Annotated in this window: 52 protein-coding genes (1 of these 52 running past the window's edge); 24 read left to right on the top strand and 28 right to left on the bottom strand. The window is 63.0% G+C overall.

Annotated features, from left to right (window positions below; translation table 11 throughout):
• Window positions 1–2,050, bottom strand: the 5' portion of a protein-coding gene (locus QRN54_RS03020) for an nSTAND1 domain-containing NTPase (protein ID WP_083058535.1). The gene continues 1,793 nt to the left of window position 1, outside the view; the window shows 2,050 of its 3,843 coding nt (coding positions 1–2,050); it begins with the start codon at window positions 2,048–2,050; its stop codon lies beyond the left edge, outside the window.
• A 186-nt stretch (window positions 2,051–2,236) separates the two neighbouring features.
• Here QRN54_RS03020 and QRN54_RS03015 point away from each other — a divergent pair, with 186 nt between their 5' ends.
• A complete protein-coding gene (locus QRN54_RS03015; RefSeq protein WP_003941253.1) occupies window positions 2,237–2,536 on the top strand; it encodes a helix-turn-helix transcriptional regulator in 300 nt (99 codons plus the stop codon).
• Between the two features lie 2 nt (window positions 2,537–2,538).
• Here QRN54_RS03015 and QRN54_RS03010 read toward each other — a convergent pair whose 3' ends face one another.
• The 3 genes from QRN54_RS03010 to QRN54_RS03000 all read right to left on the bottom strand — a co-directional run bounded on the left by QRN54_RS03010 (window position 2,539) and on the right by QRN54_RS03000 (window position 7,288).
• Entirely contained in the window at window positions 2,539–4,116 is a 1,578-nt protein-coding gene (locus QRN54_RS03010) for a glycosyltransferase family 87 protein (protein WP_030537124.1), read from the bottom strand.
• A 39-nt stretch (window positions 4,117–4,155) separates the two neighbouring features.
• Entirely contained in the window at window positions 4,156–6,306 is a 2,151-nt protein-coding gene (locus tag QRN54_RS03005; RefSeq protein ID WP_285181667.1) for a transglycosylase domain-containing protein, read from the bottom strand.
• Window positions 6,307–6,868: 562 nt separating this feature from the next.
• Window positions 6,869–7,288, bottom strand: coding sequence for a DUF5318 family protein (locus QRN54_RS03000; protein ID WP_042448217.1), 420 nt, complete (start codon window positions 7,286–7,288; stop codon window positions 6,869–6,871).
• Window positions 7,289–7,395: 107 nt separating this feature from the next.
• On the opposite strand from QRN54_RS03000, the gene QRN54_RS02995 reads away from it, so the two are divergent.
• From QRN54_RS02995 to QRN54_RS02985, 3 genes are read left to right on the top strand one after another with little or no spacing between them, the layout of a single operon-like run.
• The gene (locus QRN54_RS02995; protein WP_073513422.1) at window positions 7,396–8,160 is read left to right on the top strand and encodes a DUF1707 SHOCT-like domain-containing protein; all 765 of its coding nucleotides are present in this window, start codon (window positions 7,396–7,398) and stop codon (window positions 8,158–8,160) included.
• Between the two features lie 30 nt (window positions 8,161–8,190).
• Window positions 8,191–9,003: a DUF1707 SHOCT-like domain-containing protein gene (locus QRN54_RS02990; RefSeq protein ID WP_073513423.1), complete on the top strand. Its 813-nt coding sequence runs from the start codon at window positions 8,191–8,193 to the stop codon at window positions 9,001–9,003.
• Between the two features lie 10 nt (window positions 9,004–9,013).
• Entirely contained in the window at window positions 9,014–9,814 is an 801-nt protein-coding gene (locus QRN54_RS02985; protein ID WP_020971371.1) for a DUF1707 SHOCT-like domain-containing protein, read from the top strand.
• Here the strand turns inward: QRN54_RS02985 and QRN54_RS02980 are convergent.
• Together QRN54_RS02980 and QRN54_RS02975 are read right to left on the bottom strand one after the other, a co-directional pair.
• Window positions 9,796–10,980 (bottom strand): M20 metallopeptidase family protein, encoded by a 1,185-nt coding sequence (locus QRN54_RS02980; protein WP_020971372.1) that lies wholly within the window; start codon window positions 10,978–10,980, stop codon window positions 9,796–9,798. The genes QRN54_RS02985 and QRN54_RS02980 overlap by 19 nt on opposite strands.
• Window positions 10,977–11,558, bottom strand: coding sequence for a VOC family protein (locus QRN54_RS02975; protein ID WP_178377362.1), 582 nt, complete (start codon window positions 11,556–11,558; stop codon window positions 10,977–10,979). The genes QRN54_RS02980 and QRN54_RS02975 overlap by 4 nt, the downstream gene beginning before the upstream one ends.
• Before the next feature lie 41 nt (window positions 11,559–11,599).
• Here QRN54_RS02975 and QRN54_RS02970 point away from each other — a divergent pair, with 41 nt between their 5' ends.
• On the top strand, window positions 11,600–12,454 hold the full coding sequence (locus QRN54_RS02970) for a MerR family transcriptional regulator (protein ID WP_020971374.1): 855 nt from the start codon (window positions 11,600–11,602) through the stop codon (window positions 12,452–12,454).
• Between the two features lie 21 nt (window positions 12,455–12,475).
• Here QRN54_RS02970 and QRN54_RS02965 read toward each other — a convergent pair whose 3' ends face one another.
• Genes QRN54_RS02965 through QRN54_RS02945 form a run of 5 tightly spaced genes read right to left on the bottom strand, consistent with a single transcriptional unit; the run spans window position 12,476 to window position 17,243 of the window.
• A complete protein-coding gene (locus QRN54_RS02965) occupies window positions 12,476–13,285 on the bottom strand; it encodes a cyclase family protein (RefSeq protein ID WP_081377613.1) in 810 nt (269 codons plus the stop codon).
• Window positions 13,282–13,863 (bottom strand): flavin reductase family protein, encoded by a 582-nt coding sequence (locus QRN54_RS02960; protein ID WP_020971376.1) that lies wholly within the window; start codon window positions 13,861–13,863, stop codon window positions 13,282–13,284. The genes QRN54_RS02965 and QRN54_RS02960 overlap by 4 nt, the downstream gene beginning before the upstream one ends.
• Window positions 13,863–15,353 (bottom strand): 4-hydroxyphenylacetate 3-hydroxylase N-terminal domain-containing protein, encoded by a 1,491-nt coding sequence (locus QRN54_RS02955; RefSeq protein ID WP_020971377.1) that lies wholly within the window; start codon window positions 15,351–15,353, stop codon window positions 13,863–13,865. The genes QRN54_RS02960 and QRN54_RS02955 overlap by 1 nt, the downstream gene beginning before the upstream one ends.
• A 17-nt stretch (window positions 15,354–15,370) precedes the next feature.
• Entirely contained in the window at window positions 15,371–15,823 is a 453-nt protein-coding gene (locus QRN54_RS02950) for a RidA family protein (RefSeq protein WP_285181555.1), read from the bottom strand.
• Window positions 15,824–15,848: 25 nt separating this feature from the next.
• Window positions 15,849–17,243 (bottom strand): purine-cytosine permease family protein, encoded by a 1,395-nt coding sequence (locus tag QRN54_RS02945; RefSeq protein ID WP_020971379.1) that lies wholly within the window; start codon window positions 17,241–17,243, stop codon window positions 15,849–15,851.
• A 173-nt stretch (window positions 17,244–17,416) separates the two neighbouring features.
• Between QRN54_RS02945 and QRN54_RS02940 the strand changes: the two genes are divergently transcribed.
• The 4 genes from QRN54_RS02940 to QRN54_RS02925 all read left to right on the top strand — a co-directional run bounded on the left by QRN54_RS02940 (window position 17,417) and on the right by QRN54_RS02925 (window position 21,819).
• Window positions 17,417–18,808 carry an L-serine ammonia-lyase gene (locus tag QRN54_RS02940; protein ID WP_218604687.1) on the top strand — a complete coding sequence of 464 codons (1,392 nt, stop codon included), beginning with the start codon at window positions 17,417–17,419 and terminating at the stop codon, window positions 18,806–18,808.
• A gap of 149 nt (window positions 18,809–18,957) precedes the next feature.
• Window positions 18,958–19,521 carry a PadR family transcriptional regulator gene (locus QRN54_RS02935; RefSeq protein ID WP_003946014.1) on the top strand — a complete coding sequence of 188 codons (564 nt, stop codon included), beginning with the start codon at window positions 18,958–18,960 and terminating at the stop codon, window positions 19,519–19,521.
• Window positions 19,514–20,617 (top strand): inositol-3-phosphate synthase, encoded by a 1,104-nt coding sequence (locus QRN54_RS02930; protein ID WP_003945979.1) that lies wholly within the window; start codon window positions 19,514–19,516, stop codon window positions 20,615–20,617. Before QRN54_RS02935 ends, QRN54_RS02930 begins: the two co-directional genes overlap by 8 nt.
• Before the next feature lie 143 nt (window positions 20,618–20,760).
• Complete coding sequence (locus QRN54_RS02925; protein ID WP_019746062.1) at window positions 20,761–21,819, top strand: isopenicillin N synthase family dioxygenase; 1,059 nt, start codon at window positions 20,761–20,763, stop codon at window positions 21,817–21,819.
• 7 nt (window positions 21,820–21,826) lie between these two features.
• On the opposite strand, the gene QRN54_RS02920 is transcribed toward QRN54_RS02925, so the two are convergent.
• Both QRN54_RS02920 and pdxR read right to left on the bottom strand, forming a co-directional pair.
• Window positions 21,827–23,944 (bottom strand): oxidoreductase, encoded by a 2,118-nt coding sequence (locus QRN54_RS02920; RefSeq protein WP_073513427.1) that lies wholly within the window; start codon window positions 23,942–23,944, stop codon window positions 21,827–21,829.
• A gap of 59 nt (window positions 23,945–24,003) precedes the next feature.
• Window positions 24,004–25,389 (bottom strand): MocR-like pyridoxine biosynthesis transcription factor PdxR, encoded by a 1,386-nt coding sequence (gene pdxR / locus QRN54_RS02915; RefSeq protein ID WP_073513428.1) that lies wholly within the window; start codon window positions 25,387–25,389, stop codon window positions 24,004–24,006.
• A 97-nt stretch (window positions 25,390–25,486) separates the two neighbouring features.
• Between pdxR and QRN54_RS02910 the strand changes: the two genes are divergently transcribed.
• Complete coding sequence (locus QRN54_RS02910; protein WP_083058516.1) at window positions 25,487–26,194, top strand: pyridoxamine 5'-phosphate oxidase family protein; 708 nt, start codon at window positions 25,487–25,489, stop codon at window positions 26,192–26,194.
• Between the two features lie 65 nt (window positions 26,195–26,259).
• On the opposite strand, the gene QRN54_RS02905 is transcribed toward QRN54_RS02910, so the two are convergent.
• The 4 genes from QRN54_RS02905 to QRN54_RS02890 all read right to left on the bottom strand — a co-directional run bounded on the left by QRN54_RS02905 (window position 26,260) and on the right by QRN54_RS02890 (window position 29,708).
• On the bottom strand, window positions 26,260–27,498 hold the full coding sequence (locus QRN54_RS02905; protein ID WP_285181554.1) for an HNH endonuclease signature motif containing protein: 1,239 nt from the start codon (window positions 27,496–27,498) through the stop codon (window positions 26,260–26,262).
• Between the two features lie 59 nt (window positions 27,499–27,557).
• Window positions 27,558–28,373, bottom strand: a complete 816-nt coding sequence (locus tag QRN54_RS02900) for a slipin family protein (protein ID WP_083058678.1) — start codon at window positions 28,371–28,373, stop codon at window positions 27,558–27,560.
• Window positions 28,370–28,840, bottom strand: coding sequence for an NfeD family protein (locus QRN54_RS02895; protein WP_007735511.1), 471 nt, complete (start codon window positions 28,838–28,840; stop codon window positions 28,370–28,372). Before QRN54_RS02895 ends, QRN54_RS02900 begins: the two co-directional genes overlap by 4 nt.
• A gap of 118 nt (window positions 28,841–28,958) precedes the next feature.
• Complete coding sequence (locus QRN54_RS02890) at window positions 28,959–29,708, bottom strand: IclR family transcriptional regulator (protein ID WP_030537941.1); 750 nt, start codon at window positions 29,706–29,708, stop codon at window positions 28,959–28,961.
• A 247-nt stretch (window positions 29,709–29,955) separates the two neighbouring features.
• Here QRN54_RS02890 and QRN54_RS02885 point away from each other — a divergent pair, with 247 nt between their 5' ends.
• The 9 genes from QRN54_RS02885 to QRN54_RS02845 all read left to right on the top strand — a co-directional run bounded on the left by QRN54_RS02885 (window position 29,956) and on the right by QRN54_RS02845 (window position 39,168).
• A complete protein-coding gene (locus QRN54_RS02885; protein WP_285181553.1) occupies window positions 29,956–31,008 on the top strand; it encodes an NrtA/SsuA/CpmA family ABC transporter substrate-binding protein in 1,053 nt (350 codons plus the stop codon).
• 4 nt (window positions 31,009–31,012) lie between these two features.
• The gene (locus QRN54_RS02880) at window positions 31,013–31,870 is read left to right on the top strand and encodes an ABC transporter permease (RefSeq protein WP_003946011.1); all 858 of its coding nucleotides are present in this window, start codon (window positions 31,013–31,015) and stop codon (window positions 31,868–31,870) included.
• Window positions 31,867–32,709: an ABC transporter ATP-binding protein gene (locus QRN54_RS02875; protein ID WP_285181552.1), complete on the top strand. Its 843-nt coding sequence runs from the start codon at window positions 31,867–31,869 to the stop codon at window positions 32,707–32,709. The genes QRN54_RS02880 and QRN54_RS02875 overlap by 4 nt, the downstream gene beginning before the upstream one ends.
• Complete coding sequence (locus QRN54_RS02870) at window positions 32,693–33,733, top strand: ABC transporter substrate-binding protein (RefSeq protein ID WP_007735503.1); 1,041 nt, start codon at window positions 32,693–32,695, stop codon at window positions 33,731–33,733. Before QRN54_RS02875 ends, QRN54_RS02870 begins: the two co-directional genes overlap by 17 nt.
• Entirely contained in the window at window positions 33,730–34,839 is a 1,110-nt protein-coding gene (locus tag QRN54_RS02865; protein WP_285181551.1) for an LLM class flavin-dependent oxidoreductase, read from the top strand. The genes QRN54_RS02870 and QRN54_RS02865 overlap by 4 nt, the downstream gene beginning before the upstream one ends.
• On the top strand, window positions 34,836–35,990 hold the full coding sequence (locus QRN54_RS02860; protein ID WP_285181550.1) for an LLM class flavin-dependent oxidoreductase: 1,155 nt from the start codon (window positions 34,836–34,838) through the stop codon (window positions 35,988–35,990). Before QRN54_RS02865 ends, QRN54_RS02860 begins: the two co-directional genes overlap by 4 nt.
• Window positions 35,987–36,694 (top strand): class II aldolase/adducin family protein, encoded by a 708-nt coding sequence (locus tag QRN54_RS02855; RefSeq protein ID WP_047271865.1) that lies wholly within the window; start codon window positions 35,987–35,989, stop codon window positions 36,692–36,694. The genes QRN54_RS02860 and QRN54_RS02855 overlap by 4 nt, the downstream gene beginning before the upstream one ends.
• 41 nt (window positions 36,695–36,735) lie before the next feature.
• Window positions 36,736–37,677 (top strand): ABC transporter substrate-binding protein, encoded by a 942-nt coding sequence (locus QRN54_RS02850; protein ID WP_003946000.1) that lies wholly within the window; start codon window positions 36,736–36,738, stop codon window positions 37,675–37,677.
• A 240-nt stretch (window positions 37,678–37,917) separates the two neighbouring features.
• Window positions 37,918–39,168 carry a reverse transcriptase family protein gene (locus QRN54_RS02845; RefSeq protein ID WP_081377614.1) on the top strand — a complete coding sequence of 417 codons (1,251 nt, stop codon included), beginning with the start codon at window positions 37,918–37,920 and terminating at the stop codon, window positions 39,166–39,168.
• 13 nt (window positions 39,169–39,181) lie between these two features.
• Here QRN54_RS02845 and QRN54_RS02840 read toward each other — a convergent pair whose 3' ends face one another.
• The 3 genes from QRN54_RS02840 to QRN54_RS02830 are packed head-to-tail and all read right to left on the bottom strand — an operon-like array spanning window position 39,182 to window position 41,202.
• Window positions 39,182–39,568, bottom strand: a complete 387-nt coding sequence (locus QRN54_RS02840) for a RidA family protein (protein ID WP_003946047.1) — start codon at window positions 39,566–39,568, stop codon at window positions 39,182–39,184.
• Window positions 39,569–39,610: 42 nt separating this feature from the next.
• Window positions 39,611–40,423 (bottom strand): alpha/beta fold hydrolase, encoded by an 813-nt coding sequence (locus QRN54_RS02835; RefSeq protein WP_064113581.1) that lies wholly within the window; start codon window positions 40,421–40,423, stop codon window positions 39,611–39,613.
• 2 nt (window positions 40,424–40,425) lie between these two features.
• Complete coding sequence (locus QRN54_RS02830; RefSeq protein ID WP_007735498.1) at window positions 40,426–41,202, bottom strand: IclR family transcriptional regulator; 777 nt, start codon at window positions 41,200–41,202, stop codon at window positions 40,426–40,428.
• A 195-nt stretch (window positions 41,203–41,397) separates the two neighbouring features.
• On the opposite strand from QRN54_RS02830, the gene QRN54_RS02825 reads away from it, so the two are divergent.
• The 5 genes from QRN54_RS02825 to QRN54_RS02805 are packed head-to-tail and all read left to right on the top strand — an operon-like array spanning window position 41,398 to window position 45,822.
• Window positions 41,398–42,402, top strand: a complete 1,005-nt coding sequence (locus QRN54_RS02825; protein WP_065351651.1) for an ABC transporter substrate-binding protein — start codon at window positions 41,398–41,400, stop codon at window positions 42,400–42,402.
• Window positions 42,403–42,412: 10 nt separating this feature from the next.
• Window positions 42,413–43,195 carry an ABC transporter permease gene (locus tag QRN54_RS02820; RefSeq protein ID WP_020971398.1) on the top strand — a complete coding sequence of 261 codons (783 nt, stop codon included), beginning with the start codon at window positions 42,413–42,415 and terminating at the stop codon, window positions 43,193–43,195.
• 2 nt (window positions 43,196–43,197) lie between these two features.
• Complete coding sequence (locus QRN54_RS02815; RefSeq protein WP_231915863.1) at window positions 43,198–43,980, top strand: ABC transporter permease; 783 nt, start codon at window positions 43,198–43,200, stop codon at window positions 43,978–43,980.
• A complete protein-coding gene (locus QRN54_RS02810) occupies window positions 43,980–44,789 on the top strand; it encodes an ABC transporter ATP-binding protein (RefSeq protein ID WP_064113529.1) in 810 nt (269 codons plus the stop codon). The genes QRN54_RS02815 and QRN54_RS02810 overlap by 1 nt, the downstream gene beginning before the upstream one ends.
• Window positions 44,790–44,811: 22 nt before the next feature.
• The gene (locus tag QRN54_RS02805) at window positions 44,812–45,822 is read left to right on the top strand and encodes a YdcF family protein (RefSeq protein WP_047271863.1); all 1,011 of its coding nucleotides are present in this window, start codon (window positions 44,812–44,814) and stop codon (window positions 45,820–45,822) included.
• 6 nt (window positions 45,823–45,828) lie between these two features.
• Here the strand turns inward: QRN54_RS02805 and QRN54_RS02800 are convergent, their stop codons facing one another.
• The 8 genes from QRN54_RS02800 to QRN54_RS02765 all read right to left on the bottom strand — a co-directional run bounded on the left by QRN54_RS02800 (window position 45,829) and on the right by QRN54_RS02765 (window position 57,266).
• Window positions 45,829–46,662 (bottom strand): NmrA family NAD(P)-binding protein, encoded by an 834-nt coding sequence (locus tag QRN54_RS02800; RefSeq protein WP_003945973.1) that lies wholly within the window; start codon window positions 46,660–46,662, stop codon window positions 45,829–45,831.
• Between the two features lie 14 nt (window positions 46,663–46,676).
• Window positions 46,677–48,620 carry a hydantoinase B/oxoprolinase family protein gene (locus tag QRN54_RS02795; protein ID WP_007735492.1) on the bottom strand — a complete coding sequence of 648 codons (1,944 nt, stop codon included), beginning with the start codon at window positions 48,618–48,620 and terminating at the stop codon, window positions 46,677–46,679.
• Window positions 48,620–50,719, bottom strand: a complete 2,100-nt coding sequence (locus tag QRN54_RS02790) for a hydantoinase/oxoprolinase family protein (RefSeq protein WP_007735491.1) — start codon at window positions 50,717–50,719, stop codon at window positions 48,620–48,622. The genes QRN54_RS02795 and QRN54_RS02790 overlap by 1 nt, the downstream gene beginning before the upstream one ends.
• Window positions 50,720–51,000: 281 nt before the next feature.
• Window positions 51,001–51,672, bottom strand: coding sequence for an SRPBCC family protein (locus QRN54_RS02785; protein ID WP_007735490.1), 672 nt, complete (start codon window positions 51,670–51,672; stop codon window positions 51,001–51,003).
• The gene (gene cutA / locus QRN54_RS02780; RefSeq protein ID WP_019746089.1) at window positions 51,669–54,191 is read right to left on the bottom strand and encodes an aerobic carbon-monoxide dehydrogenase large subunit; all 2,523 of its coding nucleotides are present in this window, start codon (window positions 54,189–54,191) and stop codon (window positions 51,669–51,671) included. The genes QRN54_RS02785 and cutA overlap by 4 nt, the downstream gene beginning before the upstream one ends.
• Window positions 54,188–54,832 carry a (2Fe-2S)-binding protein gene (locus QRN54_RS02775; RefSeq protein ID WP_003946048.1) on the bottom strand — a complete coding sequence of 215 codons (645 nt, stop codon included), beginning with the start codon at window positions 54,830–54,832 and terminating at the stop codon, window positions 54,188–54,190. The genes cutA and QRN54_RS02775 overlap by 4 nt, the downstream gene beginning before the upstream one ends.
• Window positions 54,833–54,834: 2 nt before the next feature.
• Window positions 54,835–55,737 (bottom strand): FAD binding domain-containing protein, encoded by a 903-nt coding sequence (locus tag QRN54_RS02770; protein ID WP_285181549.1) that lies wholly within the window; start codon window positions 55,735–55,737, stop codon window positions 54,835–54,837.
• Between the two features lie 89 nt (window positions 55,738–55,826).
• Window positions 55,827–57,266: a uracil-xanthine permease family protein gene (locus QRN54_RS02765; protein WP_003945984.1), complete on the bottom strand. Its 1,440-nt coding sequence runs from the start codon at window positions 57,264–57,266 to the stop codon at window positions 55,827–55,829.
• Window positions 57,267–57,671: the final 405 nt, after the last annotated feature.

Here is a 57,671-nt window from a genome sequence, read left to right as displayed (position 1 = left end):
CAGCAAAGAGGGCCGTGCCCTCCGAGACTCCGAGGAACTCCGCCTGCGGAACGGCTGAGGCAACACCGTCCACCATCGGATAAAGCCTGACCTTCCCGTCCGAACCACCCACCGCCACAACAGTTCCAGCTGGGTTGATCCGGGCCTTCATCGCGCCGGGCGGTCCGATGATGCGAGTAGCCGAATGAACGCCCGACGCATCCAGCAATGCCGAGCGGGCTTCGGTTGTTTCGTTGACCGCAAATGCCGCCAGAGCAAGCTGCGACGCCAGCGACGGATCCCGCTCGCGCATCCTGATCGACTCGGTGGCCACCTGACGCGACATCGCCTCGTCTCGCGCGGTATCTGCTTGGACACGTTGACGATTGGCTCCGATACCGGCGACGGTCGCAACCACCGCCAACACCAGAGCGATCACCGACGCGGCTGCCAACGCAGTCACGAGCCGTCGTAGCACGCGTGTACGTCGGCGATCGGCAAATTCCTGCTGATCACGATGCTCGATGCTCGCGGCGAGGTACTCCCGCTCGGTGGCATTGAGGTCGGCGGCGCGGGTCCGACTCGGTTCCAGTGGGAGCCCGAGTTCGCCCGAACGCAGCCATTCTTCCGTCAGATGAAGACGTGCGGGTCCGAGCAGCGCGCCGGGGTCGCGTCCACTGTCTTCCCACACCTGCGCCGCGTAGGTGAACCTGCGATGCACCGCCAGACCGGCGCGGTCCGAGTCGATCCAATCGCGAAGCCGACTCCACGCGGACAGCAAGACCTCGTGCGAAACCTCGACGGTCTCCTCGTCGACGGTGAGAAGGCGGCGTAAGGCGAACCGGTCGATGACGGTATTCACGTCGTCGACGTCGTCACCGAGGAAGAGTTCGGTGCGCGGTGCCCGCCGACGCGTCTGCGTCACTTCGTCGACGTTGACCAATCGCAGAAAGATCCTGCACGCAAACTGCTGCTGCCTATCTGTGAGCTCGCCGTACACTTCCTCCGCGCTTTGCTGGACAGCTCCGGCGATCCCGTCGGTGGCGTAGTAATCCGAGACGGTCAGAGTTTTACGCGTCGACCGTTGCCAGGTCCCCAACAGTGCGTGTGACAGCAAGGGCAAAGCTCCGGGGTCGCTCGCCGTACGCGAGCCGCGTGGTGTCAGCTCGGATACCAGAACCTGAACCAATTCGCTCTGCACGGTCATCCCGGCCTTGACCGCCGGCTCGACGATCACTTCGCGCAACTGCTCTTCGGTCAGCGGCCCGACCACCATCGGCGAGTCGTCGAGCAGTGGCACCAAAAGCGGTTCCTTCGCCGCGAGCCCGTAGAAGTCGGCACGCATGCCGATGACGACAATGGTGTTCTCACCGAGTTCCGCGAGAGTCTGCAGTATTTCCTCGCGACGATCACCGTCGCACTGCGTCCACAGTTCCTCGAACTGATCGAGCATCAAGACTGTTGGTTCGTCGGAAATCGACGACGGGATTCCTCCCGTACCCGGCTGCAGGGTTTCCACCCGCCAACCGTCGAACCGTGGATCGTCCCCGGCGATCTTGGGGGCGAGCCCGGCCCGCAGCAACGACGACTTACCCGATCCGGAAGCACCGATCACCATGAACTGACGGCGACCGACACCTCGTATCGCCGACGCCACCCGCTCGACCAAGTTGGCAGTGAGTTCGTCTCGACCGAAGAACCACTCGGCGTCCTCTTGCCGGAACGACTCGAGACCTCGATACGGAACGGTGGCGTCGCCGCGTCGTCTGGCCGTCAGCTGTCTCACTCGTTGCACCGCACTGATCCAGCGCTGCCGCTCATCCTCGGAATCGACGCCGCAGGCCTCGAGGAGCGCGAAAAACATCGGGGTACTCGCCGGCGTCGGCAGGTGTTGGCCGGCAAACCATCCGCTGACGGTTCCGTGCAAACCACCCGAACGCTCGACGGCTTCGCGGACCGTCAGTCCGGCTGCGTTCCGCAGTGCAGTGAGCGTCTCAGCAAACTGCCCACGCGACTCGATCCAGGCGGGATCGACCTGATTGTGCGTACCGGCTTCCGCCTTCGAGTTCATAGCGACGCACTCTATCGGAGCAGGTAGGGGATTTGTCCGTTGTATGGACTCTGTATCGAGAGAGTTGCACCCGTTCCACTGAGACACCTCGATCGAAATACTCGCCTCAGTCGCACCCTGAGCCAGCAGCCCTTCTGCAAATACGGCAGTCGACGCCCATCCCCTCCGTCGAAAGGCGCTACTCGCATGTCTTCAATCGGCATTTCTCCGAAGATCGAGGCAAACGTGTCCCGAGTCGGCAACCCCAAGCACGGCAAGCACAAGCCGAAGCTGAGCGTCCGTGAGATCGAAGTACTTCTTGCCTGGCTACGTTCGGATTCCAAGTCCGAGGTCGCCGAGACACTCGGCCTACGCGTCTGCACCGTCAACACACACATCACTCGGATCCGCACGAAGTACAGCGACGTCGGGCGGCCGGCTCCCACGAAGGCAGCATTGTTTGCCCGCGCGGTCCAGGACGGGTACACCACCCTCGACGAGTGGTGACCTCAGACCGTGACGGGTTCCGGTTCCTTCGCCTTGGACGGCTTCAGCCAACCGGGTAGCCAGGCAGGTTGTTTGTCCGGTGCTTGATCGAGAACACCGCCCGCCGGATCGTCGATGAACCCGTACCGCACGAGATCCTCCGACGGCCGGTAGATCTGCCGGAGCACCAGCGCGCACAGAACGAGTACCGCGATGTCCCGGATCACGACGGTTCCGGTGAACCACTGCTCGGGCAGCCCCTTGTTGGACACACCGAGGTAATACATCATTCGTGGAACCCAGACCAGGGCGTCGATGGTCATCCACGCGAGCAGGAGTCTGCGGTGCGGCAAGGCCAACACGGCCAGCGGCACCAGCCACAGAGAATACTGCGGGCTCCACACCTTGTTGGTGAGCAGGAAGCCCGCCACCAACAGGAAGCACAGCTGCGCAACTCGCGGACGACGCTGCGCCGTCAGGGCGACGTATCCGACACCGATGCAGACGGCCACGAACAAAAGCAGAGAGACGGCGTTGAGATTCGACGGCGACTCACCCTGTGCGAGAGGACCGTCGAGGCCCTTCCACGACGTGAACGACGCGATCACGTTGTAGAGCGAATCCGGATCGGCCCCGCGTTCGGAGTTGAGCCGGAAGAACTCGTACCAACCATGGGGGTACAGCGCGGCAATGGGCAGGTTCACCGCAAGCCATGCCGCGACCGCGCTGAGAGCGGTCACCAGCCAGTCCCTCGTCTTGCCCGCGCGCAGACACAGGACCAAGAGCGGTCCCAGTAGGAGCAGCGGGTAGAGCTTCGCAGCGCCGCCCAGGCCGAGCAGGATTCCCGCGAGCACTGGCCGCTTGCGTGCCCACGCCAACAACCCACCCGCCGCGAACGCCGTCGCCAGAGGATCGAAGTTCGTGAACACGTGCACGATCACCAACGGGGAACACGCGATGAGAGCGCCGTCCCACACTCGTCGTCCGGCCAGAAGGGTGCTCGCCCACACGGTGACCAGCCACGCCAACGCCAACCCGAACGCCACGACGTTGAAATAGAGCGCCACCTGAATCGCGCCCGGCAGCCAGGTGATCGAATCCCACGCCTTCGCGACTTTCATTGCGCCGTACTGGTAGAGCCCCGAGATGACCGGATACTCCATGTACCGCATCTGGATCGAACCGTCGCCGCGTACTTCTTCCCACGACGTCTTGTACGGGAATGCTCCCTGATCGAGGCGCTCGGCTCCGTACAGCGGAACGGTGTCGGAATAACACATCGCCACGTACTGACGGCTGCCACTCCAGTCGAGGCCGACCTGCCCGCTCTCGCCGACCGGCGCCTGCTGAATACAGCCCGCCTTGGCGAACCAGCCGAAAGCCAAGAACACCACGGCGAGCAGAAGGATCACTCTCATCGGTGTGAAGAAGCGAGTGCGCCCGATCAGTGCGTGACGACCTACCGGACCGCCGACGGTTCCCGACAGCGCAGACACCATCGCGTCGTTGCGACTGGGAACGTCCCGCCAATCCGCCGAACGAAGATCTTCGGCCAGCGGAGCGGGGGAGGTCGGTTCGGCATCATCAGCATTCGCGGCCACTCCGCGAGGTTACCGTCTTTCGAACCGACCACCCTCCAACTACTGGCCGGGGCTCACACCTGCCGGTTCTTCCTCGGTGGTCTCGCCTGCCCCTGGTACCTGTGACGTGGTTGCCGTCGGCCGGGAGATGCCCGGAATCGGGATCGTGATGCCCGGCAGAACCTCGACCTGCGTCGTTGTCACCACGGGCGGCGGAGTGGTTTCCGTCGTCGTCGGTGCGGTGGTCGGCGGCGCCGACGTCTTGGGCGGTGCGGGAGCCGTGTACTCCGGAACACCACCGGCTTGACCGTTGATCTTGCCCGGCGTCGGGAACTTCTCGTTGTCGGTGCCCTCGAGGGCGCCGTCCATCGTGTCCTTCCAGATGTCCGAAGGCAGACCCGAGCCGTAGATCATCGCGCCACCGGAATTGGTGATCGCTTCACCGTCGGGAGTTCCGACCCAGACCGCGGTCGAAAGCGACGGCGTGTAGCCGACCATCCACGCGTCCTTGTTGGCTCCGGTGTCACCGAGCTGCGCAGTACCTGTCTTCGACGCCGACAGACGTCCGCCGGCCAGGTTGTGACCGCGCGAGTACGCCGCGATCGGCTGCATCGCAGCCGTCACGTTGTCCGCCACGGCAGCGTCGATGCGGTCTTCACCGGCGGGCGCGCCGCGGTCCAGCAGCACGGTGCCGTCGGCCGCGACGACCTTCTGCACGAAGTGCGGTGCGTGATACGTACCGGACGCGGCGAGTGTCGCGTACGACGACGCCATGTCGAGCACGCGGGCCTGGTACTGGCCGAGCACGATGCCGTTGTTGGGGCCGGAACCGTCGGCCTCGGTGAGCGACGGGCCGACACCCGGGATGTCCTTCGGGATGCCTGCCTTGTGAGCGATGTCCGCGATTTCCTGCGGGCCGTTGCCGTCGAGGCTGAGCATCTGACGGTAGAAGCTGGTGTTCAGCGAACGCTTGAGCGCCTCTGCGATGGTGCAGGTGCCGCAGCTTTCACCTTCGACGTTGCCGATGGAGATGCCGTTGACGGTCAGCGGTGAGCTGTCGTACATCTGCGAGAGCGGGATTCCCTGATCCAGGGCGGCTGCGAGGCCGAACACCTTGAACGAGGAACCGGTCTGAAGTCCGGCATTCGCGAAGTCGTATCCCGCGCCGTCCTCACCGCCGTAGTACGCCTTGACGGCTCCGGTCTTCGGATCGACCGAGACAACTGCGGTACGCAGGTTCTCCGGCTCGCCCTCCATATTGGAACGGGCTGCCTCGACCGCTGCGGCCTGAGCCTGCGGGTCGATGGTCGTGGTGATCTGCAAGCCCTCGGTGTTGAGCAACTGCTCGCTGATTCCAGCGTCGCCGATCTCCTTGAGCACCTGACGCTTGATCAGGCCCTCGGGGCCGGTCGAGCCCTGGCTGCTGTTGTCGACCTGGGCGAGCGGGATGTATGCGGGGTACTGCATCGGCGTGCGCGCGGCCTGATCCAGCGTGCCTGCAGACACCATGCCGTCGAGCACGTAATCCCAGCGGGACTTCGCGCCTGTCGGGTTGGTCTCGGGATCGAGGAGCGACGGAAGCTGGATCGACGACGCCAGGACGGCGCCTTCTTCGATGGACAGCTGGTCGACGGGCTTACCGAAGTAAGCCTTGGACGCGGCTTCGATACCGTACGCACCACGACCGAAGTAGATGGTGTTCAGGTATGCGGCAAGAATGTCGTCCTTGGACCACTCGTTGGCCATCTTCGAGGAGAGAACGAGTTCCTTCATCTTTCGCGTCAGCGAACGCTCCGAGCCGACGAGCGCGGTCTTCACGTACTGCTGAGTGATGGTCGATCCACCACCGGCACTGTCGCGACCGAGGACGTTGTCACGGGCTGCGCGCGCGAAACCGGAGATCGAGAAGCCCGGGTTCGAGTAGAAATCGCGGTCCTCTGCGGCCAGAACGGCGTTACGAACGTGCATCGGCACCTGATCGAGCGAGACCTCGACGCGGTTACCTTCGTCCGGCGGGACGACGGTAGCGATCACGGTGCTTCCGTCGGCGGCAAAGACCGTCGCCACCTGATTGGTCTTTTGGTCACCGGGCTTGGGGACGTCCTGCACGATGTACGCGGCCATGAAGGCAAGGACGGGCAGAACAAGACCGAGCGCCACCAAGACGTAGGCCGAGCGGCGAACTGTGCGCCACTTGGACTTCTTCTTCACGGTGCTCTTTCTTCCCTTCGGGGGTTGTCCGTCGTTGCCACCGCCACCGGAGCCACCTGTCGGCGGCTTCGTCGGCGGAGGTCCGACCGGCGGGCGGGTGCCCGCGTTGCTACGGGTGGTCGCTGCTGCTGCCGCGACGCGCTGGGTCGGTTCGTTCGCCTGAGCGCCGGAGGCGCGACCCTGAGGCGGCGGGCCGGCAGGCCGGCCTTGCGGCGGACGGCCCTGAGGCGGGGGACCGGCGGGGCGGCCCTGAGGAGGCGGGCCCGAAGGTCGGGCTTGCGGCGGACGACCCTGGGGCGGGGGTCCCATCGGACGACCTTGCGGCGGACGACCCTGAGGGGGCGGACCCATCGGAGGGCGTCCCTGCGGTGGTGGGCCCATGGGACGTCCCTGCGGCGGACGACCCTGAGGAGGTCCGGCGGGACGGTTGGGACCGACGGGACGGCCACCCGGGTTGTTGCCGCCCGGGTTGTTGTTGCTGGGGGAACTCACGAATCAAATCTCCAGTGGTCACGGACCGATCACGTGCAGACTTCGATCGGGCCCTTCTTCGGGTGTGGCGTTACTCGCTGGCGGTGCGCCGGCTTGGTGGGCGTGCTCGCCGCGGTCGCGGCGGCGCAGGTACTGCGCCGAGCACATAGGACTGCACCAAGTGGTTCCAACTGCAGGTACGGCACACCTCTACAACGTGCACCGTGAACTCCTCTGCTGTTTCCGCAAGCCGAGCGAGCTCGTCCGAGGTTCGGGCCGATCCCGAAACCTGACCGAGCTTGTCGCCGAACACCCAGGACACGAGCGTCAACTGTTCCTTGCGGCAAATGGGGCAGACGACGTCGCTGCCCCGGCCGTGGAACTTCGCGGCTCTGAGTAGGTACGGATCGGCGTCACACACCTGCTTGACGTCGGTCCGACCCGCAGACACTTCGGCCAGCACAGACCGACGCGCGAGCGCGTAGTCCACAACTTGCCGCTGTATCCGCACCTGACCAGCGTACGTGCGTCCGTGCCGCGACGGACGGTTCGGGAGGGTCACGATGAACACATTTCGGGGGCTGGGGGCATGGCGACCAGCCATTACGATCACTTCCTGTGAGTTCTTCCAAGACGCCGGCCACCCGCGCACGCGATACGGACCGTATCGACGCCTGCGCCAGACTCGACGCCGCTTACGCCGAGGGACAGCTGGGCGCCGCCGAATACTTCGATCGCACCGAGCAAGCGCGAACTGCCACGACGGTGGTCGAGTTGGCGTCCTTGATCGGCGATCTACAGGAACCTGCACCTCGCGCACACGTGAAATCTCCCCACGTGACCTTTCGACGAAAAGTGCTCTACCTTTCGCTCGCCGCTGCGGCAGTGGCAGGTGCGATTGCACTGGCTGCCGCCCAACGCGGACCGCTCGAGCCTCCGGCCGACGTGGTCGAACGGTTCGGAGCAAGCACCGAGCCTGCCGATTCTCCGTTTGTCCCCACCGGCATCGATGACGTCTTCGCGTCGTTCGTGACGACGTACGGTTCCGAGCCGGTGCGGGTTGCCACCTTTTACCCCGATCGAGCGGTGGTCGGCCGCGTCGACGGATCAGGGAACTTCCGGAACTTCGATTTCCGCGGCACTCTCACTCCGTCCGACGAACCCGCGTCGGTGCCCGGCAACACGGACATGGACCTCACCAATGTGAACCGCGACGCCTTGGTGTCGGTGATCGCACAGTCCCCCGCCGCACTGGCCGGTACCCGCGTGGACCACATCACCTTGGCCGATTCGGGTGCGCCGGTGATAAGCATCTACGTCGTCGACGACACCGGGGCGTACACGGGCGTGCGCAAGATGACCTTCGACGGCAGGGTGTTCTGACGCACAGGCCTTGAATTTAGGATTCTCGGCATGGCCCAGAAATATCCGCCGAACACCCGCGCCGCAAACCGGGACAGGGAGACAACCGCGGCCGTCGTCGATGCGGCGTTCGGAGACGGACAGTTGAACGCCGCCGAGCATCGCGCTGCCGCGCAGGCGGTGGCGAAAGCGCGCACTCTCGACGAACTGGCCGCCATTGTCGCCGACTTGCAGGGCGCAGCGAATCCGCCGTCCGATCGACGTCGCCCACCAAAACGACCGGTGCCGTGGTTCGCAGCGGCAACGGTGGCGGCAGCGCTGGTCGTCGGCGTCGCGGCTTATTCGCTCACGCACCGAGATCCCGTGATGCCGCCGTCCGCAGTTGCGCCTGCCGTTGTCCCGAACCCGGAGCCCTTGGTCATACCCACACCCTTCATGGCGAGCGCGGAAGGGATCGCCCTCTTACGTGACCGGTTGCGGGAAAAGTTCGGCTCCACCGTCGTCGACGAGATCACCTTCAACAACAGCGCAGCCTATTTCTCCCTCGCTGTTCCCGGTCAACCCAACCGGAAGATCAAGTACTCCTTTCGCGGCGGCTTCACTGCGGACGGCGATCCGGAAAGCCGTAAGATCGACACTGCGACAGTCGATCTCGACGCGATTGATCTCGAAGCCGTACGACGAAACATCGAGGCGATCCAGCGGCACGTCAATGTGCCCGACGCCCAGGTCTACTACATTTCGTACACTGCCGGAGAAGAACCGCTGCTGGATATTTCGGCGAAAAACAGCTTCGGCGAAGGCGGATTCGTCAATACCACCTCCGCTGGCGAACTCGTCCGCGTCTACGCCTTCACCGATTAGGAATCAGATCATGCCGTCGAGTCCCTCCCCGTCTAAACGTGCACGAGATTCCGACCGAGCCGATACCTGTGGGGTGCTGGACAACGCCCTCGCAGACGGGCAGCTACATGCCGGAGAATACGAGTCTCGAACATCAAAAGCAATGTCCGCCAAAACAATTCACGACCTTCAGGTTCTCGTGAATGACCTTCAGATCCCCTCTCGATATCTCGACACCGAGGTGGTCCGGCCCCGCCTGCCTGCGCCACCGAAATCGGTGAAAGCTGCTGCGGCCGTCGTACTTGTCGCCGGTGTCGTCGGGGCGCTGATCGGTTCGGCCACCAACCCGGACACGTCACCGCTCGGGACCGACGCACCGATCCCGAATCTGATGACCGGCCACGGCGTGGCGCAGTTCATCGACGATTACCGGGCCGAATTCGGCGACACCATCGCCGATACCGTCTCGCTCAGTACCGAAAACGCAACCGTAGAACGAGTGGCCCATGATCAGCCCGGCAACTACGTCAGATACATCTACGATGGTGACTTCAAATCCTGGTCGACACCTTCACCCCGAAAAACCGGGACACGAACAATCGACCTGTCGACGGTCGATCTCGAGGTTCTGGCGCGGCTGATCGCCGGCGCTCCGGAAACGCTCCGGGTTCCGGGCGGAGTGGTCGACCAGATCCGTTTCGAATACCCCACCATCGGCCGAGCCAACGAGCCGACTGTCTCTATGTACGTGAGAAACGAGGCCGACGACTCCGGCCACCTGGAGACCACACTGTCGGGCGAGCCATTGAGCGTCTACCCATTTGCGCCTTGATCTGCCAGACGCCCTTGCACCCACGCCACGATCAGATCCCGGGTGGGGGCGAGCACGTCATCGGAAAATGTCGCCCGCGCAGAGTGATTCGACGGTAAGTGGCTTTCGTCGCTGGTACGGGCCCCGACGAGCAGGAAGACACCGGGCACTTCGCGGAGGATCCACGAGAAATCCTCGGAGATTCCGATCGGCTGCTGCAATCGAGTGACCGACGTGCCGACTCCCGCGGCGACCGCATCCAGTCGGTCCAGTTCAATGCCGTTGCTGACTGTCGGCACAGTGTCCTGGGTCAGCACCACTTCAGCCTCGACGCCGTGCGCGTGTGCGACGCCGTCGACGGTACGACGCACGATCGACTGCAGACGCGCATCCGTGTCCTCCGAGAAACTGCGGATCACCCCGGACAGAGAAGCGTTGTCGGGTATGACATTTCGCGCCTCACCGGCGCGTAATGCACCGAACACCACCGCAGCGGGCTCGAACATCGAGACGCCGTGTGACGCCGCGATCCCCACGGCACCAACAGCTTCCGCCGCCGCTGTGAGTGGACTACGCGCCAGGTGAGGGGAGGAGCCGTGGCCGCCACTGCCGGTGATGGTCACATCGACGAGCGTCGAACCCGACAGCACTGCACCCTCGCGTGACGCGAATTCACCGGCGCCGAGCAGATGAGCGAGGACGTGCAACCCCAGTGCGGCCACCGGGCGCGCGCCGGAAACGCCCAGGAGGCCTTCCTCGAGTGCCAGTTTCGCACCGCCGTGGCCTTCTTCTCCCGGCTGGAAGAAGAAGATGACGTCGCCGGTCAGATCGGCTCGCCTCTCCTGGGTTTCCAATGCCGCCGCGAGGACGATCGCCATGTGCGCGTCGTGACCGCACGCGTGCATCGCCCCGTTGCCCGACGCCCAGTCGAGTCCGGTGTCTTCGGCAACAGGGAGAGCGTCCATGTCGGATCGCACCAGGACGGTGGGAACCTGAGACGGGTTCGAGCGATCGACCCTGCCGCCGCGCACCACGGCGGTTACCGACGACATCGCGGTGCCGAGCGTCAGTTCGATTCCCGATTCGACGAGTCGGTCCAGCAGGTAGGCCTGGGTCAGCGGGAGGTCGAGGCCCACTTCGGGCATGGCGTGCAGATCGCGACGTACCGCGACGATGTCGATGCTCACAGAGTGCTCCAGATGTCGTTGGTGACGCTCAACTCGTGCCCGTCCGCGTCGTCGAGGGCGAACGAGTGAAGGGCTGCGGGTCCGCGGGTCGTCACCAGTTCAGTGGGTCCGTTGCTCAGACCGCCCGGTTCTTCGGGTCCGCGCAGGTGGATCTCCCGCAGTCGGCGCGGCTCAGATGTCGCGCCGGGAAACGCCTGGCCGCCGGGACGCTCGAGCCGGAAAGGCAGGTCAGGGCGAATGATCGCCTGGTCGCAGCCGACGAGGCGGACGCTGACGCCGGCGCGACTAAGCGGCACGGCGTCGTCGCCGACAGTGCCTGCCACTGCCCACGCCGCCAAGGCCCGGTCGTGTTCAAGTGCGGCAGAGACCAGTCGTCCGAAGGGGTGCTGCGCAGCGGCGACGGGGTCGTTCACAGTCGCCAGTTCCAGGTACGTCTCCCCCATCGGAATGATCAGATTGCTGGTGCCGACTCCGTCGTGGCGGCCACCGCCACGCACCTCGAGACCTGTCACCTGCGACACAATTTGTGCGGCTTTCTTCAAGTCGCCATGTACGAGAACTATATGATCTACGCGCACGTTCACCGTGATCCGTTTCCCCTTTCGTGAGGTCGAGGTCCATGTCTTCAACCAGTTCCCCGAATCGTCCGGACGAGCCGGTGCCGAAGTCTGCAACCGATGCCGCGATCCTCAAGATCGGCCACGTGGCCAGCATCGTCGGCGTGTCTACCGCACGAATTCGGTTGTGGGAGCAAGAACGGCTGATCACCCCTCTTCGCACCGAGTCCGGGCAACGCATGTATTCGATGCAGGACGTCAAACGGCTCGAGAAGATCCGCAAGCTCCTCGAATCCCGCTCCATGACCGTCGTCGGTATCCGTCAGGCGCTTGACGGCGACGTCGAGGACGACGCCCCACCCGCCGAAGACGACATCGGCGCCATAGGCGCCCGAGTCAAGGAGCTTCGACGCCGAAATCGGATGAGCCTGCGTGACCTTTCGCAGGAAATCGCGGTCAGCCCTTCTGCGTTGAGCGCATTCGAGCGTGGACTGAGCAAACCCAGCATCGGACGCATCACACAGATCGCACATGCGCTCGGAACGACCACGCCGGAGCTCCTCGGTATGCCGGCCTCCGAGGATCGGATGATCGTGCGCGCCGACGAGCGCGAAGTCCTTCCCCTCGAAGCCGAAGGCGTTCGAATCGAGAACCTTTACCAGTCGTCGACGGTGTTGCAGTCCCAGATGGTCACCATCGAGCCCGGTTTCGGCAGCGGTGAACCGATGACTCATGCAGGAGAAGAGTTCCTCACCGTTGTCGCCGGCAGCGTGGAGATCGTTCTCGACGGCGTCGAAACCGTGTCTCTCGCCACCGGCGACTCGATGACGTTTCCCAGCACTCGCCCGCACACTTACGCCAATCATGGCACCGTCACCGCCCGCGTAGTGTGGGTGAACACTCCACCGACCTTCTAATTCCTCCAGCCCTGTGCGTGGTTAAGGAGTCTCCGGACTCCCTAACCGCGCACGGGGGATCGCGACGGCCCGAATGGGCGAGCCGGTGCCGCCGACGAGGTGCAGTGGCAGGCCGAAGTAGTCGAAGCGGGTGTTCACCAACTGTCCCAGATTCTGCAAATGCTCGGTGTTCACGATCCCGTACTTCTTGCACACCATGTGTCCGGCGAAGCTGTTGTCGAGACTGTTGTCGATCGCATTGCAGTCGGTGCCGATGTTTACCACACCCTTCTTCGCGAGGTATTCGGCGCCCTCCCAGGAGAATCCGGGATTCTCGTCGATGTACTTGCGTTCGGGGAACCAGCGATCGCCGTAGTCGAACCAGGCCAGTACGATATCGCCGGGCCTGATCTCCTCACCTGCCTCGGCCAGCGCCCGCTCGGCGATCTCGACGTCCTCGATACCCGCCGATCCATGTGTCATCGGTTCGGGGCCTTCGAATTTCACGTGCGATAGATCGAGACAGACGGCCGAACCGTAGTAGTACGCCAACGGGGTGTTGTCGATGGTGGCGCCGTCGGGGTCGTACTCGATGGTCGCGTCGGCGTGGGTGCCGGCGTGCTCGCTGATCACGAGATTGCGCGCGTAGAACCCATCCTTGGTCCCGTACATCGCCTTGAACTGCTCGTGTGTCTGGTTCACCGGAGTGAAGGTGCGCTGATGGCCGAACCACATCGGCATCCCTTCGTACACCGGCCTGGTCAGATCGACTATCGGTTGACGGTTTTCGAGTAGCCGATCACCAAGCAGTGGGCTCTGCTGTCTGGCAGCCGTATCCGGTGTCGTGGTCATACGATCCCTCCTTCTGGGTCTCCCACGGCGAACGAGCCGAAGGTGCGGTCGAAGTACGTCAACGGTCCGGCAGTCTCCGCGTGAGCGCCTGCACGCGCCGAGACCACGTCGGCGACAACGAGGACGTGGTCGACGGCTTCCACCATGAAGACCACTGCGCATTCGATGTTGTACAGGGCCCCGTCGATCGCCGGCAGCGAGAACCGCGGTCCAGGGCTGCACAGTTGTTCTTCGGCAATGAATTTCGGCTTACCAGGCGCAGCGAGATCGGCGGCGAGCGCCATCTTGTCGTCGGAGAGGATTGCGACGCCGAAGCGCTCGCGCTCGGCGATGTAGCGGGCTGTGACATTGGTCTTGTTCACCGACAACGAGATCCGGGCCGGATCAGCCGAGAACGAGGACACCGAACTGAGCGTCAGCCCCCAAGGTCGCCCCTCGACCTCGGTGGTCACCACCACGATACCGCTCGCCAGCTTGCGCATCGAGGCAGCAAAATCCTCGGCGGGCACACATGGGTGGGTGGCGCCGGCTGCTGCACGAAGTGATGCGGTGCGTCTGTCCATCACCGGCGCGCCCATCAGGCGATCCCCACGTAGTCGCGGACTCGCCGAGCGGCTGCGGTGCGATCGGTCTTGGAGTAGACGAGGTTACGGACGAAGGCTGGCGGAGTGGCGTTGACGTTCTCGAACAGTCCGACGCGGCCCGCGTGAGCACCCGCGACCAGGTCCCAGACGAAGTTGAAGAAGGTGTTCTTGTCCCGGGCGGAGACCCCGGTTCCAGGAAAGAACTCTTCCATCCGGGAGCCGAATTCCGGATGATCCCAAACTTTTTCGGGCCAGCGGGCGATGAGCGCCTGCCCGCACAGATCGCGAAGCAGATAGGTGATGCGGGGATAGTTCTCGATCGAGTAGAGACGGCCTGCCGTTGTCAGTTCCGGGTTCGGTACATGCAGGCCACACCATTCCACTGACTCGTGAACGGTGGCGAGCGAATACGCCTTGAGGGTTTGTGCGTAGAGCGTGATGTCGGCGACGGCAGCCTGCACACCGGGAATCTTGTCGGTGCCGAGGATCTCGGTGATCACCTGCGCCACACCGGTGAACATCTCTGCCCGGAAGGCCAGGCGCGTCATCACCGACCACAGCGAATACGCACAGGATTCGTAGTACAGGTCGAGCAATCCCAGGTTGTACTTGCTGAAGACGTACTCACGCGGGATGAACACCTTGTCGAAGATGATCGTCTGATCGAGTTCTTCACCGGCGTGATCGAGCGGGTGATCATTGCGCGGCGTGTTCATCTTCGCCGTCGGCTCGCGCAGGATGAGCGAGAGACCGGGGGAGTTGACCGGGATCGCCGCCCAGATGGCCGCTTCCGGCCCGACTCCACCGCCGAGAGTGGTCGAGAGAGTGAAAAAGTGTGCGAGGGAACCGATGCTACCGGCTACCTTCGCACCTGAGATGACGATTCCGTCGGGTCGGTCTTCGACAATGCGCAACTGCGACGGGCGCTCGTTTCGCGGAATACTCTTGTCGGACTGCGGGTCTGCGATCAGATCTGTGCTGAGCAGGTTGTGATCACCAGATATCTTCACGAAATCGCGTATGTTCTGCGCGAATTCAGGGTTCTCCGCTTCGATCCTGTCGATGGTCGAGAGGAAGCCGAGTGCCATCATTGCGCCGTAGTCGTTGGGACGGCCGTACATGCCCATGGTCTTCTGCGTGATCAGCCGCGTCGCTTCACGTTTGGCCATCAGGTCAGCGCGAGTGCGGGGAATCTGCCATCCGATGGCGCGTCGGCCACCGTCGTCGTCCACGTAGGTGAGAACGTCGCGGGTCTCCGACGCGAACTGGGCATCCTGAATTCCGGCCAGGGTGTTGACGGCACGCAGGTCGGGATGGGTGGTGACATCCTCGACATCCTCACCCTGTGAGGAGATGATGCGGCGGCCGTCGCGCAACGAGGCCTTGTACTGATCACCGGTGAGCAGGTGCCCTCCGGTCTGCGAGAGTTGTTCGGTGACCTTGTCGATGCGCAGTCTCCGGGCGTCGAGCGTGGGGTTGGTCATGATGTTCCTTTCGGTGATCAGCCGCGGATGACCGCGATGGCTTCGGCCTCGATGAGAAAGCCGTCGTACATGAGTCCGGCGACGCGTACGCCGGTACCGGCAGGCCCCTCTTCGGGGAGGAATTCCATCCGAACGCGGGTCATGGTCTCCCAGTTCTCCTGAACCTGGTCTCCCGAGCCGTCGAAGCAGTAGTAGGTATTGAGTTTGACGACGTCGCCCCAGGTGGCACCGGCCTCGGCCAGTACTGTGGTGAGCGACTCGAATACATTGCGGGTCTGCGCCTCGATGTCACCCTCTCCGAGGACGTTTCCGTGTTCGTCCGCCGAGAGTTGGCCGCCGGTGAAGACGAGGTTCCCGATCCGCCATCCCTGTGAGAACGGAGTCTTGATGTGGTGAGTCCAGGTGCTGTTCATCAGACGCTGGCGGTCAGTGCCGTCGCCGCCGAGGTCGGCGAGTTCGGTCCCGGTCATGAATATTCCTTTCGGTGTTCAAGTTTCAGGCAGCGGCTGCAGCGAGAGCCGGAGTGCGCTTGGCGGAGAGTCGAACGAGCGCGAGATAGAGAAAGAAGCTGGCCACGGACCCGACGAGCCAGGACACGTCGACCCCGTTCATGGCTGCGGCCACCGGTCCGGTAAAGAAATCGCCTGACATGAAAGGCATTTGGATGACAAATCCGAGGATGTAGGTAGCCAGGGCCGGTATGTTGAAGGCCCCATAGCCGGCATTGACGTCACTGAACGCGGCAATATCGTACTGTCCCTTGGCGATCATGTAATAGTCGACCAGATTGACGATGCTCCAGGGGATGAGCAAGCACATCAGGAAGTGGATGAAGTTGGAGTAGTTGACGAGAAAGTTGTCAGCGAACAGCAGGGCCACCATGAATGCGATGACGGCGGTGCAGGTGGCGACGAGGTTACGCGCGAAAGCTCCTGGTTTCCAGCCTGTTCGGAATGTTTGCATCAACGTCAGCGTGCACAGGGACGGGCCGTAAAGGTTGATCACCGCCGCGTCGATGGCGCCGAGGAAAAGCATGACGAGAACGAAGACGCCAATCGGACCTGGCATGATGTCGAGCAGTTGAGCGACGCTTCCGTCGCCGCCTGCCGCGGTCACGAGGAGCGCACCGAGGGTCATCACCGGAATCGCGCCGACAACGGCGCCGAGATAGGTGTACCAGAACGCCTCGCGCGAAGGAGTCGCCGCAGGCAGGTAGCGAGAATAGTCGGAAACGTAAGGCGCGTAGGCGATCTGCCATGTCGCGGCGATCGACGTCATCCCGAGGAAACCTATCACGCTAAAGCTCGTATCCGCCGATGTCGCGGGCCCTCCACCGGCGGCTTGGAAGGTGAACACGGCGATCAAGATGACGGCAATTCCGAAGAGAACGAGCAAGGCGCGGTTGAGTCGGTGAATGAACTCGTAACCGAAGATGACTGCCACCAGCGTGAGACCAGTAGTCAGCACCAACGCAAGCGAGGGGTTCAATGCGGGTACCAACGCAACAAGTGTGTCTCGGGCAAGCACGATGATAGACGCGAGAAAACCCAGGTACATCAGGATGACGACGACCAACACGAGCAGCGAGCCGTACATACCGAATTGTCCACGTGCCTGAATCATCTGCGGCACACCAAGTTTTGATCCCTGCACCGAGTGCAATGCCATGAAGACCGCACCGATCAGGTTACCGAGGACGATCGCGGCAATTGTCGAGGCGATGTCGAGTCCGTACACAGTCGGACCCAGCACACCCATCACGAGGGTAAGGGGCATGATCTGGACGCCGAACCAGACCGAGAACAGATGGCGGGCAGTACCGGTGCGGCGCTCTTCCGGCACAGGTTGGATCGTGAGGTCCTCGATGAGTGAGGAATCAGTGGTCTTCATTGGCACCTCTGCAGTGCGTGAGTAGTGAGAATCGGAACCGATCGAGTGATGTACGGATAATCTACAACTGTGCAGTAAGAAATATCTACGAAACCGTGGAGAATTTTCTTTGCCGAAACATCCTCGAAACAGGGCAATTTCCCTGTTTAACTCACTTCAGACGGAGAAGATCGATGAAATCTGTGCTAAATACCTCATATTGTGCTGATGGATCTGTGGGCGCACACACGTCCATGTCCGAATTGTTTTCGATAGGCATAGGTCCGTCGAGTTCACATACCGTCGGGCCCATGCGTGCTGCCGCGTCGTTCGTGGCGGGACTACGCAACGCACACCTGCTTGCACGGACTTCGCGCATTCAGGTACGGCTTCGCGGCTCCCTCGGGGCCACCGGAGTCGGCCACGGATCTCCCGACGCAGTCCTCGCGGGCTTACGCGGATGGTCACCGCACGACTGCGATCCCGCTGCCGTCCACGGATTATGGGAACATTCGCGTTCGCTGCACGAAATATCAGTCGACGACCACTCGGTCACCGTCGCTTACGAGGACATCACTCTTGCCCCGTTCGACCCCCACCCAGATCACCCGAATGCGTTGGAGTTCACTGCGATAGCGAACGACGGCACAGTTATCGAGGACCGCACTTTCCTATCCGTCGGCGGCGGTTTCGTAGTGACGGTGGGCCAGACGCAACCATCGCCACCACAGATTCCGTACCCCTACCGCACGTTCGACGACCTTCTTGCACTCAGCGCATCACGGGAAGTGACCGTCGCAGAGATTGCCGCGGCAAACGAGTGGGCGCTCGGCCGAGACCCCCAAGCCGACGCGGTCGAGATCTGGGAAGCCATGCGGGCGTGCATCGGCGCCGGTCGCACGCGGGCAGATGGCACACTCCCGGGAGGTCTTGCCGTTCGCAGACGTGCCCCCGGACTCGCCAGGACTCTGGACAGCCAACCCACGCACGAACTGACCGCAATTTCTCGGATCCAACTCGCAGCATTGGCCGTCAACGAGGAGAACGCATCGGGATTCCGGGTGGTCACCGCGCCGACGAACGGGGCAGCGGGAATCTTGCCCGCAGTTGTGGAGCATTACCTTCGGACGCCAGGTGCCGACATGAATGGCGTCGTCGACATGCTCCTGACCGCGACTGCCATCGGCAGCGTCGTGAAGGCGGGCGCTTCCATCTCCGGGGCGGAGGTCGGCTGCCAGGGCGAAGTGGGTTCGGCGTGCGCGATGGCGGCCGGAGCCTTGTGCGCGGCCCTCGGCGGAACGCCGGCACAGGTGGGAAAGGCAGCGGAGATGGGTCTGGAACATCATCTGGGCCTGACCTGTGATCCGGTGGCCGGACTGGTACAGATCCCGTGCATCGAACGCAATGCGATAGCTGCCGTCACCGCGGTTCAGGCGGCGACACTCACCCTGAACGAGGAGGATCAGCCACACCACGTCTCACTGGACACCGCCATCCGTACCTTGCGCGACGTTGGCGCCGACATGCACGACAAGTACAAGGAAACTTCACGCGGCGGGCTTGCAGTCAATGTCGTCGAGTGCTGAGTTGTCCACCCAGCCCGCGGCCAATCGAGGCCGTCTAGCCGTGACACCTTGGTACACGTATCGGGCCGCAGTGTGGTTTTATATATCGGCGCGATATAGTTGGTTATCGCATCAAGCGGTTAGGTTCAACGACTCGGGAGGTTTGTCAGTTGCTCGAACTCGCAATCCTCGGGCTGCTCCTCGAGTCACCGATGCACGGATACGAGCTGCGTAAGCGGCTCACTGGTCTGCTCGGCGCATTCCGCGCGTTCTCGTACGGATCGCTGTACCCGGCACTGCGGCGCATGCAAGCCGACGGATTGATCTCGGAAGACGTCGACACTGCCACCGGCACGCTCAAGCGTCGGGCGCGTCGCGTCTACCAGCTCACTCCGGAAGGTCGGCAACGGTTCACCGAACTGGTCGCCGACACCGGGCCGCAGAACTACACCGACGACGGTTTCGGCGTTCACCTCGCCTTCTTCAGCCGCACCCCCGCAGAAGCGCGGATGCGGATCCTCGAAGGCAGGCGACGCCAGGTCGAGGAGCGCCGTGAGGGGCTCCGCGAGGCCGTCGGTCGGGCCAGCGGATCGCTGGACCGCTATACCCGTCAGCTCCATCAGCTCGGACTCGAATCGAGTGAACGCGAAGTGCGTTGGCTCAACGAATTGATCGCAGCCGAGCAATCGACAACAGGAACATCCCGGAAAGAAGGAGAACCCGACCATGGGTGAGAACAGCACCGCGGTGCGCGTAGCCATTGTGGGCGTGGGTAACTGCGCCTCGTCCCTGGTTCAGGGCGTCCACTACTACAAGGATGCCGACGAGACCCAGACGGTCCCCGGCCTCATGCACGTCAAGTTCGGTAAGTACCACGTCCGCGACGTGCAGTTCGTCGCTGCGTTCGACGTCGACGCCAAGAAGGTCGGCTTCGACCTCTCCGAGGCGATCCTCGCGAGCGAGAACAACACCATCAAGATCGCCGACGTCCCGCCCCTGGACGTTCCCGTTCAGCGTGGCCCGACCCTCGACGGCATCGGCAAGTACTACGCCGAGACCATCGAGCTGTCCGACGCCGAGCCCGTCGACGTCGTCAAGGCACTCAAGGACGCTCAGGTCGACGTCCTCGTCTCCTACCTGCCCGTCGGTTCCGACGACGCTGACAAGTTCTACGCACAGTGCGCGATCGACGCAGGCGTTGCATTCGTCAACGCTCTGCCCGTCTTCATCGCTTCCGACCCGGAGTGGGCTGCCAAGTTCAAGGACGCCGGCGTCCCGATCGTCGGCGACGACATCAAGAGCCAGGTCGGCGCCACCATCACCCACCGCGTGATGGCGAAGCTGTTCGAAGACCGCGGCGTCGTGCTGGACCGCACCTACCAGCTCAACGTCGGTGGAAACATGGACTTCAAGAACATGCTCGAGCGTGATCGCCTGGAGTCGAAGAAGGTTTCCAAGACCCAGGCCGTGACGTCCAACCTGACCGGCGCACTTGCCGGCAAGGTTCACGACCGCAACGTCCACATCGGTCCCTCGGACTACGTGGAGTGGCTCGACGACCGCAAGTGGGCATACGTCCGCCTCGAAGGCCGCGCCTTCGGTGACGCTCCCCTGAACCTGGAGTACAAGCTCGAGGTCTGGGATTCGCCCAACTCTGCCGGCATCATCATCGACGCCGTCCGCGCAGCCAAGATCGCCAAGGACCGCGGCATCGGTGGACCGGTTTACCCGGCTTCCGCTTACCTGATGAAGTCCCCGCCGGTCCAGATGGCCGACGACAAGGCTCGCATCGAGCTCGAAGCGTTCATCATCGGCGCTGACGAAGCTTAATTCGACTCACACTGATTCGGGGTCTTGCGCCAATGGCGCAAGGCCCCGATTCTGTTATCCGCAGGGTGTTTCCGCATCCGCGCGGGTAATCACGCCTGCGGCTGCCGAATTGCCGTGCGGGTCCGGGTGCCGCTCAGCGTGGAATGATGGACATCAGAACCATCACACGGATCGAGGACCCCATGTCGATTACGTCGCTGCCAGTGCTCGATCTGTCGCTTGCGCAGAACCCCGACACCGCCGAGCAGTTCCGCACTCAGCTGCGCGAGGCCACCCACGAGGTCGGATTCTTCTACCTGGTCGGCCACGGAATTCCCGACGAACTGCAGCGCCGCCTCCTCGCCGTCGCCCGCGAGTTCTTCGCGCTGCCGACTGCCGAGAAGCTCGCGATCGAGAACGTCCGCAGCCCGCACTTCCGTGGGTACACCCGGCTCGGCGGCGAACTGACCGAAGGCAAGCAGGACTGGCGCGAGCAGATCGACATCGGCGCCGAACAGCCCGCGGCCGAGCGCACCGACACCTCACCGGCCTGGGAGATTCTGCAGGGCCCCAACCAGTGGCCAGACGCCCTTCCCGAACTTCGCGACGTCATCACCGAGTGGAACGACACACTCACCTCGATCGCATTGAGCCTCTTACGCGAATGGGCGGTAGCCCTGGGCCAGGATGCGAACATCTTCGACGACGCGTTCGCTCACGATCCGTCGATCCTCATCAAGGTGGTGCGTTACCCGGGCCGCCCGAAAGGTGCCGGCTCCCAGGGCGTCGGCGGACACAAGGACGCGGGTGTGCTGACTCTGCTCTATGTCGAACCGGGCAAAGGCGGTCTGCAGGTCGAGCACGACGGCGACTGGATCGACGCGCCGCCGATCGACGGGGCGCTGGTGGTCAACATCGGCGAACTGCTCGAGGTCGCTACCGGCGGCTACTTGAAAGCGACTGTGCACCGGGTAGTTTCACCCGAGGGCGACGGTGAACGTATCTCGGTGCCGTTCTTCTTCAACCCGAACTACGCAGCGCAGATCCCGGAGTTCGACCTACCTCCCGAGCTGGCGGCGCGCGCCACCGGCGTCACCGTGGACGCGAACAACCCGATCCACGATTCCTACGGGGCGAATGCCCTCAAGAGTCGACTACGTGCGCACCCCGATGTCGCGGCCCGCTGGTGGCCGGACATCGTTGCGGCACAAAGCGCTACCTGATGCTGAACTACAGATCCATCGCGACTTTCCACGCCGTGTGCATCGCGCCCTCGATGTAGTCGACGTTCACCGCGTCACCGACCACGTGCACGTCGGAGACGACGCCGATCAGAGAATCGGCCAGTGGCGCCTGCGCCGACACTCCCGAGGCGACGACAACCATGTCGGCCGGAGCGGTCAGTGTCTTGTCACCGGAACGGAATTCGACGTGCTCCTTGGTGATGCGCTGCACCGTTGAATTGCGGTGAATGTTCACACCGACATGCTTGGCGTGGCGCACCGCCGTCCAGCGGCGCGGCATCGCCATCGGAATACCCAACTGCTGGCCTTCTTCGATCAGCGTCACATTGCGACCTCGCTCGGCCAGGAACTCCGCAAGCTCGAGTCCGACAAGCGAACCACCGATCACGACAACGTCTTTACCCATGGGCAGGAACTTGCGGGTCACAGCTCGGATCGCCGCGGGGCTCTTGGTGATACCGGACAGCTTGCCCAACTTGGCCATCGTCCGCAGGAACGGCGGTACCTGTGAGACGTCTCCCGCTCCGGTCATCAACGCGCGCAACGAATCACCGGTGTGCACGTGCGGCAAGTCGCCGCCCGGAACGCTAGGCCGCTCACGGACTGCACCGGTGGCCACGACTACGGCGTCGGGGTTCAGTGCCCGGATCGAAGCAACCGAGGCTTCGGTCTTCAGTCGAACATCGACACCGAGACGCTCGATTTCCACTTTCAACCAGCTGAGCAGACGCCCGTTGTCCGGGGTAGTGAGGCTCGAGAACCACAGGGTGCCACCGAGGCGATCGGACTTGTCCAACACCGTGACTCGGTGCCCACGTTCAGCGGCCACGCGGGCCGTCTCGAGACCACCGGGGCCCGCTCCGACCACAACAACGTGTTTCGGAGTGCTGGTCCGAACGAAGGGGAGAAGCGCTTCGTTGCCGAGCGCGGGATTGACAGCGCACAGCGGGGTCTCGTCCCAGAAGTTCTCCTGCACGCAGACGTAGCAATTGATGCAAGGCCGAACCCGCTCGGGTACACCGTCTTTGAGTTTGTTCACCAACTGTGGATCGGCCAGGAGCTGGCGGCCCATTGCGGCGAAGTCCGTGCGACCTTCCGCGATCATCTTCTCGCCGACCTCGGGGAGCATACGTCCGACGGTGATCACGGGGATCGATATCGCCTGCTTGATTCGCGTTGCATTGTCGGTGTAGTAGCCGACCTTGTCGGGCAGTGGTCCGTCGGTGAAGTTGGCAAAAGCATTCAGCGCGGTACCGGTGACATGAATGGCGTCAGCTCCGGCCTCTTCGAACATCTTCGCGGCCGCAGCAGCCTCGTCGACCGTCAGCCCGTCGGTTTCGCCGTACTCTTGACCGGCCAGACGCACGATGACGGCAAGCGCACCACCGACCTCCTCCTTGACCGCCCGAATGACCTCACAAGCGAGGCGAGCACGGTTCTCCATGGAACCTCCGTACTCGTCGCTGCGCTGATTCGTGTACCGACTCAGGAACGCTCCGAGGACGTAGTTGTGGGCACAGTGAATCTCGACGGCGTCGCCGCCCGCCGCCTTCACCCGTCCGGCAGCCTCGGCGAACATGCGAACCAGCCAATCAAGATCTTCCTTGGTTGCCTCGTGGTACGTAGCCCTCTTGCCCTCGTTGATGGCAGCCATCTTGCCCAGTTCTTCTGGCGTGCAATCGGCCATCGCGCTCATGTCACCCGGCGGCTTCGGCGTGGACGGGACCAACTGCGGTCGGCCGTCGAGGGTATCGATGCGCGCCACCTTGCCGTGGTGTGTCATCTGCACACAGAGCTTGCTGCCTGCGTCGTGGACTGCGTCGGCCAACGCCTTGAGACCGGGGATGAACCGGTCTTCCGAAAGCCCCGGTTCCTTGCGGCTGGTGCAGCCCAGCGGATACGCAACAGCGCAGCAACCGGTGATGATCAGACCCGTTCCACCAGCTGCACGCGCCACGAAGTGGTCGATGTCGCCCTTTTCGATTTCCCCGTCTTCACACAGGTTCATGTCCATCGCAGGGAGAACCACGCGATTGGGCACGGTCATCGGGCCGATGGTGCCTGGTGCGAGCAGGTGCGGAAAGGTCTGGCTTCGGATCGTCACGAGCAGACGCTAGAACTGGACCACGCCCATCCGTTGCCGCACTCCCGATCAACGAGACTTCACGCGCTGTGACGTGCGAGGCACTCGGCTATCACCTCGAGCGCATATTCGAGGTCCGCGGATTCCACTCGCCCGTAGCCGATGACCAATCCGCCGGGGTCTCCGTGCGTTCGGGTGGACTCGACCAGGGTGGGCACTTCGACGCCGTGCAGGAGCGCCTCGCGAGCGACGGTCGCTGCCAGATCCGCGTCGAGCATGAGCGTCGTGTGCATGCCGGCGCCGAGACCCCGCAGTTCACCGAACGATGACAGCGCTTCCTCGACCGCCCGATCACGCTCCCGGTATCTGCGCCGGGCGGTACGCACCGCTCGATCCCATTCGCCGTCACGGAGCAGGGACAGGAGTGCTTGCTGCAGCGGAACCGACGGGAAGTCGCCGATTCGCTTGCGGTGTACTGCTATGCGGTCGACCAGGTCGAGGGGAGCTACCAACCAGCCCAATCGAATTCCGGCGCCGAGCGTCTTGGCAACCGTTCCGAGATACACCACCCGATCAGGAGCCAGCTGGGCAAGCGCAGGCAAAGGCGCTACGTCGTAACGGAATTCGGAGTCGTAATCGTCCTCGAACAGGACGACGTCGCGGGCGCGTGCGAACTCGATCAACTGGTTGCGCCGACCTACCGGAAGCAGCCCTCCTGTCGGATACTGATGGGACGGTGTCACATACACACCGCGGACGCTCTCCGACGCCGTTTCGAGTTGGTCGACACAGAGACCATGAGCGTCGACGGGCACGTCGAGCAGCGACCATCCACAGGCTGTAGCGGCCGAGGACGCATACCGGTATCCGGGATCTTCCATCGCCAGAACAGCACCACGGGTACGCAGAGCCGACAGGGCGAGGCCGAGACCATGCGTGGCACCTGAGGTGATCAGGATTCTCTCGGGTTCAACCGACATTCCACGGGCTCTTGCCAGTAATTCCGATAGTGCCGAACGCAATTCGTAGTCACCCGCAGGATCGGGATCCTCGAAAGGTGGCGGTTTGGACCCGACGTCACGCCACGCCCGCCGCCACGCTGCCGATGCACGCGGTGGCGTCCACGGCACGCCCGGCCGGAGCTGCACCCTGGGTGACATCTTGTCGGCGCCCTTCTTCGGTGTAGTCGTGGGAGTGACCATGGGGGAGGGCGCCTCGGCAACGAAGGTGCCTGAGCCGTGCACAGCGACAAGCCAACCCTCGGCGATCAACTGCTCATACGCCCGTTCCACGACGCCCCGCGCCACCTCGAGCTCCGCCGCCAGCTTCCGGGAACTGGGTAACCTCAGACCCACTGCCGCCTTACCACTGCGGATATCAGCTCTGAGGTGGTCGGCAATCTGGATCGGGAGCGCCCGCCGATCTGTCCGGTCGAGGACGACGGCTACCGCCGAAGGCAGAAACATTCAGAACCCTCCCGGAAGTGGCAAATCGAAGTGGCCTATCGAAGTCTCCACTGATTGGACCATGACTTGAAGCCACTTTGCCACCAGCATTGTCTGCATGACAGATTCCGTTGTCTTTGCTGCCCCTGCTCCTGCCCCCACTGCACCTATTCCGCTGTCCCCGACAGCACGTACGACGCACAAGCGCGCCCGCCACCACGGCGTCGCAGAACGCGCGGCACTCGTCGACGTCTTGCAGTCCGCGAAGCTGTGCCACATGGGTGTGACCGTCGGCGGAGTTCCCATGGTGTTTCCCACCGCCTACGGGTTCGACCTCGACGGCCCCGACCGCGGCGGATCTATTTATGTTCACGGTTCAGTCGCTTCACGGAGTTTGGCTCCCGACAGCGAAATCTGCATCACCATCACGATCCTCGACGGGCTCGTGTTGGCTCGGTCGGGCTTCCACCACTCGATGAACTACCGCAGCGGCGTCATCATCGGATCACCTCGAGTCGTGACCGACGGCGACGAACGCGTGAAGGCTTTGAATCTGATCGTCGACCAGGTGGTTCCCGGACGTTCCCAACACTTGCGGGATCACACGCGCAAGGAAATGGCGGCAACCATCGTTCTTGCGCTGCCGTTGTACGAGGCTTCCGTCAAGGCTCGCACCGGCGGCCCCGGTGACGATGCCGCCGACATCGGTATCGAAACCGTTTGGGCTGGAGTAGTTCCCGCAGCTACGCACTTCGGTGAACCGATCCCGTCCGAGGATCTCGACTCCGGTGTCGCGCTGCCGGACCATATCTCGACGATGCTCTGACCGCACACGCCGTACACACCGGGGCATGGCTAAGCCCCGGTGTGTACGTATTCAGTTGCGCCCGTTCAGGCTGCTGTGGGTGGGCTGTTCCCGCCGATCGGATGCTGATACGGATCGATCGACATCCGTGGGTAGAACACCGTTTTTCGATCGGGGCCGATCTCGACCCGCCATTCGGTGTGGTGCAGTGTCCGATGATGGTGACCGCACAACAAGATCAGGTTGTCGAGATCCGTTGGGCCACCATCGTTCCAGTGAACAATATGATGGGCATCGCACCACCCCGACGGTGTCCCGCATCCCGGAAACGCACACCCACCATCACGAACCGCCAACGCCCGCCGCTGCGGCACCGTCGCCGTTCTCGCTTCCTTACCGCAGTCGAGCGGAACACCATTCTCATCCAACAAAATTCGCGTCACGGTGCAGTCGCACGCCAACATCCGCGCGGTATCGATACTGATCGGGCCCACCCAATCCGTCCACGCGAAACCCAGTTCCTGAGTCGACGGCAAGAGGTCTTTCAACGCTTGCAGGTCCGTCATGTCTTTCGCCGACGCAGTCACCGTGATGTGCGGTTTCACCCCGCCCTCGATCGGACCCAACCCCGCCCGCTCATACCGGCGCAACAATTCGCAGAACCCGTCCGCCCGCCGCAGCGCCGGCGTACGCGTGTCCTTCACGCCGTCCTTCTCCGGCGTCGGAGCCGACAAACTCGACAACAACGTGATCAACCGGGCCCCGTTCACCGCATCCAAATCACCCTTCACCGACACCCGCCCGTACAAGCCTTTCGAGGCGTAGAACTCGTTACGTTCGGAATCCTCGCCGACCGGGACGCCGTCCTCGCGCTTGCCGTACTGCTTCTCGATTCGGCGGATCGCTGCCCGCACTGCATCACAATCGGCGATGTTCTGCGACGCCAGGCCAAGCAGGATCCCGCGGGCCTTGTCCACATCCGCCGGGGTCATGTTCTTCGGTGGATGCTGACAGAACGACGCGACCTGCCGCGCTTTCAACGCATCCACGTCACCACGGTGAAACGCATCGCCCACAACGGGTTCGAGCATCAACAACCGCGCCAACCCGACCAGCAGGCTGCACTCACCGATCTCCAGATTCGTCGACCCGTGCAACCACTGCGCGATCGCCCGAAAACCCTTCCCGCCGAGAACGTCCCGGGAAAACATCTCCACGATCAGCAACACCATCCGCGACTGCAATTCGTGTCGGGCGCGCACCAGATCCAGGACCTCACTCTTGAGGTCCTCGCTATCCAGTTGCCATGCTTCCCGACTGTCCATGCTCAAAGTTTAATCGAACATAGCTTCGAATACAAGGGACGGAGAACCGAAACTGGATGCTAATCAACAACTTTCGCATTCCAGGCGAAACGGGCAGGTTCTTGGGTCGCGGGAGTTGCCGCAACTCCGCCACCGATAAAGGGCCGGACAAGATCCAGCGGCAAGGGGAAGACAACGGTGGAGTTGTTCTCACTACCGATCTCGTGAAGCGTCTGTAGATAACGCAACTGCAGGGTGGTCGGATTGCGGCTGATCACCTCGGCCGCCTCGGCGAGCTTGGCCGAAGCCTGAAACTCGGCGTCGGCGTTGATGATCTTGGCTCGCCGCTCTCGTTCGGCCTCTGCTTGCCTGGCGATGGCGCGCTGCATGTTGGCCGGAATCTCGACGTCCTTGATCTCGACGGTCGTGACCTTGACTCCCCACGGCTCGGTCTGCTGATCGATTACCTTCTGCAAGTCCTCGTTGAGCCGTTCACGTTCGGAGAGGAGCGAGTCCAACTCAGCTTTACCGAGAATGGAGCGCAGTGTGGTCTGGGCGATCTGTGAGGTGGCGGCCAGAAAATCCTCGACCTCGACTATCGAACGGTCAGCGTCGACGACCCGAAAGTACGTGACGGCGGTGACCTTCACGGGGACGTTGTCGCGAGTGATCACTTCTTGGACCGGTATCTTCAGCGTGACGGTTCGCAGACTGACCCGCTCCATGCGATCGATCGCCGGCACCAGAATCACCAGACCAGGACCCTTCAAGGTGATCAGTCGACCGAGGCGGAACACCACCGCGCGCTCGTACTCGCGCAGAACTCTCACCGACATGCCCACAAGGACTGCAATCAGCACGGCAAACACGGACAACACGACAAGCACGGTGGTCATAGCGGCAGCTCCCACGGTTCACGACGGCGCACTTTCAGAGTCAGGCCTCGAACCTGCTCTACGACGACGGATTCGCCCACGGCAGGCACAGAATCGTCGTACCCGAATTCCATTCGAGCACGCCATAATCCGCCGTCGAGCTCGACCTGACCCTGCGCACCGGTCCAACTGCGAACGGTCGCGTCCGAGCCGACAAGAGATTCCGTCCCCGTACGCACGGGAGCGCGGCGCGCGGTAAGCGCTTTTCGACTCGCTACCGCCACCACGCCCAGGCCGACTACCGCGACCCCCGCCGTCACCGGAATCGCGATCAATTGGCCGATACCGTCGGATGTGAAGAGCATCCAGACGCCGGCACCGATCATGAGTGCTCCAAGCGCACCGAGCACCCCCGCGGTTGGGGCATGCGCCTCGACCACAATCAACAGGACGCCCAGCAACAGGGCAACGACACCGATCGTCGTCATCACTCGTCTCCACGCTCGCGAGGACGCGGTCACGTCGCGTAGCCATTGTGCGATCGCGCCCTCGACTTCAACGGTAATCACGTTCGGCCGGATCTGCCACAAGCGCTTTCACATCACGTCAGAGAAGGACCTCACCGATCTGTCGTGCAGTCACCTTGGCAAGGTCGGCGAGAAACGGAATCCGTTCGTCGATCATCAGCTCGACCGGACCACGAAGCCCGAGAGCGTAACGCACAGTGCCAGATCCATCGATTATCGGAATTCCGATCGTTCGGAAATCCGGGGTCAACTCCTCGTCGTTGAATCCGTATCCTCGCTCACGAGTCAGTTCCAGTTCCCGGCGGATACCGGCGACATCGGTGATCGCACGCTGAGTGGTCGCTTCACGTGGCAGCGCAGCAAGTTCGGAATCGTCGACATCGGACCAAGCCAGAAAGGCTTTCCCCAGTGCGCTCGCATGCAAGGGAAGGCGGACACCCTGCAGCACGTGCCCGTCGGCCTCGCGCCACCGACTGAATCCGAGCAACACCACCTCACTTCCGCTTCGCACTGCCAGGGAAGCGGATGCTCCTGTCGTCGCGGCCAATTGCTCCAAATAGGGCTCGGACAGATAGATCCGATGCTGCCGGTAGGAGACCTGTCCGTAAGCCGCCAGCGCCGCGCCGATGCGATACCGACTGGTTGCGTCGTCCTTCTCGAGAAATCCCGCGTCGACGAGCGACTGCAGCAATCGATGCGTGGTGCTGACCGCAAGCTCTTGTCGCCGCGCAACTTCCGAGACTCCCAGTTCTTCGCCACTGCGAAAACATGTGAGCATGGTCAGGGCACGGGTTACCGTCTGAACTCCCGCGCCGCGTGCGTCCGTCACGAACGATCCTTTCGCTGTGGCCTGATCGACCTGAGAATCGGACGCTAACACGGACCCAGCAGTCCGGCCATCCTTTCCATCAGATGGAAAGGAACCGAACGTGGACCTGCAAAAGCCCAGATGAACAGACTTCCGATGTTGTCAAGATTTCCAATCTCCAGAAAACAAACGGGGGTAAAACGGACAAGCACCCAATAGCGTCATCGTCGTCAGTTCTGACGATTCAACGCCTGAAGGAGCCACATACATGTCCCGCTTCCGCCGACTGCCACGAGCTGCCGCTGCGCTCGCCATGATCCCGCTGGCCGGGTTGGCGGTGGCGTGTGGGTCTTCCGATTCCAACAGCGCCGCAGGCAATTCCAGTGCCGACTTCACGCTCAAAGTTTTCGATCCCGGAAACTCCGGTGCCATCGCCGTCGGCAAGCGTGACGGAACCTACGACGAGGCGCTGGCACCGCTGGGCGCGAAGATCGAATGGGTCAAGACCACACCGGGATTCAGCTCCAACCTCAAACTCTTCAACAGCGGTGAACTCGACATCCAAACCGGCGCATACAGTCCCGTCGTCGGCGCACTGTCCAAGGACGTGGGTGTCCGCATCTTCGCCACGTCCGACCCGTACAACAAGGACCAGGCCGGCATCATCGCCACTCCGGAGTCCGGCATCAACACCGTCGCAGATCTGGCCGGCAAGCGCATTGCCGTCAACCCTGCAGGCAAGGGCGAGTACATCACGCTCAAGGCTCTGACACAGGCCGGAGTGCCGATCGATTCCGTCGAACGTGTTCCGCTGCAACAGGCTGACGCGGCGTCGGCGTTCTCCACCGGGCAGGTCGACGCGTGGGCATCGTTCCTGATTCCGTATCAGGAGGCCAAGGCCAAGGGCGCGGTCGAGATCGCAACCGAGGCGAGCATCGACTCCGTGGACAGCACCATCATCGCCGGCCGCACCGCAGTACTCGAAGCGCATCCCGAGGTGGTCCAGAAGTTCCTCGAGGTCACCCAGGAACTCACCGCGAAGCAGCAGGCCGACCCGGCAGCATTCGAGAACGTCTTCGAACAGACCGGTCCGCGCGCACTCTCCGGACAGCGACTCGACGACGCGATCACCCTGGGCGGCCAGATCACAAACTTCCGCTACCCGACTGCAGCCGACGCTACCGACCTCGAATCGATCTCCACGTTGTTCGCCGACAACAAGGTGATCCAGCAGCCGATCAAGGGCAGTGACGTGATCTTCGACCTCCAGGGTGCTGTGGCAGGTTCGGCAGCGGCAGCGCCCACCACCGAGGGGAAGTGACCCGATGGTGACGCTGACCCGGCCCGCACGAACTGCGTCGCCGTCAGTGGAGCATCCGCAACTCGAAACGCCCCGCTACCGCCGCAATCGCAGCAGGCCCAAGTGGGTCTCGATCCCACTCCGCTTCCTCGTGCCCGCCCTGCTGGTTGCCGGATGGTGGATCGGATCCGCTACCGGACTGATCCGCGAAGAGATCCTGGCCGGACCTCCGGCGGTGTGGACGGCATTCGCCGAGCTGTACCAGTCGGGTCAGTTGGTCGACTTCGGTCTCGCGTCGCTTCAACGTGCCGCACTCGGTGTTTCGGTCGGTGTAATCGTCGGATTGGTGCTCGGGGTTCTGTCCGGTCTCTCCTCGCTCGGCGAAGAACTGATCGACTCGACCATGCAGATCAACCGCGCGGTTCCGTTCCTCGCGCTCGTTCCGTTGTTCATCGCCTGGTTCGGTATCGACGAAACCTTCAAGGTAGTCCTGATCGCCGTCGCGACCGTCGCCCCCATGTACGCGTACACCTACCTGGGAGTGCGCGGAGTCGATCGCAAGATGGTGGAAGCGGCACAAGGTTTCGGCCTGACGGGTTGGCGACTGGTGTTCGGAGCGATTCTTCCGACCGCCCTCCCCGGTGTTCTGATGGGGCTTCGAATCTGCCTGTCGCTCAGCATCACCGGATTGATCGCCGCCGAGCAGGTCGGCACACGTGAGGGCATCGGATATCTGGTCACCCTGGCGCAGGAATACAACCGCACCGACTACATGGTTCTGTGCATCGTCATGTACGCGGCACTGGGACTCATCTTCGACGCAATCGTCAGACTGATCGAGCGGTACTCCATGCCGTGGCGGAGATTGTCGGTGGCGCGATGACGAATACAACCATCGGCTCGCTGCCATCCACCGAAGCACCTCTGCCGCCGTTGGCAGCCCGTGAGCGGACCGGCACCACCGCGGCCGAGCGACGTGCCGGATCACCGGTAGCGGTCTCGCTCACCGGAGTGCGTAAGTCGTTCGGTGACAAGACTGTTCTAGGTGGTATCGACCTCGAGATCACGCGCGGCGAGTTCGTCGTTCTCCTCGGCCCCAGCGGTACCGGCAAGACAACCCTGCTGCGAGTGCTTTCCGGTTTGGAAGCACCGGACAGCGGTGATGTGCTGGTCCCACGCGACCGCACGGTCGTCTACCAGGAACCGCGATTGATACCGTCGAAGCGAGTTCTGGCCAATGTCACAGTCGGACAGAAACGGTCACGTCAGGTGACCGACAATGCACGCAACGCACTCGCCGAGGTCAACCTCGCGGACAAGCACCGCGCCTGGCCGGCCACCCTCTCCGGCGGCGAGGCCCAACGCGTCGCATTGGCTCGTGCTCTGGTTCGCGAACCTGAACTGCTGCTGCTCGACGAACCGTTCGCAGCCCTCGACGCTTTGACCAGGCTCCAAATGCAAGACTTGGTAGGCGATCTGGTCGCCCGCCACCGTCCGGCAGTACTGCTCGTCACGCACGACGTCGACGAAGCCGTACGACTTGCCGACCGTGTGCTCATCCTCGACAAGGGCGGGTTTGCCGTGGATGTCGACATCGAACTGCCACGCCCCCGCGATCGGAACGATCCCGAATCTCTGCGCTACCGAGCGAGTTTCCTGAAGGAACTCGGCGTCGGTCGCACCTTCCCCGACGGACAGGACAGTCATGACATTGATCGCTGATTCCGCAATCGACACACTCTGGTACACCCGCTGCCCCGTTCCCACCGCCAGCGGCCTCGCCAACAGTCTCGGTTGGCTCGACCGGACGGCAAACGAATCCGGAGTGCGTTTCGGCGTACTGCAAGATGCCGGACCGGAATTGGCAGTGCGCCATTTCGATCACCACCTCTCCGGACTCATTCGCGAAGGCGGCAACGTCCCCGCACTGGCCGCGCGTGCCAGTGGTTCTCCGACGAGGCTCATCGGGCTCACCTGGATCGACGAGGCCCAGGCAATCCTGGTGCGCGGAGACTCCGACATCCGAGAAGCCGGTCTTCTGGCAGGCGCTCGGATCGGCATCCCGGCCTGGGCGGCAGATCAGGCCAGGAGCTTCCCCCGTGCCATGGCCCTGCACGGCTTCGCCTCCGCACTTCGACTCGGCGAGTTGAGTTTTGCCGACGTCACTCTCGTCGAGGTTGCGACGACGGCGGCCCCCGAGGTCCGCACCGCCTCGTCCACCCGCAACACGACGTGGGGCGTCGAATCCCTGCTACGCGGCGACGTCGACGCAATCTACGTCAAGGGCGCCCGAGCCCAGGAAGTTGCCCGCGAACACGGTCTCGCGGTGGCCGTCGATCTCGATTCCACTGCTTCCCTGCGTGATCGCGTCAACAACGGCACCCCACGACCGATCACGGTTCACGCCGATCTACTCGAACAGCGCCCGGACATCGTCGTGGGTTTCCTTGCCGAGAGCCTGAGAGCGGCGGACTGGGCCGCAGCCAACATCGACGAGGTCCGAGCCGTTCTGCAAACCGAAACACAGTCGGGGCCCGAAGGTGTGGTGGCAGCATACGGCGAGAACTTCCACACCGGACTGCATCTGAGCCTGTCTGACGAGCGTGTGGACCTGCTCGGGGTGCAGAAGCAATTCCTGTATGCGCACGGCTTCCTTGCCGCCGACTTCGACCTGCAGTCCTGGGTGGCGCACGAACCACTGGAACAGGCACGCAACCTTGTTGCGCAGAAGGGCACAGCAGAATGACGGACGTCTACTGGGAGCTGCCCTCGCGCGGTGACGGACGCCGAGCAGTGGCCGCGCTGAACAGTCGCGGCGGCTTCGGGCCACAGCGACCGACTACCGTTGCGACCGATGTTCGTCCCGGAAACTTCGGGCCCTTCGACGAATTGGCACAGATCGTTCTCGCCGCCGAACTGTCGGGCGTCGACGGCGTTGTCGCACCGTACGATCCGAATGGCGAAGAATCCTGGATCGTTGCTGCCGCCGCCCTACGTCAGACGCGTCATTCGCGAGTGGTCGTGGAGTTTCACCCCACTTTCGGCACCCCCGTATACGCCGCCAAAATGTCGGCGACACTTCAGCGCCTGTCAGCAGGTCGTCTCGAATGGCGAGTGAAGGTAGAGACGGACCCCGAAGACGCCGCTGCTCGCGGCGACGTGGTTCGAGGAGCCGACCGCTACGCGCGCGCCGCGGAGTTCCTGACCGTCGCCCGTGGCGTATGGAACGAGGAGCAGATTCTCCCTGGCGGATTCGGCGGCACGGGTTACGACTTCGACGGCGAGTACTACGACGTACTCGGCGGCGGATTCCGAGGCATCTTGTCGGGACTCCGCTTTCCCCGAGTGCATCTGACCGGGGACTCACCGGAAGCTCTGGAACTCTCGGCCCACCATGCCGATGTCCATCAGTTCACCCTTGCCGGCGGCGAGTTGTCGACACGGATCACCACCCTCGACGACCGAGCATCCGAACTCGGCAGGACCGTCGAGAAGGTCCTGCGCATCCCGATCATCGCGAGGGAAACAGCGGACGAAGCCTGGGCTCGCGTCGAACGGCAACTGAGAGAAGCCGATTCCGCTGCACTCGAGATCGATCGGGGCGGCATCCTGTGGTCCGGATTCGACCGCATCGGCTACGAGCACAGTATCGGCCTCGTCGGAAGCTACGAGGAAGTGGCGCAGCGATTGTCGTCGTATCGCGATCTCGGCGTGGACGGTTTCGTCCTGTCCGGTCGGCCACACATCGAAGAGCTGCACCGGGCGGGCGAGCATCTCCTGCACCTGGTCGATCCCGAGGGTCGGATCCGCAAGGAAGAGAAGGCCACCACAGAAGAAAAGGCCACCGCATGAGCATCGATTTCTACTGGCGGATCGGGATGGAAGGCGACCACGCGTCGCTGCGTACTCCGCGTCGCTACAACCGCGGCGATGCCGGTGGATACGGGCCGGGCAACATTGCTCCCGCGATCCGCGGCGGCGAATTGGACGGATACAGCTACATCGACCACATGGCAGCGGTGGCAAAGGCTTCCGAGTCCGCAGGGTTCCTCGGTGGACTGCTGCCGTCTTTCCCGATGACCGAGGATCCGTGGGCGATCGCAGCAGCGTTGGCCGCCGAGACCACCACGTACCGTTTCATGGTTGCGTTCCAACCAGGGTTCCTTCACCCGGTCCAGGCCGCGCGAATGTCGGCCAGTCTGCAGCGCGCAACCGGTGGACGTCTGGTCTACAACATCATCAGTGGTGGAGGCGGAGCGCCTCAGCTGTGGTGGGGCGACAAAGTCGACCACGACGATCGCTACACCAGGACGTCCGAGTTCCTCGATGTCCTCAAAGGTGTGTGGGACGGTGAACCTTTCGACTTCGACGGTCGCTTCTTCCAAACCCACGGCGCCGCACTGCCAACCGGACTGGCCGGCCAACCGTTTCCCGAGGTGTACTTCTCCGGATCTTCGGCCGCAGCCGTCGCCGCCGCCGGACTGCACTCCGATTACTACCTTTCCTGGCTGGAGCCGTACGCCGATCTCAGAGCCAAGATCGACGGAGTGCGGGAGAACTCGGCCAAACTGGGACGCACGCCGAAATTCGCCGTACGCATCGACGTCGTAGCCCGGCACACCGAAGAAGCCGCGTGGGCCGAGATCGAGAAAGGCTGGGCCTTCGTCGACAAGGGGGCCGCCGACCGTGCAGCCCAGGGTGACTCGGTGGGCGCCGCCCGCATCAAAGGCTGGGTACCCGAACACATCACCGGCTACCGAGATCTGGAAGTGCAACCCAACGTGTGGTGCGGCTTCAGCCTCATCCGCGGCGGACCGGCGTTCGGACTGGTCGGCAGTTACGAGCAGGTCGCCGAAAGACTCGACGAGCTGCGCGAACTGGGCGTCGACGCCTTCATCCTCGCCGGTAACCCGCATCTCGAAGAGGCATACCGCGTCGGCGAAGAAGTTCTTCCCCTCCTGCAGCGCACCCCGATCACACCTTCTGGACTGGAGACTCGATGACCACCACCGAAACTCGACTCGACACCGATACCGCAGCATTCGTCGAAGAGGCGCGTAAAGCAGCGGACAAGGCATTCGACGTCTTCCGCAAGACCGGAACGGTTGCAGCCAACGGGACCGTCAACTTCGTCGAACGAGTACCCGGCACCGAGATCGCGGTCGCCCTGAACGATCCGGGACCGTGGGCGAACGATCCGTCGGTGTCACCGGTTGTCGCCACCTTCGATGGAGAGGTGCTGTCCGGCAACGGATCTGCCGGATTTGTCACCGGCTACGCATCGGTCTTCCGTCAGCATCCGGAAATCACCAGCGTTGTCCACATCCACACACCGTGGCTCGGCGGTTGGGCACAGACACATCGGACGCTACCCATCCGCTATGCGGCTTCGCAGAGGCTGACGCTCTCCCGAGAGATCCCGCCGCACATCGATCGGTCCCGTTCTGCAGGCGATTTCATTCTCGAGCGTCTCGAACACGATCCCGATCTGGTGGCGATCTTCGAAGCCAACGGCGGGGTCAACGTCATCGGCCGCAGCGGGTTGCTCGACCTCGCGAAGTTCGTCGTCCTCCTCGAGGAGGGCGCCCAGTTCCAGGCGATCGCCGAATCCCTTGGCGGTTCGGTTGAATTCGATCCATCCAACCTTGCCGTGCAGTGGGGCCGTAGCGGACTCGCCGACGAGGCGCGTCGACGCGGCCTCATCTAGCCACCCCCATCACTGATTCAGAACAGGAAACCGTAGATCTCATGACCGTTCGCGTCGGATACTTCCCACACAACAATTCGCTGTTCGTTCTGCGTCACACCGGAATCCTCGAACGTCGTCTCCCGGACGTCGAGTGGGTGGACCTGCGTGAGCTTCCCGCCAAGCCTGCAGTCAACCCGGAGAACGCCTTGCCGACCCTGCACTCGGACTGGCTGTTCGAGGAGGGCGGATACGACGTGATCGGAACCGGATTCACGCCGCCCGTCACCGGATTGGCTCAGGGCCGCGATCTCGTCTACATCGGAATCTCCGGCCCACGTGTGGAGAACGGGCGCCTGGTAGTCAAGGCGGAGTCCGAGATCAACACGGTTGAGGACCTGCGCGGCAAGCGCGTCGGCATCGCGCACGGATCGTGGCAGACCACACTTTTGTTGTTCGCCTTGGATCAGGCGGGGCTGACCTGGTCCGACATCGTCCCCGTCGACACCGACGTACGCGGTGGTGGAGCGGACCTCGTCGACGGCACCATCGATGCCTGGGTTGGCGCGTACCCGGGGCTGACGGACATCGAAGCGAACCACGAACTGCGCACGCTGATCGCCACCGACGGACTCTTCAGCCACCCCTCACTGTGGTTCACCCGGCGCGATTTCGCGGATACCAACCCGGAGGCCCTCCAGGCGATCATCGAGGCCCTGCAGGAATCCGACGCCTGGATCGAAGCCAACCCCCGCGAAGCCGCCCAGGTCTTCGTCGACGACGTCGAGAAGCGTGGCGGGTCCGCGAGCCTCGATGCCTGGGAAGCTGCACTGCGCGGACGCCCTTTCGGTGTCAACCCTGTCACCGACGAGTTCCTGGACGAGCAGCAGCGCGCGGCCGATCTCCTGCTGAGCAACGGACTACTGCCGAAAGCGGTCACCGTCCGCGAAGCAGTCGTGCCGTGGATCAGCGAGTTCGTCGGTTCGGATCGTTCGTCGATCTGAGGACCCACTCCTGACAGATCCGCTTCACACGTGACAGATACCGAACGGTCTGCCATTGTGAAGGAATGCGGCGGCGCGTGGGTGAGAGTTGGTCCACGCGACCAGTCTCAGGGGTAACCCCTGGGTCGGCCAGAAGAATTGGATACTGCGTCCACCGGCGTTCGGCACGCTCCGCGTGCTTGCCGCCGCACCGGACAAAGGATTTGGTCACCCCGCCCCGTCGCATCCCGGAGTCGTATCATGCGTGACTTCGAGCTCGATCCCGAGTTGGCGCGTCGTCTGGCCGTTGCGGCCGCTGACGCTCCGTGGACCCTCAGCGGCCTCGAGGAGGCATTCGGAACCGTCTTCGGCGTTTCCCCGACGCTCCTGGCCGTGCGCGTTCTCGACCTCATGCCCGCTCCACCGTTCGAACCGCAGACTCTGTATCGATTGCTTCGCGAACTACCTCGCCTGCGGCCTGTTCCTCTCTCACTGGACACCAATGAAACCTCGGTGTGGCGGTTCGACGTTCCCCGCTACAACACCAGTGTGGACCTGGCTCGTTCACTGGATCTGACGATCTCCGAACTCGAGTGGTTCGCCGACCGAGGGGAATGGCTCCGCACGAAACCCCGACCGCTACGCCACTACCGGCCGATGCAGATCAGCAAGAAGGCCGGCGCTCGCCTCCTCGAGGTACCGAAACCCCGATTGCGCGAAATTCAGCGGAAGATCCTGCGCCGCATCCTCGACCTGGTGCCCCCGCACGACGCGGCACACGGATTTGTCCGTGGTCGAAGCCCTCTGACTTTTGCAGCGCCGCACGCACAGTCGGAAATCGTGATCGGCGCGGACCTCGCGCAGTTCTTCCCTTCGATCAGCGGCAGCCGCGTTCATGCCGTCTTCGCCGCCCTCGGCTATCCACCCGCAGTGGCAGGCGTTCTCACCGGATTGTGCACTGTTGCAACACCTGCCGATACCCTGCGCGGCCTACCGTATGCACAGGCATCACAGCTACGCACCGCGCATCTTCCGCAAGGCGCACCCACTTCTCCTGCACTGGCGAATCTCGTCGCACGCAAACTCGACATCCGCTTGAGTGGACTCGCACAAGCGAACTGGCTCACCTACACCCGATACGCCGACGACCTCGCGTTCTCCGGAATCGAAGTAGCCGACGTCGGCACCCTCCTCTGGACGGTCGAGCAGATCGCCGGGGACGAAGGGTTTGCCATCCATCCACGAAAGACCAAGGTAATGCGCCCTCATCGACGCCAACACCTCACCGGGTTGGTGATCAACGACCAACCCTCGTATCCGCGCGACGACTACGATCGCTTGCGTGCCCTGCTGCACAACGCCGCCAGTACTTCTGCGCAGGAACAGAATCGGGATGGCGTGGAGAACTTCCGCGCCCACATCTACGGCCGGATCGCGCACATCGGCGAAACCAGCACTACACGCCGACGCACATTGCTGCGCCTGGCTGAACGTGTGGATTGGGACGGTTAGTGCCCGCGAGCAGTCAGACCCGCGGGGTGTAGGCCATGCATTCGACTTCCATGTGCGCACCCAGCGCCAGTCCGTCTGTTCCGAACGCACTGCGGGCCGGCAGTCTCGACGCCGGGAAGTACTCGAGGTAGACCTTGTTGAACTCCTGCCAACGTGACATGTCGTCAAGCATGACAGTGCATTTGAAGATCGCTTCGACACCGGAACCGTAGGCGATCAGCGAAGCCACGATATTCTCCATCGTCTGGCGAGCCTGCGCTTCGAAGCCGTCTGCCAAGGTCCCGTCGGGAAGCATGCCGATCTGACCCGACAGATACAGAACGTCTCCGACGCGCACTCCGGTGGAGAACGGCGTATCGAAAGCGGGTGGGATGAACTCGACGGTCTGAGATGAATCCATTAGATCTCCTCGGAGTTGGAATATGCGTGACGAGTTGGCGTTTCAGCGCACTGGGCGCGCACGAACATCGGCCAGGAAGTGCGCCACCAACTCGTTCCACGCGTGTGGGTCCTCGAAGTAGGGGGAGTGGCCGCGGTCGGCAAGCTCGACCACTTCGGCGTGAGGCAGGAACTCGGCGGCGCCGCGAATCCGCTCGGGTGTCATCAAATCGTCCAGCTCACCTGCGATCAGGAGAACCGGCGCAGCCACCGCCGCGAGTTCGGCCACCGAATAGTTGTGGGCCTTGAGAATTCGGAAGAACTCGGTGTCAGGTGGGCGATGGCCGAAGGTGCCGAGAGCTTGGTACAGGTATGCCCTCGCCATGTCCAAGCTCGGCAACCGTCCGCCCACAGCGGGATGCTCCCCCAGGGGCCGCGCGGTGACGGGTGCTGCGGTGAGGGGAGGTGCGCTGTCCGGACCGAATCCGACGGGAATGCCGCCGGTCGTGCAGGCCAGGACTACCGACTCCACCCGGTCCGGAACAGCGATCGCGGTCCCCAATGCGGCCCAACCGCCCATCGACTGGCCGACCACGTGCGCTCGATCAACCGCCAACAGGTCCATGATTTCGATCAGATCAGAGACTGCCGCTACCGGGCCGTGGTTGCCGTTCTCGTTGGTAGAGCGGCCGAATCCTCGCTGATCCCAGCTGATCACCCGATAGTGCTGAGCGAAGTAGGGCACCTGCTGGTACCAGACGGCCGCATTTCCGCCGAGACCGTGCGTGAGAATCAGATCCGGGCCCTCGCCGGCAGTCTCGTACCAGACCCGTTCGCCGTCTGCGACGGTGATGAAGCCCTCGGTCCGTGAAATCATCCTTATTCTCCTGTGTCGGACGGGCGCTTGCCCGAAGTGTGGTCAGTGAGGAGTTGCTGCACTTCATCGGTGGCCCGCAGCAGGTGTTCTTCGACCATTCGCGTCGTCTTCGCATCGAAGTCGGTATCGAAACCGATCACCGTCAACGCACAGAGCGGAGACCCCTTGCGGGAAGACACTGCACGCGAGACCGAACCGATGATGTCCTGAGATCGTTTGTGGACAACGGCGAATCCGGTTTTCTGAGTCTCGGCGATGTCGGCGAGAAAGCCGGTGGGTCCTTCCAGCGGATAGCCGCTCTTCTCCACCATCGCCAGGTAGGGCGCCCGGGTGTTGTCCTCGAGTGCCGCCACCAACGCGAGCGGACCCGCGAACCGGTGCGGCGGAAGCAGATCCCCGAGCATCCGAGTGATCATCTTGAGTCTCTCGGGACGCAGCGCCGCGATGATCCGCGTCCCGCCGCTCTCGAGAACCTGCAGATTCACCATCATGTCCGTGCTCTCGGACAGCACCCGCATGGTCGGATCGCACAAGGCCGCCAACGAATGCGCTGCCGCTTCGTGGGAAACCTGCAGTGCAGCCGGGCCGGGGAGATAGCGACCGTCGTAGCGGAAGACCCAACCACGGTTCGCGAGTTCTCCGAGCACTCGGTGCGCAGTCGGGCGGAGCATCCCGACTTCTTCTGCCAGTTCGCTGAGCTTCATCGGCGTGGTCGAGCGCGCGATGGCCTCGAGTAGATCCAACGCTTTGTCGACGGCGGACGCAGAACCCTTCGTCATCCGATCCCCTCCCGGTGCCGTGGATGTACCCGGCGATCCGAAATCTCGTGTTCTTGGAAAACCCTTGGCATTCGTCTTGGAAATTACTATAGTCACAACAATCGTTCCGGCGTACGGAATTCTTTGAGCTTCTTCACCTTCCCACCGGATTACCGGCAAGGAAGTCATATCTTTCCCAGCGAGAGGTTTTCGGACATGACGGTTGGACTTACCCTTCGGTCGACACCACGGTTCAGAGTTGTTGCCCTAGCCGCGGTCGCGACCGCGGCATTGGCACTGACAGGCTGTTCGAGCGACGCCACGGCCTCCGACGACGGGGGCACCCAGACCACCACGATTCGAATCGCACCTCAGCCGATCGCGGACTTCACACCGATTTGGCTCGGCATGGAGCAGGGGTACTTCACCGATGAGGGACTCGACATCCAACTCGTGGAGGGCGGCGCTAGTTCCTCGGCTCAAATTCCGTTGTTGCTCAGCGGAAATGCAGATATGGCAGCCACGACTGCCGCTGCCGCAATTCAGGCACGGAGCCAGAACATGCCCGTCACCATTGTCGGCGGGCTCACGAATTTTGCCGCAAATGACAGCGTCGACCAGTCCGGTCTCGTGGTCGCCAAGGACAGTTCCATCAGCGGCTTCCGTGACCTCGAAGGCAAGACCGTCGCGATCAGCGGTTTGAAGTCCGTCAGCGAAGCAGTCATCTCCGCTGCGGTGGAGAAGTCCGGTGGCGCAGCGGACAAGATCTCGTTCATTCAGGCGCCCATGCCCAACCTCGGTGACCTTGTTTCCACTGGCGGGGCCGATGCGGCATTCCTCATCGATCCGTTCCTGAGCAAAGCAACCGACTCGGGGCTGAAGATCCTCGGCCACCCCTTCCCCTTGGCCGCGCCCGGTGTACCGGGGACCTCGCTGGTCGCTTCGGAATCGTTTGTCGACGCGAACCCGGACTCACTCGCCAAATTCCGTACGGCGCTTGCCAAATCCATCGACTACGCCAATCAGAATCCGGGCGCGGTCAAGGCTGCACTCTCGACACAAGCCAAGATTCCGCTCGAAATGCTGGCCAACAGCAAGAATCCTCAGTTCGTCGCAGTAGTGGAACCGGGTGCTCTGGGCACGGAGATCGAACTGCTGGTCAAGTACGGGGTATTGACGGATTCGGTCGAGGCCGAATCCCTGCTGACCCCGGCCAACTGAGTTGTCCGCCTTGACAACCCTGCAGACTCGCCGCAGGCAGGTTCTGCTCGGTCGGCTGCTGACGCTCTTCGCATTGGCAGCCGCCTGGCAGATCTTCGGAATGCTCGGCGACGAGGACGTCAAAGGTATTCCGAAGTTCAGCGACGTGGCAGTGGCCCTTGTGAACGAACTCGGCACATCCTCGTTGTGGACATCACTGGGACAAACGGTGACCACCACAGCGATCGGTTTGGCGCTGTGCCTGGTGATCGGAATCCCGGCAGGACTGCTGCTCGCCGCGCACCCGTTCCTGACAGTCTCCTCCCGTTTCGTCATCGACTTCTGCCGAACCGTTCCGCCGCTCGCAATCATTCCGCTCTTTCTGCTGATCATGGGCCCGACGCAACGGATGGCGGTGGCACTGATCGTGGCAGTAAGTGTGTGGCCGATTCTGCTCCAGACGATTCACGGTGTGCGCAACGTCGACCCGGAACTGCTGGCGACCGCACGCTCCTTCCGACTTCCGCTGTGGCGCAGACTCGCTCTCGTCGTCGCACCGGCGTCGATGCCCTACATCTTCACCGGGATTCGCATCTCGGCAACACTGAGCTTGCTGCTGACCATCGGTGCAGAATTGATCGCGGGCGTGCCGGGACTCGGTAAGGAGATCCTGCTGAGCCAATCCGTCCCCGATCGAATGTTCGCACTGATCATCGTCGCCGGACTACTCGGAATGCTGCTCGCCTTCGCCGTGATGGCGATCGAGAATCGTTTACTTGCCTGGCATTACATCCCGAGGAGGATGACGACGTGAAGATGATGTCAGGACTTCGACTCCTCGTGTGGGAGTTGTGGCTGCCGATCTTGATCGTCGTCGTATGGTACTTCGGTTCGGAGTCGAGCAAGTCGCCTTACTTCCCGCCGCTGTCGCGTATCTGGAAAGCGTTTGTGGACAACTGGTTCGGTCCGGGATTCGTCCACGACGTCGTACCGAGCTTGACCAACCTTGCCTTCGGTCTCGCCGTGGCACTGGTGGTCGGCGTCGGTGCCGGTCTCCTGCTGGCAATGTTCCCGCTGGCTGCCGACATTGCCGATCCGTTTCTCCAGTTCTTCCGCGCTATTCCGGCGCTGGCCGTATTACCCGCTCTTTTCATCGTTTTCGGAACCGGTTCGACGGGTAACGTTGCCGCCATCGCCTTCGGCGCGGTCTGGCCGATACTCCTCAACACCCTCGACGGCATTCGCTCCATCGACCCGAGTATCCGATTGGTGGCGCGCAGCTACCGGATCCGTACACCCCTCCTGGTGACGCAGGTACTCCTCCCCGGAGCGATGCCGCAGATAACAGTCGGTATCCGCACCAGTCTCGCGATCGGTGTCGTCATCATGGTCGGAAGCGAAATGTACGTCTCCACTGCAGGAATCGGTCACTTCGTGATCGTCGCGCAACAGACCTTCGCGATCGCCGACATGTGGTCCGGAATTCTCCTGCTGGGAATCATCGGATACGTGCTCAACCTCGGATACGGCGTGATCGAACGATGGTTGCTCAGATGGCAGCCGCGGACCCACGACGCTCTCGCAGTGAAAGGAAACTGATGTCATCCACAGAATCTGCGGCATCGAAACCCGCAGTCGAACTGAGCGGCCTCGGGGTGACCTACGGCGGTCCCACCGGCCGCGAAGTGCTCCGCGGCATCGATCTGTCCGTTGCACCCGGAGAAATCGTCTGCATCGTCGGCCATTCCGGCATCGGCAAGAGCACGCTGATTCGTTGCATCGCCGGTCTGCAGAAGCCGACCACCGGTGAGGTCCGCATCGCCGGGATCGCGATCGATGCACCGCCGGCCACGCTGGCTCTCGTGTCACAGGACTACGGACGCACACTGATGCCGTGGCTTCGAGTGGGCGAGAACGTTCGCCTGCCGCTACGGGGCAACGGTCTGGCGCGGAAGGTTCAGAACGAGAGGGTTGGCGATGCACTTGCCGTTGTCGGTCTAGGCGGTGCTGCGCGTTCCTACCCCTGGCAGTTGTCCGGCGGAATGCAGCAGAGAGTGGCGATAGCTCGCGCTCTCGCCTATCGGCCGCAGGTACTCCTCATGGACGAACCCTTCGCGTCGGTCGATGCGCAGACCCGCGCGGAACTCGAAGACCTGCTGCTGACGCTTCAGCGTGATCTTGGCATCACCGTCCTCCTCGTCACCCACGACGTCGACGAATCGGTGTACCTGTCCGATCGAGTGGTCGTCCTCGGCGGAACTCCGGCATTGACGCAGGACATCGTCGACGTCCCGTTGACCGGAGCTCGAGATCAACTGACCACCAAGGCAGACCCACTGTTCATCAAGTGCCGTACCAGGGTCCTGTCCGCGATCCAGCAGTCGAAGGTGGTGGCGCCCGTGTCGTAAGCGCCTCGCCTAGGCTGGCTCCGTGATCCTTCTCCTCATCGGCCTCGCGCTGCTCGGATTCTGCGGCTACCGGTTCAGGCAGGATCGACGGAGGCTGAGCAACGGCGTCTACCTACTTCTCGGACTGATCTTCACCGGTCTGTGGATGTTGCAGTCGGGTGCGCCGGGAACCGAGGTCCCGTCGTTCGTCATCGCGACGATCGCTCTGCTCTCGCCGTTGCTGGTGCTCATGCTCGCAGGATTCCTGATCGTCAACGGAGTCACGATGCTGCGGCGCGAGGGATTCAGCGTCGCGAATCTGCTCTCACTCGTCGCCGGACTCGGCCTGCTCGTTCCCTACGTGTTGCTCGCATCAGCGCTGCTGACGCAGAGATATTGGCTCGCAGTCGTTCTCGGTTCGTTCAGCCTGGTCGCGTCGTACCTGGGGTTTCTGTTCACGAGCTTTCTGCTCTACTCCTACGTCTACGGACGCCAGAAGTACCAGCCCGGGATGGACGCGATAGTGGTTCACGGCGCCGGGCTTTCGGGCGCCGACGTGACACCCCTGCTTGCCAGCCGTCTGGACAAGGCGGCCGACGTCTTTCGCGCCGAGGTCCGCGAAGGACGTTCACCACTGTTGGTCGTGAGCGGCGGGAAGGGTTCGGACGAGGTGGTCAGCGAGGCGGAGGCAATGTGCGTCTACCTCGTCGATCACGGGATACCGCGCGAGAGCGTGATTCTCGAGGACCGCTCGACCACCACGCTCGAGAACCTCGAGTACACCAGGGACCTTCTCCGTGCCAACACCACGAAGCCTCGAATGGTGCTGGTCACCAGCAACTTCCACATCCTCCGAACTGCGACGTTTGCCCGAAGCCTCGATCTGGATGCGGAAGTCATCGGTTCCCACACCGCCCGGTACTACCTGCCGAGCGCCATTCTGCGCGAGTTCGCCGCCGTCACGGTGGAGCACAAGTGGCTCAACGGAACGGTCTGCCTGATCCTGGCCGCCCTGCCCCCACTGGTGGTCTGGGCGGTCGGAGGCATTTCGTAGCCGGATTCAGCGAATCAGGCTCTCGACGGCCATCGGTCGGCGACCCAAAAGCAGTTCGACGGCCGCGCTGCCGGCAAGAAAATCGTGGTGGTTGTAGAACTCGAACATCGCCGCCAGACGCGAGCTGGCGTTGACGTCAAGGCTGCTGCCGATCTGTTCGCGCCATTGATCCACGCTGATCTGATCTATCGCGACGGTCCGTGACGTCTGCTTTTCCACCATCTGTGCCACCTCCATGACGCTCAGAGCTTGCGGGCCGCCCACCTCGTACGTCGCTCCGTGATGTTCACCCGAGCCCTCGCTCAGTACGACCGCGGCAACAGCCGCCACGTCCGCCAGACTCACGAACGAGAACTTCGTTTCCGCGCTGTACGGCAGGACGATGGTGTCAGACCGACCAGTGAGTACCGCCTCGAAATTCTGCGCGTACGCACACGGTTGCAGCACAGTCCATTTCAAGGGTGAACGATGCAGCTCGTCCTCACACCTGGCTTTGTCCAGGTGATGCGGCATGGACGGGCTGAACGGCCACGCGACGGAGTGATAGACAAAGTGCTCCACTCCCGCCGATGCCGCTGCCGTCAGCGCATTGCGAAGCAGTGCGGGCTCGTCGGGATGGACGTTCGGGGCAATGAAGTACACGCCTCGGCACCCGGCGAGCGCCTTGCGCAGTCCGCTTCCGGTTTCCAGTTCTACCTCGAAGTCCCCGTCGACACGCGCCTTTCGCACCAGTCGCCGAACTGTCACGCTCGGCGGCAGTGCAGCGACGACTGCCTCACCGGTCTTACCCGCGGCGCCGATCACCGCGATGTCGGCGCCGCGAGCAATTCCGTTCTCCATGAGAGTTTTCCGTCCTAGACGTAGTCGTAGACCGCTGAGGTGGCGCCACCGGAAAGCTGCGCGTAGCCCGGACCCCGATCGAAGAAGGGTTCGTTCTCACCGCGTTCCGAGCGCAACTGATCCCGTAGCTCCGTGGTAGCAGCCTCGTCGACGGTCGGCTCGTCACCCTCGATCACGACGACAACGCCGTAGTCGTCGCGTGCACCCTCGACGGAAACCTTGCGCCACTGAATGTCTCGCAAGACCTCTTCGGTCGGGCGCTCCAGTGGATCTCCCCAACCGCCACCACCGGTGGTGCGAATCCGTACGACCTCGCCGGCCTTGATCGGCTCGGCATCGGTCAGCGCGTCGAACTCACGCTCGTTCGGTCCACCCGGATCCAGGACGACGGAGAACGGCCGACCGGCCTTGCCGCCCTTGACTCCCCAGCAGGCGAGGATCGAACGGTCCGCGATGGACATGAAGTGAGCATCCTTGAGCATGCGGATGTGCTTCTCGTATCCCAGGCCGCCCCGGTAGCGTCCGGCTCCGCCGGAATCCATGGCCAGACCGAGCTTTTCGACGATGAAGGGGAAACGGCTCTCGGTGAATTCGGTCGGCAGGTTCCGTGAATCGGGAACGACGTGAATCGTGTCCTCGCCGTCGGCGTAGTAGCGTCCGCCGGAACCGCCGCCGAGCACCTCACGCATGAGGTACGAGTGACCCTCGAAGTCCTCACCGTAAACGCCGGTGTACCTGATGGTCTCCTGATCGGCGGGCATGTTGCCGTCCACAGCCTTGGCGACGACGCCGGCCAGCACTCCGAGCAGACGGAGGATGACGAACGTGCGCGCGTTGGTGGGGGCAGGGAAGATCGGGGTGATCAGTGTTCCCTTTTCGGGGAACTTCATCTCGATCAGCGGTACGACGCCCTCGTTGACATCCAGTTCGGCCATGCGCTCCGGGGTGTCCGCGAGGTTACGCAGAATCGGGGCCAACCACTTGATGAGGAAGTTTCCGTCCGCGTAGTCACCGCAGTGGTTGATCGGGCCCTTTGCCTGCGGTCCGGTTCCGTTGAAGTCCAGGATGAGTCGCTCGCCGCCCTCGTCCTCCGGCCGCGTCTTCGTGAGCGTGATGCGCTGGATGTGGAGCATCGGCTCGTCGACGCCGTCGTGCTCGGCGTAGTCCTCCCACGTGTACTCACCGACCGGGATCTTGCTGAGGATTTCGCGGCGGTACGTCTCGGTGGTCGCGTCCATCATCGCGTCGAAGCACGACTCGACGGTGTCGACGCCGTAGCGCTCGAACAATTCGGTGAGTCGACGCGCACCCATCAGGCACGCCGAGCACTCGGCGTCGAGGTCAGCTGCGAGGGCGTCCGGCATGCGGGAGTTACGCGTCATGATGCGCAGCGCCGCCTCGTTGGGAACTCCCTGGTCCCACAGTTTGATCGGCGGAACCATCAGTCCCTCTTCGTACACCGTGGTGGCGCCGGACGGCATGGAGCCGGGGCAGCAACCGCCGATGTCGTCGTGGTGACCGAATGCCTGAACGAACGCAACAACCTTCGGTTCGGCATCGGGAGTGACGCGGGCGAAGACAGGCACCGTGACGCAGAGGTCGGGGAGATGGCCGATGCCACCTTCGGACAGGTAGACGTCGTTGTGGAAGTACACGTCTCCCGGCTTCATCGTCTCGAGTGGGAAGTCCCGGGCGATCGGATGCACCAGCGCGGAATACGAACGGCCCGTGAGCTTGCGGAGGTTCCGGTCGTGAATACCGGCGCGGAAATCGTGAGCATCACGGATCATCGGTGAGCGCGAGGTGCGCGAAATGGAGGTCTCGACCTCCATTTCCACGCTGGCGAGGTAACCGGCGACGATCTCGACCAAAATCGGATCAGGTGACGCGCCGTCGGTAGCGGTGAGTCGGTACGGCTTGGCCGCGGTGGCAGCAGCAGCATCGAGAATGGCGGTCATCACTTCACTCCGTTCGAGTCGGAAGACTTCGAGATACGAATGTTCCCGAAGGTGTCGATACGTGCCGAGAATCCGGGATGGATCGGGACAGTCGAGCTGAACTCCTCGATCACGGCCGGTCCTTCGATGACGTCACCCGCACCGAGCAGTGTGCGATCGTAGGTGGCCGTTTCGACCCAGCTGTCGAAATACGATTGACGCGAACCGGTTCGAGCGGTGTCGGCGCCGGTGCCGGCCGGGATCTCCTTGAGCGTCGGACGCTTGATCGGGCCGATGCCACTCACGCGCAGGTTGACCCATTCCACGTGCTGCGACGGGTCTCCCCGGAAGTCGTAGCCGTACAGCTCGCGGTGCGCCTGGTGGAACGCCTCGGCCGCGTCGTCCATGATCTGCGTCGTGACGGTACCTTCCGCCACCGGGACGCGTACCTCGAAGGCCTGACCGAGGTAGCGCAGATCCGCAGTGCGAGAGTACTTGCGCTGCGTCTCGTCGAAACCCTCTTCGGCAAGCGCGATCTCGGCTTCGCCGGCCAGCGCGTCGAACTGGCTCTGCAGGTCTTCAGCCTTCAACCGGTCGTGACGACTGACGTGCGTCTGGACGTAGTCGTTGCGGACATCGACCGTCAGCAGACCGAACGCGGAGACGTTACCCGGATTGAGCGGGACGAGAACGTCTTTCAGACCCAGGATGTCGACGAGACGGCAGGCGAGCAGGGAGCCGGAACCGCCGAACGTCACGAGGGTGAAGTCGCGAACGTCGAGGCCACGCTTGACGGTGATCTGACGCAGGGCGTTGGCCTGGTTCCACGCCGAGACCTCGAGGACGCCGACCGCGCACTCCTCGAAGCCCAGACTGAGCTGTGTTGCAAGCTCTTCGAGGCCCTTGCGTGCCAATTCCGTGTCGAGAGGAATCTCGCCACCGAGCAGGTGGGGTGGGATGCGACCGAGCAGGACGTGCGCGTCGGTGATGGTCGGTTCGCTGCCGCCCTTGCCGTAGCACAACGGTCCGGGATCGGCGCCGGCCGACTGAGGGCCGACTCGGAGGGTGTGTTCCGGCGTCATCCACGCGATCGACCCACCACCGGCGCCGACGGTCACGACGTCGATCATCGGGATCTTCGACGGGTAGTTGCCCACTCGCCCTTCGGTGGTCAGCGCGGGCTCGCCGCGAACCACGACGGTGACATCCGTCGACGTTCCGCCGCCGTCACAGGTCAACACCTGCTCGACGCCGGCGGCGTCGGCGATCAGCGCAGCACCGAGGGCTCCGGCGGCCGGTCCCGACAGGACTGTCGTAATAGGCTGGTGAACAACCTCTTTGGCCGACAGGACACCGCCGTTGGACTTCATGACGTAGAACGGGATGTCGCGGGGTTCACCGTCGGTGGTCGAGAACTCACGCAGACGATTCGCGATGTTGTTCACGTAGTTGCGGATATTCGGCTTGACCGCGGCGTCCACGAGTGTGGTGATGGACCGCTCGTATTCGCGGTACTCACGCAGCACCTGGCTCGAGATGCTCACCGTCGCATCGGGGAAAACTTCGAAGAGGATGTCGCGTACGCGCTCCTCGTGCGTCGGATCGGCGTACGAGTGCATGAGGCAGACGCCGATGGTCCGGATCCCGCGGTCCTTGAAGAACTGCGCTGCGCTGCGAACGCTCTCTTCGTCGAGCGGACGAATCTCGCTGCCGTCGAAGGAAAGGCGTCCACCGACGGTGCGTACACGATCGGCGGGGACGATGCGTTCGGGCTTGACCCAGAAGTACGAGTTGCCGTAACCGTCCGGCACCGACTGACGAGCGATTTCGAGAACGTGCTCGTAGCCCTCAGTGGTGATGAAGCCGAGGTTCTCGACCTTGCCTTCGAGCAGCTTGTTCGTCGCTACGGTCGTGCCGTGGCTGACCGCACCGATCGAGTCGCCACTCTCACCGAGCTTGGCGAGCACTTTCTCGATACCGGCGAGAAAGCCCTCGGCGGGGTCCGCCGGGGTGGACGGGGTCTTGGTGGTGACGATGGCGCCGGTTTCGTCGTCCACTGCCACGATGTCGGTGAACGTTCCGCCGGTATCGATACCGACCCGAATCTTCCTGGGTTCCACGCTTCCTCCTGAGATCTTTGGCTCGTCTCGTCTGGTACCGATCGACGGTTGCGGCCTAGCCGGTAAGTGGCTCGTACCTGACGTGTAGAGCTATTCCACAGGTTCGGAAGAGCGGATTCTTTGTCACAATTCGCCGAATCGGGGGACCAAGGTTCGGCGCACGATCACGAGCGGATCTTCGCCGGCGCCCCAGTGGGTTACGCGGACGTGAAAAACGCCCCGAACCTGGTCGGTTCGGGGCGTTTCCCTCATCGTGAATCAGCTGTTGACACCTACGCGAACTACTCGCGACAACCAGAACGCGCCAGGAATCCGCCTATAGCAACACCTGACAAAGCAATGGCTGCGCCGACGACGGCGCTGACCATCACCGTGCGAGCATCTGTGCCGCCCGCTGTCGGTGCAGCGGCCGGAAGAACCGCCGGTGCCGCGACAGCTCCGGAAACTACCGGCGCGCCTTCGACCGCCACTGCCGGTACCGCCGCCGCCACGGCGGCAGTGACCTTCTCGGGAATGCCGTTGGCAATGACGCCGTCGATGCTCTTGAAGAACACCCCGGCCATCTTCTTGGCTACACCGGTGATCATGCGCTGCCCGACGCCGCCGACCATCCCGCCGACCACGGCGTCGGCGTCATACGAAAGCAGCGTGCCACCCTCGTTCTCCGTCAAGGTGACCGTGACGTCCGCCTTCACCGTGCCGGGAGCACCCGCCCCCGAAGCCGTCATGACAAACGAATTGGGCCGATTCTGTTGCGACAGAACAACCTCGCCGTCGTAGACGCCCTTGATCGACGCAACTCCCGCCATGATGGAGAGCTTGTAGTGATTGTCCGTGAGCTGCTCGAGCGACTGCACACCGGGAATGGTCGCGGCCAGTACACGACCGTCCTGGAGCTTGTCGTAGACCTCTTCGCGAGGTGCCGTCAGCTGCGCGGTGCCGGCGATTCTCATGCATTCTCCTCTGATGACGAACCCGCGTGTGCGAGTCGAAGTTCGAACAGTTCGGACGGTGAAATGGGCATGGACGTGATCGAGATTCCTTCGGCGTCCTCGATGGCAGCCGCGATGACGGCGCTGGTGGGGATCACACCCGCCTCACCGGCACCCTTCATTCCGAGTGGGTTGAGTCCCGACGGCGTGACGGTGTGATCCATCTCGAGCGAATCCGGCATCTCGGTGACGAACGGCATCAAGAAATCCATGTACGACGCGTTGAGCATCTGCCCGTGCTCGTCGTAGACGATCCGCTCGTAGAGTGCGCCGCCGATACCTTGCGCGACGGCGCCCATGACCTGACCTTCGACGATGCGGGGGTTGATCACGTTTCCGCAGTCGTGGATGACAACGTAACGACGGACCGTGATCTCGGCTGTCACGGGATCGGTTTCGACGATCGCCGCGTGCACTCCCGAAGCGAAGGTAGAACTGGGCGGCGAGTAGTAGCCGGTTGCTTCCAGACCGGGCTGCTCACCCTCGGGAATCGGCGGCTTCGACATGTCCGTGTCGGTCTTGGCGAAACCGGTGGCCAGCTTCGACTCACGGTCGAACGCATATCGTAGCGGGTTCGACAGCACGGCAACAACACTCAGCGGTACGGACGTACCCTCCACTCCGGCTTCGGTGCCGATCTTGCACACGTGCCCTTCCCGGAGTTCCAGTTCGGTTTCCGGCAGATCCAAGATTCCGGAGGCGATCTTCTTCGCCTTCTCCGCGACCATCTGCGCCGCGACATGGAAGGCCGAACCCGACATGACCGCCCCACGCGAGGCGAAAGTGCCGACGGCATAACCGAACCGGCGGGTATCACCCGTGACGATCTCGACGTCGGAGACCTTGACTCCGAGATCGTCCGCGACGATCTGGGCGAACGCGGTCTGATGGCCTTGGCCTTGCGTCGTCAAGCCAGTTGCCGCCTTGACCTTTCCAGACGTCTCGACCACGACGTGCGCACCCTCGTAGGGTCCGGGTCCGGTTCCCTCGACGTACGCACCGATACCGATTCCGACCGACCGACCTTCGGCGCGAGCCTTCCTCTGGTACTCGGGAAATCCGTCCCAGTCGATGAGCTTCTTGAGCTTGTCGATGCCTGCCTGATAGTCGCCCGTGTCGTAGATCAACGGGCGTCCGTCCTGGAACATCAGGCCGAAGTCGTACGGCATGTCCTCGGGGCGAATGAAGTTCGCCTCCCGCACCGCGATCTTGTCCTTGTTCAGGTACTTGGCGATGGCGTCCATGGATCGCTCCATCGCGAACACGGCCTGCGGACGTCCGGCGCCGCGGTACGGGGTCACGATCACGGTGTTGGTATACAGCGAATAGGCGTTGACCCGGAACGACTTCGGCTTGTACGGCCCGAGAACCTGCGTCGCGGTGTTGATCATGACGATGATCCCGTACGGCAGGTAGGCACCGTTGTCGTGCCAGAACGTGAAGTCGAACGCCAACAGACGACCCTCGTCGTCGAATCCGATGTCGACCTTCTGGATCTGCCCGCGCTCGTGTGCGCTCGAGATGAAGTGCTCACGGCGATCCTCGACCCACTTCACCTCGCAGGAGATACCGGCCTGGCCGAGGCGTCGAGCGGCCCACGTGATCATGACTTCTTCGGGCCACGGGTGAACGATCTTGACGCCGAATCCGCCGCCGACGTCAGGAGCGATGCAGTGAACCTTGTTCAGCGCCATCCCCAATCGCGCGGCGATTGCGGCGCGGGCGGACGTGGACGTCTGGGTGGAGGTCCAGAACGTGAGGGTGTTCTCGTCACCGTCCCAACGTGCGTAGACGCCCTTGCCCTCCATCGGCATGGAAGCCGAACGCTCGATTTCGAGATCCAGCGTCAGTCGGTGCGGCGCGGCGGCCAGTTCGGCATCCAGATCTCCGAACCCGTGCTGCAGGTGAGCGGCGACGTTGTCCGGAACGTCGGCGTGGACGGCGTTGGCGGCGGTGCGAGCGACGTCGATCCCCACTACAGGCTTCAGCGCCTCGTAGGTGACGTCGATCTTCGCGCAAGCGTCCTCGGCGATGTACCGGTTGTCGGCGACCACCATGGCGATGGCTTCTCCGACATGCTTCACCTCGTCCTTCGCGAGGGGATACCCGTTGCGCGGAGCGATGATTCCCGGATGAGGAATGAGCAGTGGCAGGTTCTCCGCCATTTCCGGCGTGTCCGCGAGGAGATCTTCGTAGGTGTAGATGGCATGTACGCCAGGCACTTCCAGCGCCTGATCGATGTCGATGTCGATGATTCGCGCATGGGCGTGCGGCGACCTGACGAATGCCGCGATCAGCGCATTGTGGCCCAGATCGTCGAGGTATCGCCCCTGCCCGCTGAGCAGACGCGTATCTTCCTCGCGCGGAATCGGTTTGCCGAAGAACTTGCCGTCGTCGGCAACCGAATGATCGGCCGTCGAATGATCGGAAGCGGGATGCTTCGCCCCGTTGCGCTTTGCTGGTTTGACCGGAGTACTCATGCCTTACCCGCCCGTCCTCCGACGGGATTCGTTGTTCCCCGCACTTTACGATCCAACGCCTCCCGAGTGGACGCGTCGTCGATTCCGAGCGGGAACTGCCCGGCCCGTTCACGCTTGATCTCGGCTGCGCGCAGAACCGACGCCCTGATGTTCTGGTACCCCGTACAACGGCAGAGGTTTCCCGCTATCGCGTCGGTAGCTTCCTCCCGCGTGGGGTTGGGGTTCTCCTCGAGAAATGCCGCGATGGTCGTCACGAATCCCGGAGTGCAGAATCCGCACTGCAGACCGTGACAATCCTTGAACGCCTGCTGAACCGGATGCAAAGTGCCGTCCGGCTCGACGAGGCCTTCGACGGTGGTGATCGATCGACCTTCGAGGCTGGCCGCGAGGACGAGGCAGGATCGAACAGGCTTTCCGTCGAGCAGCACGGTGCACGCACCACACACGCCGTGTTCACAACCCACGTGCGTGCCCGTCTTACGGAGGTGGTGACGAATGGCATCCGAAGCCAGAGTGCGGGAGGGAAGAACGACGGTGTTCGTCACCTCGTTGAGCGTGAACGTGACAGCTACATGGTGCTCACCGGTATCTGCTGCCAGCTCGGCAAGTTGATCATCGATGGAGCGATCGTTTTTGGACATTGTCACCACTTTCCTGCCAGTACTGCGTTCTCACTGAGAGCATCCGTTGCCGCCGCGAAGCCGACCCGCGCCGTGAGCGCGGACACCAACTGCGAGCGGTACGCCGCCGTCCCGTGAATGTCTGCCTCGGTATCTATCTGCGCGCGGGCGCATTCCCCGAGGGTGCGCCACCGCGGGTCTCGCTGATCCGTCGCGGACGCCCCCGCCAGCACGTTCGTGTAGTCCACGACCTGCCCCAGCTCTCCGGCGGACACGTACGTCATGTGCGCTTCGGTCACCAGACCGTCGACCACGCGAATCCGGGCGACGACGCCGACCAGTGCATAGTCACCGTGACGACGCGCGATCTCGTCGATGGCGGTTCCCACGCCGGGTTCGGCGGCGGGCACCGACACCGACACCGCGATCTCGTCCGATTCCAGGCTCGACTCGAGAGGGCCGGCGAAGAGATCCGTCGACGCGATCTCGCGGGTGCCACGCACCGACTGGACGGTCACGCTGCCCCCGAGCAGCGTCAGGACTGCCGGCATCTCCGCCGACGGATCGGCATGGACGATGGAGCCGACGCTCGTCCCGCGGTTACGGATCGTGGGGTGCGCTACCAACTGCAGAGCACGGTTCAGCAGAGGCTGGACTCGACGAGCACCGTCGTCGGCCGCCAGCACCGAGTGCGTGGCCAGGGCCTGGAACCGCACTCCTTCGTCTTCGGACGAGGTCACCGAGGCGAGGTTCGGGATCGATCCGATGTCGACGATGTGGGCGGGCGCGGCGAGGCGCATGGACAGCAGCGGCACAAGCGATTGCCCACCGGCGAGCACCTTCCCCTCGTGAGAGACCTCGGAGAGGATTCGGCACGCGTCCTCGACCGAGGACGGTCGGTGATAAGTCAGCGGCGACGGTTTCATTACTCAATCCTGCCTCTATGAGTCACTTCACGTTTTGTGCAGATGTGACAACGGTCACGGGTCATACCTGGCATACATTCAACTTGGCATCACGTGAGCTGCGCCACGGGCTCTTCGCGTTCGTCATCTGACGCATTCGCCCCCGGCGTTGCGCCCGGCCGCCTCCCGGACTTCGGCCTGTTCAGTTCAGGGTTCCAGGACCCCACGAGCCGGCAGAGGTGGTACATCACGATCAAGACGATGGTGCCGAGCGCGATACCTCCGAGCGAGAACGTGTCACTGAACTTCAGCGCCGTGTCGCCGATACCGATGATCAGACCGGCGGCAATCGGCATCAGATTCAGCGGGTTCCCGAAGTCGACGCCGTTCTCTTTCCAGATCTTGGCGCCGAGCAGACCGATCATGCCGAACAGAACCACAAGAATTCCGCCCAGGACGCCGCCGGGCGTCGCCGCCATGACTGCTCCGAACTTGGGCGAGAAGCCGAGCAGGATCGCGATGAAACCCGCAATCACGTACGCGGCGGTCGAGTACACCCGCGTGGCAGCCATGACACCGATGTTCTCGGCATGCGTCGTAGTGGGGGAGCCGCCTACTGCGCTGGCGATGGCGGTGGCAAAACCGTCACCGGCAATGGCGCGTCCGATGTACGGGTCGAGATCGTCGCCCGTGATTTCGGCGACCGCCTTGACGTGTCCGGCGTTTTCAGCGACCAGTGCGATGACACCGGGAAGCACCAGAACGATGAATGTGAGGCTGAACGAGGGAGCGTGAATACCGACGATTCCGTTGGCTTCGTCCGAGAACGGCGGCAACCCGAACCAGGACGCCGAGTGCACCGAATCCCAGTTGACACGAAAGTGCTCGGTGGGTGCTCCACTACCACTGGCGGACGTGATCGGACCGGAGAGCCGGTCGAGGACCCACGAGAAGATGTAGCCGAAAACCAGGGCGACGAGAATGGCGATACGTCCCAGGAAGCCACGTAGCGCAACGCTCATCACGATCAGGGCAACCATCACGATCAGTGCCACCCATTGGTCCTGCGGCCAGTACAACCCCGCGACAACGGGCGCCAGGTTGAAACCGATCAGCATCACCACAGCGCCGGTGACCACCGGCGGTAGCGCTTTACTGATGACGCCACCGCCGAGAAAGTGGATGGCGATGCCGACGAATCCCAGAACCAACCCCGACACCAGAATCGCACCGGTCACTTCGGCCGTCGTTCCACCTTGGGCACGAATGGCGGCAACGCCACCGACAAAAGCTGCGGATGTTCCGAGGTAGCTGGGGACGTGCCCCTTGACCACCAGCAGGAAGAAGAGCGTACAAAAGCCCGACATCATCACGGCAAGTTGAGGATTGAGGCCCATGATGATCGGGAACACGAACGTCGCGCCGAACATCGACACGACATGCTGGCCGCCCAACCCGATGGTTCTCGCCCAACTGAGTCGCTCGCCGGGAGCGACCACTTCACCGGCTCCGATGTTCTTTCCGTCTCCGTGCAACGTCCAGATCGGCATGACGAGACCTTTCGCAAAGGAGGAAGGTGTTCGAAATGCTTTGTGCCCCAGCTCACAAACACCGTGTCTGGAGTGAAACGCTAATGCAGGACCGAGATTTGGACGTGATGACAATCTGCCAGAACCCACTCACCGAGATTGGCAACAATGGTGGCAGATGATGCGGGCAGGGGTCATCGTCAGTGTTGGAGGCAGTTTCGACCGAAATGAGGACCACGCCACGAAGGGCCCAAACATTTTCTTCGGCTTAATGATTCCGTAACACGATGTCTGTCAACGGAAAACGACAGTCCTAGCCGAGGGCTGCGAGGATTCCCGCTGCCATCTCCGCGACCTGATCATCGGTCATCACGAACGTCGGCGAAATCTGCATCGCACCCTGACCCGCCGCGCGACCCGAAATAC

This window comes from Rhodococcus sp. MEB032, assembly GCF_030208925.1.
GTDB classification, from domain to species: domain Bacteria; phylum Actinomycetota; class Actinomycetes; order Mycobacteriales; family Mycobacteriaceae; genus Rhodococcus_F; species Rhodococcus_F qingshengii.
The sequence above is the reverse complement of the archived record's forward strand: the minus strand, read 5'-3'. Positions and strand labels throughout refer to the sequence as shown.

Excerpts from the sequence above, each read along its gene's own strand:
- QRN54_RS03015 (WP_003941253.1), top strand. The coding sequence starts at position 2,237 with ATGTCTTCAATCGGCATTTCTCCGAAGATCGAGGCAAACGTGTCCCGA.
- QRN54_RS02990 (WP_073513423.1), top strand. The coding sequence starts at position 8,191 with ATGGCCCAGAAATATCCGCCGAACACCCGCGCCGCAAACCGGGACAGG.
- QRN54_RS02985 (WP_020971371.1), top strand. The coding sequence starts at position 9,014 with ATGCCGTCGAGTCCCTCCCCGTCTAAACGTGCACGAGATTCCGACCGA.
- QRN54_RS02970 (WP_020971374.1), top strand. The coding sequence starts at position 11,600 with ATGTCTTCAACCAGTTCCCCGAATCGTCCGGACGAGCCGGTGCCGAAG.
- QRN54_RS02965 (WP_081377613.1), bottom strand. The coding sequence starts at position 13,285 with ATGACCACGACACCGGATACGGCTGCCAGACAGCAGAGCCCACTGCTT.
- QRN54_RS02960 (WP_020971376.1), bottom strand. The coding sequence starts at position 13,863 with ATGGGCGCGCCGGTGATGGACAGACGCACCGCATCACTTCGTGCAGCA.
- QRN54_RS02955 (WP_020971377.1), bottom strand. The coding sequence starts at position 15,353 with ATGACCAACCCCACGCTCGACGCCCGGAGACTGCGCATCGACAAGGTC.
- QRN54_RS02950 (WP_285181555.1), bottom strand. The coding sequence starts at position 15,823 with ATGACCGGGACCGAACTCGCCGACCTCGGCGGCGACGGCACTGACCGC.
- QRN54_RS02945 (WP_020971379.1), bottom strand. The coding sequence starts at position 17,243 with ATGAAGACCACTGATTCCTCACTCATCGAGGACCTCACGATCCAACCT.
- QRN54_RS02940 (WP_218604687.1), top strand. The coding sequence starts at position 17,417 with ATGAAATCTGTGCTAAATACCTCATATTGTGCTGATGGATCTGTGGGC.
- QRN54_RS02930 (WP_003945979.1), top strand. The coding sequence starts at position 19,514 with ATGGGTGAGAACAGCACCGCGGTGCGCGTAGCCATTGTGGGCGTGGGT.
- QRN54_RS02925 (WP_019746062.1), top strand. The coding sequence starts at position 20,761 with ATGATGGACATCAGAACCATCACACGGATCGAGGACCCCATGTCGATT.
- pdxR (WP_073513428.1), bottom strand. The coding sequence starts at position 25,389 with ATGTTTCTGCCTTCGGCGGTAGCCGTCGTCCTCGACCGGACAGATCGG.
- QRN54_RS02910 (WP_083058516.1), top strand. The coding sequence starts at position 25,487 with ATGACAGATTCCGTTGTCTTTGCTGCCCCTGCTCCTGCCCCCACTGCA.
- QRN54_RS02905 (WP_285181554.1), bottom strand. The coding sequence starts at position 27,498 with ATGGACAGTCGGGAAGCATGGCAACTGGATAGCGAGGACCTCAAGAGT.
- QRN54_RS02900 (WP_083058678.1), bottom strand. The coding sequence starts at position 28,373 with ATGACCACCGTGCTTGTCGTGTTGTCCGTGTTTGCCGTGCTGATTGCA.
- QRN54_RS02895 (WP_007735511.1), bottom strand. The coding sequence starts at position 28,840 with ATGACGACGATCGGTGTCGTTGCCCTGTTGCTGGGCGTCCTGTTGATT.
- QRN54_RS02885 (WP_285181553.1), top strand. The coding sequence starts at position 29,956 with ATGTCCCGCTTCCGCCGACTGCCACGAGCTGCCGCTGCGCTCGCCATG.
- QRN54_RS02880 (WP_003946011.1), top strand. The coding sequence starts at position 31,013 with ATGGTGACGCTGACCCGGCCCGCACGAACTGCGTCGCCGTCAGTGGAG.
- QRN54_RS02875 (WP_285181552.1), top strand. The coding sequence starts at position 31,867 with ATGACGAATACAACCATCGGCTCGCTGCCATCCACCGAAGCACCTCTG.
- QRN54_RS02870 (WP_007735503.1), top strand. The coding sequence starts at position 32,693 with ATGACATTGATCGCTGATTCCGCAATCGACACACTCTGGTACACCCGC.
- QRN54_RS02865 (WP_285181551.1), top strand. The coding sequence starts at position 33,730 with ATGACGGACGTCTACTGGGAGCTGCCCTCGCGCGGTGACGGACGCCGA.
- QRN54_RS02860 (WP_285181550.1), top strand. The coding sequence starts at position 34,836 with ATGAGCATCGATTTCTACTGGCGGATCGGGATGGAAGGCGACCACGCG.
- QRN54_RS02855 (WP_047271865.1), top strand. The coding sequence starts at position 35,987 with ATGACCACCACCGAAACTCGACTCGACACCGATACCGCAGCATTCGTC.
- QRN54_RS02850 (WP_003946000.1), top strand. The coding sequence starts at position 36,736 with ATGACCGTTCGCGTCGGATACTTCCCACACAACAATTCGCTGTTCGTT.
- QRN54_RS02845 (WP_081377614.1), top strand. The coding sequence starts at position 37,918 with ATGCGTGACTTCGAGCTCGATCCCGAGTTGGCGCGTCGTCTGGCCGTT.
- QRN54_RS02840 (WP_003946047.1), bottom strand. The coding sequence starts at position 39,568 with ATGGATTCATCTCAGACCGTCGAGTTCATCCCACCCGCTTTCGATACG.
- QRN54_RS02835 (WP_064113581.1), bottom strand. The coding sequence starts at position 40,423 with ATGATTTCACGGACCGAGGGCTTCATCACCGTCGCAGACGGCGAACGG.
- QRN54_RS02830 (WP_007735498.1), bottom strand. The coding sequence starts at position 41,202 with ATGACGAAGGGTTCTGCGTCCGCCGTCGACAAAGCGTTGGATCTACTC.
- QRN54_RS02825 (WP_065351651.1), top strand. The coding sequence starts at position 41,398 with ATGACGGTTGGACTTACCCTTCGGTCGACACCACGGTTCAGAGTTGTT.
- QRN54_RS02815 (WP_231915863.1), top strand. The coding sequence starts at position 43,198 with ATGATGTCAGGACTTCGACTCCTCGTGTGGGAGTTGTGGCTGCCGATC.
- QRN54_RS02810 (WP_064113529.1), top strand. The coding sequence starts at position 43,980 with ATGTCATCCACAGAATCTGCGGCATCGAAACCCGCAGTCGAACTGAGC.
- QRN54_RS02800 (WP_003945973.1), bottom strand. The coding sequence starts at position 46,662 with ATGGAGAACGGAATTGCTCGCGGCGCCGACATCGCGGTGATCGGCGCC.
- QRN54_RS02795 (WP_007735492.1), bottom strand. The coding sequence starts at position 48,620 with ATGACCGCCATTCTCGATGCTGCTGCTGCCACCGCGGCCAAGCCGTAC.
- QRN54_RS02785 (WP_007735490.1), bottom strand. The coding sequence starts at position 51,672 with ATGAGAATCGCCGGCACCGCGCAGCTGACGGCACCTCGCGAAGAGGTC.
- cutA (WP_019746089.1), bottom strand. The coding sequence starts at position 54,191 with ATGAGTACTCCGGTCAAACCAGCAAAGCGCAACGGGGCGAAGCATCCC.
- QRN54_RS02775 (WP_003946048.1), bottom strand. The coding sequence starts at position 54,832 with ATGTCCAAAAACGATCGCTCCATCGATGATCAACTTGCCGAGCTGGCA.
- QRN54_RS02770 (WP_285181549.1), bottom strand. The coding sequence starts at position 55,737 with ATGAAACCGTCGCCGCTGACTTATCACCGACCGTCCTCGGTCGAGGAC.
- QRN54_RS02765 (WP_003945984.1), bottom strand. The coding sequence starts at position 57,266 with ATGCCGATCTGGACGTTGCACGGAGACGGAAAGAACATCGGAGCCGGT.